Raw genomic sequence first — 56,736 nt, 5'->3', positions numbered from 1 at the left:
GCCGATCAGGCCAAACGCCGCCCGCATGAACTCTCTGGCGGCCAACGCCAGCGGGTCGCCCTGGCCCGCGCGCTGGCGGTTTCGCCCGATCTTCTGCTGCTCGACGAGCCGCTCGGCGCGCTCGACCTCAAACTGCGCCGCCAGATGCAGGATGAGCTCAAGGCGATCCAGCGCAAGGTCGGCACCACCTTTGTCCATGTCACACACGATCAGGAAGAGGCGATGGCCATCGCCGACCGGATCGTCGTGATGAACCAGGGCCGGATCGAACATTGCGGTACGCCGGAGGAGGTCTACCTGACGCCGCAAACCTTGTTCACCGCGAATTTCATGGGTGAAATCAACACGCTTCAGGTGCGCAAGGCCGGGCAGGGGGTCGACAGCCCGCTTGGGGCGCTGAAGCTTGAACCGACAAACGGTACGCTTTGTCTCCGCCCGGAAAACGTCGGCCTCTCCGGTCCGCTCGACCTTGGGCAGGCGGTGCTACAGGACATGGCGTTTTTCGGTTCGCATCTGCGCTGCCACTTCCGTCCCGTCACCGCCCCCGAGATGATCCTGACCGCCAATCTGCCGCAGGGCACCCGGCTACAAACCGGGGATCAGGTGCATCTTTTTGGCAATTCCCCCGTTCTGATCGCCGAGGAGGCCGCATGAACCGCGCACAACCGCAAGACTGGTACCGTCTGCAGACCAAGGGCGATGGCATCACCCTGATTGACGAGCCGCATATCGAGGAATTCTACCGCTGCAACATATGGCACGTCCGGGGCCGTGATGGCGATATGCTGGTCGACAGTGGCATGGGTGTGGTCAGCCTGCGCACATGGGTGCCGCTGGTCACCGAACGCCCGCTCGAAGCGGTCGCGAGCCACACCCATTTCGACCACATCGGCTGTCACCATGAATTCGACTGTCGCAGCTGTCACGAGGCCGAGGCCGCCATCCTTGCCGACCCGACGCGTGCCGCCACGCTCGCCGATCCTTATGTGACGGATGAGATTTTCACGACCCTCCCGCCGGAACCTTATGAAAGCGCCCGTTACGCGGTGAAATCCGCACCGGCGACGCGTATCCTGCAGGATCGCGACCGGGTCGATCTTGGCGATCGCAGCTTTGAGGTGATCCACACGCCCGGCCACAGCCCCGGCGGCATTGCGCTGTGGGAGGAAGCCTCGGGCATCCTGTTTTCCGGCGATATCGTCTATGACGGCCCGCTGATCGAGGACACCTACCACGCGAATGCCGAGGATTATGTCGCCTCGATGAAACGGCTGCTGGACCTGCCGGTTCGTGTTGTGCATGGCGGTCATTTCGCCTCATATGGCGGCGAACGCCACCGCGAGATCATCCGCAACTGGCTGGAAAGCAAGGGACTATGATGGATCATCTGAAATTCTATATCGACGGGGAATGGGTTTCGCCGGTCACCCCACGCCCGCATCCGGTTGAAAACCCCGCCACGGGCGAAGAGATCGCGACCATTAGCCTTGGCAGCGCCGCCGATGTTGACAATGCCGTCGCCGCTGCATCCCGGGCCTTTGAAAGCTGGTCGATGACCCCGGTTGCCGAACGCCGCGCGCTGGTCGAGAAATTCCTCGAGATCTACGACCGTCGCTTCGAGGAGATGGCCCAGACCATCACCGCCGAACTCGGCGCGCCCATCACCATGAGCCGCGAACAGCAGGCCGATACCGGCTCTGGCCACACACGCGGTTTCCTTGATGCGCTTGTCGAGGTCATCTGGGAAGAAAAGCTGACCAACGGCGATACGCTTAGCCGCGAACCCATCGGTGTCGTCGGGCTGATCACGCCATGGAACTGGCCGATGAACCAGATCGCGCTTAAGGTCATCCCGGCGCTGCTTACGGGCTGCACCTGCGTGCTGAAGCCTTCGGAAAACACGCCGCTGAACGCGCTGCTCTGGGCCGAAATGATGCATGAGGCCGGTTTTCCCCCCGGTGTATTCAACCTTGTGAACGGCGACGGCCCGGAGGTCGGCTCAGCCATGTCGAAACATCCCGATATCGCGATGATGTCCTTTACCGGCTCCACCCGCGCAGGCACGGCGGTAACGGTGGATGCCGCGCCGACAGTCAAGCGGGTGACGCTGGAACTGGGCGGCAAAAGCCCGAACATCATCTTTGCCGATTGCGACCTGGAAGATCGCGTCGCGGGCGGTGTGCTTGAAGTGATGAACAACACCGGCCAAAGCTGCGACGCCCCGACCCGGATGCTGGTCGAGCGCTCGGTCTATGACAAGGCGGTCAAGATCGCGGGCAAAACGGCAGCGGCAACCGAGGTTGGCGACCCGACGCAAGAGGGCGACCATATCGGCCCGCTGGTCTCGGCCCTGCAATGGGACCGGGTTCAGGCGCTGATCGAGGCGGGCATCGCCGAAGGCGCACGTCTGGTCACCGGCGGCGCGGGCAAGCCCGATGGCATGAATGCCGGGCACTGGGCGCGTCCGACGATCTTTGCCGATTGCACCCCGGAAATGCGCGTCTGGCGCGAGGAGATCTTTGGGCCCGTCATTTCGATGATGCCCTTCGATACCGAGGAAGAGGCCATTCAATTGGCCAATGACACCGATTACGGGCTGGCCGCCTATCTCCAGACCAATGACATGGTGCGCGCGCGCCGTGTGATGCGCCAGCTTCGCGCCGGCAATGTGCATCTGAACGGGGCGGGCGTGAACTACGGCAGCCCGTTCGGCGGCTTCAAGAGTTCGGGCAACGGGCGTGAAGGCGGCCTGCCTGGGCTGGAAGATTACCTTGAAATCAAAATGTTGCACGGCATCTGACAGGAAATCCGCTGCGTCCCCGACCACAAGGGGCGCGGCCTTACTGCGGTGCCGTTACCCGGCCGTGGATACGTTCGCGCAACCCTTGCATAAGCCGATAAAACACCGGGCCAAAGATGGTACCCGCGACCGCCGCCGCGATGGATCCGCCAAAGACCGCGATCCCCAGCGACACCCGGCTTGCCGCCCCGGCACCGCTTGCGATCACCAGCGGATAGACCCCGACCGCAAAGGCCAGAACCGTCATCATCACCGGACGGAACCGCAGCCGCGCAGCCTGCATGGCGGACTCATGCAGGCTCAGCCCGGCGCTTTCCCGCTGTTGCTTGGCGAATTCGACGATCAGGATCGCGGTCTTGGCGGCCAGCGCGATCAGCATCAGCAATCCGATCTGCCCGTACAGGCTCACCGGTTGCCCCGCGACCCGCAGCGCGATCAGCGCCCCGAGGATGGCGAACGGCACGGTCAGCAGCACCGCGATCGGCGTCAAAAAGCTTTCGTACAGCGCGGCGAGGAATAGGAAGGTAAAGATCAGCGACAGCCCCAGCGCGATGGGAATCGCATTGCCAGATTTGCGCTCTTCGAAGGAGGAATCCGTCCACTCGTACCGGAACCCGGGCGGCATCGCGCCTTGGGCGATCTCCTCCATCCGGTCCATCGCCGCGCCGCTGCTGAACCCGCCGCCGGTATTGGCGACCCCGGTGATCGTGGCCGAGTTGTAGGTGTTATAACGATAGAGAACATCTGGCCCGAATGACGGTTCCGCCGTCACGATGGTGCTGATCGGCACAAGTTCGCCATTGCGGTTGCGCAGGTACAAGAGATCCAGCGCGCGCTCATTCTGCCGGAATGGTGCGTCCGCCTGAAGCATCACACGATAAGATTTCCCGAACATATTGAAATCGTTCACGTAAAGGGCGCCCAGCTGGGTCTGCAGCGTCAGGAAGATATCCGAAATATTGACGCCCAGCGTCTTGGCCCTTTCCCGGTCCATCTGAAGGTTCATCTGCGGTGAATCCACCTTGAACGTCGAAAAGGCTCGAAGGATCTCGTCCGACGCATTCGCCGGGGCGAGCAGACCGCCAAGCGCCGCGTTCAACTCTTCGGGTCCGCGTCCCTGCGTGTCTTCCAGCACAAAGGAAAAGCCCTGCACGGTGCCCAGCCCCGGAATGGCGGGCGCGCCGAACACGATCACCTGCGCCTCGGGCATGGCCGCAAACATCTGCTGGTATTTCTGCTGCAGGAACAACTGGCTCTGTTCTGGGTCCTCGCGTTCTTCCCAAGGTTTCAGCTTTGCGATGATCATGCCGGTGTTCGACTGCAGGGCGGTGTTCAGGATCGAATAGCCGTTTACTGACAGCACGTTTTCGATGTTCTCATCCTCGCCAAGGATGTCGGTCAGCCGGTCCATTACCACTTCGGTCCGATTGAGCGACGCGCCTCCCGGCAATTGCACATCCACGATGAAAAATCCCTTGTCCTCCGTGGGGATGAAACTCGATGGCGCGGTGGTGAAAAGGTAATAGAGCGCCGCAAACAGCCCGGCCACGCAGAGCAGCGCGATCACGAGGTATCTGGTGAGGAAATCGACCAGCCCCACGTATTGCCGGGTGATCCAGTCAAAGCCGCGGTTGAACTGCCGGATGACGATATTGGGCTTCATCCCCGGTTTCATCAGCACCGAGGCCAGCGCGGGGCTGAGCGTCAGTGCGTTGACCATCGAAATCAGCACGGACACCGTCAGCGTGGCCCCGAATTGCGCGAACATGCGCCCGGTGATCCCCGGCAAGAGCAACGTGGGCCCGAACACCGCCACCAGTACCATGGAGGTCGCGACAATCGGACCGGCCACTTCATCCATCGCCATTTTCGTGGCTTCGGCCGGTGTCAGGTCAGGGTTTTCATGCAGGATACGCTCGACATTTTCCACCACGATAATCGCGTCATCGACCACGATGGCAATCGCGAGGATGAGCGCAAAGAGCGTCACGGTGTTGATCGTCATCCCGAAAGCGTAGAGCACCGCCAGCGTGCCGATAATCGACACCGGCACTGCAATCGTCGGAATAAGCGTCGCGCGGATCGTGCCGAGAAAAATATAGGTCACGAGGATCACCAGCCCGATGGTGAAAATCATCGTAATCACCGTTTCCTCGAGCGATGCCGAGATGAACAGCGTGGTGTCATGTCCAACGACATAATCCACGCCTTCGGGAAAATTGACCTTCAACTCCTCCATCCGCGATTTCACCGCTTCGGCCACGGCAAGCGAATTGGCCTCGCCCAACTTGTAGATCGCGAGCAGCACACCGGGGCCGTTGTTGAACTCGCCATAGCCCTTGTAGGCAAATGCCCCAAGCTCAATCCGCGCCACGTCGCGCAGCCGCACGATAGACCCTGACTCATCCGCGCGCAGCACGATATCGCCGAATTCTTCGGGATTCTGCACCCGTCCCCGCGCGGTCAGCACATATTGAAACTGGGTTTCCTCGGGCGCGGGGGCGGCGCCCAGCTGACCCACTGCCGCCTGCACGTTCTGTTCCTTGATCGCGGCAACGATGTCATTGACGGTCAGGTTGCGATTGGCCATCGCCACCGGATCAAGCCAGGCTCGCAACCCGTAATCCAGCGCACCGATGATCTCGGCGGCGCTGACGCCGGGCAGGCGGCCAAGGTCGCCAGCCACGTTGATCGAAGCATAGTTGGACAGGAAAACACCGTCATACCTGTCATCCGGCGACACGATATTCACCACCATAAGGATGTCGGGGTTTCTTTTTCGCACCTTTACGCCGCGTTGACGCACCTCGGCAGGCAGGCCCGGTTCGGCGAGCGCAACACGGTTCTGCACATCGACCTGCGCCAGATCCGCGTCCACGCCGACCTCGAACGTGACGGTCAGCGTATAGCTGCCATCGCTCGCGGATTTCGAAGACATATAGACCATGCCCTCGGCCCCGTTGACCTGATCCTCGATCGGCGCGCCGACCGTGTCGATCACCGTCTGGGCATCGGCACCGGGATAATTCGCCCGCACCACGACCTTGGGCGCGGTGATATCCGGGTATTGGTCAATCGGCATCACCTGCAGGGCAAGCAACCCAAAAAGGGTGATCAGCATCGAAATGACAAAGGCGAACTTGGGGCGGCGGATGAAAAAGGATGGTCCCATCTCGTGTCTTCCCTTTTCGCGCTGGTCAGCCTTCGAACGGTTTCGGCGTGACGACAAGACCCGGGCGCATATTTTGCAGCCCCTCGACGACAACCACATCGCCCTCTGACAGCCCCTTCTGCACCGTCCATGACGCCTCATGCCGGATACCTAGGGTCACGTTGCGCCGGGCAACACCGCCATCCGCGCCGACCACCCAAACGAAATGCCCGATCTGGTCGAAACTGACGGCCCGTTGCGGCACCAGCGGCGCGCTGATCGGATCTATCACGGCGCCCCGGATCGTCACGTTCTCACCGGGGAGCAACGTCCCGTCGGGATTGGGAAAGACGATGCGCGCCGAAATCGTACCGGTGCTGGCGGTGGCCGTGTTATCCCAGTTTTCAAACGTGCCGGTATGCAGATAGACCGAGCCGCCGGGCAGGATGATATGCAACTCGAGTGGTGGAATGCTTGCACCGCGTTCGGTCAGTTCCAGCCGTCTGGCAAGGAACTCAAAGTAGTTGGCCTGATCGACCGCACCCACCGCGTAGATCGGATCGAGCGAAACGATTTCGGCCAGCGGCGCGGGCAGGGTCGGGTCGGAAGGGCCGATGATATCGCCGACCGAATAGTTCGGGGCCGAGATCCGCCCGGCAAAAGGCGCGTTGATCCGGGTTTCTTTTAAATCGTTCTTTGCCCGTTCCAGCTTGGACTCGGCGATTGAGAGCTCGGCGTCGCTCACATCCGCCTGCGCCTCGACATACTCAAGCTCGCGCCTCGACACAGTATTGCTGGCCACCAGCCGTTGCGCCCGGTCCAGATCGAGCGAGACCTTTAGCGCATTGGCCTTGGTCTCCTTTAGATTGGCCTCTGCCTCGGCCACCGCGATGTCAAAATCTGTTGTATCCAGTTCCGCCAGCAGATCGCCTTTTCCGACGACTTCACCGGCGGTGAAATGGATCGCCGTGATGCGGGACCGGATAAAGGGGCGGACCGAATGGGTCTGGATCGCTTCGATGCGGGCAGGGTGCTGAAAGGTAGGGCGGATATCCTGCACGCTGACGGTTGTGGTCAGCACCACCGGGCCCTCGGCCTCCTGTGCGGTAGTCGCGACCGGGAATCCGGTGAGGCAGAAGAGGACAATCAGTCTTTGAAAACAGGTCTTCATCGGGATACCCCGTAGAAAGTGCTGTCAAAATAACTCTACCTTAAGTTGATTAGCCCACGGTATCAAATCCAGCGCATAAGCCAATCCATTTTGTTAGCCTTTTTTACCCGCCTTGTAATTCGGGGGCAGGAGGCCGGCCGTGTTGGTCAACCATGGCAGGCACACCGGACCTATGCCCAAAGCGCAGGAAAAGTCTGCTTATACACCAGTCTGACGACACGGTGCCACGTAAAGTTCGCGCGCCCAGCGAGACAGGCCTAGAAATGAATGGCCGATCACGGCCATCCGAAAGCATCATTTCAGGTTCGTAGTCCAATTGCTTTGCGCCTGTCAGGGTCTCACGGCATCGACGGTCTGATTGATCTCCCTCTCCGTGTTGAACGAATGCACGGACAGGCGAACCAAGGCCTCCAGACCATGCGCCTCGAAATCCGTCCGGGCCATCTCCACACGCGACACGGAGGCCATGATCCGTCGCTCGGCCAGGCGCGCCACGGTGGCATCCGCCGGTTCGAAAGTGCAGTGGAAGCTCACGATCCCGCACCTTCGATCCCCCGGATCGTGCAGCCTTACGCCCGACATTTCCGACAGGCGGGTGCGGAGGGTGTCGGCCAAACCCCCGATGCGCCGCGCGATGCGGTCAATGCCGACATCCCGGGCGTAGCGGATTGCTCTTCCAAGGCCGATCTGCCCCGCGACATGGCGTTCGAAGGTTTCGAAGCGGCGGGCGCCAGGCGCGAGGTCGTAGTGATCCGCGCCCGACCACCGCGCCGCGGCGAGATCGATCATCGGCGGATCGAGCGTTTCAGCAAAGTCGCGTTGGACATAGAGAAACCCGGTGCCGCGCGGACCGCGCAGGAATTTCCGGCCGGTCGCCGAGAGCATGTCGCACCCGATCCGCTGTACGTCGATGGGGATCTGCCCAACGGACTGGCAGGCATCCAGCAGGTAGGGAATGCCGTGGCGGCGGGCCACCGCGCCCACGGCCTCGGCCGGATTCACGAGGCCGCAATGGGTGGGCACATGGGTCAGCGCGATCAGCCGGGTGCGCGGGCCGATCATCGCCTCGAGCGCGGCAACATCCACCTGTCCCGTCTCGTCCGACGGGGCTTGATCCACGACGATCCCGAGCCGCTGCGCCACCTGCAAGAAAGCCAGCATGTTCGAGGCGTATTCGGCGGCCCCATGGGTGAGCACCCGGTCACCCTCCGCCCACGGCAGCGCATGGAAGGCCATGTCCCATGCGCGAGTCGCGTTCTCGACGAAGGCGATCTCGTCCGGAGCGGCGTTCAGAAGACCTGCGGTTTCGTCGTAAAAAGCCGCCAGCGCCTCGGCTGCGGTTTCGGCGGCAGCGTAGCCACCGATGCGGCGCTCGAGGTCGAGATGCGCGGTCACCGCCTGGTGCACGGGGTCCGGGCTGGGCGAAGCCCCGGCGTTGTTGAGATGGATCACGCCGGCGCAAGAGGGCGTGTCGGCGCGCAGGGCGCCGACGTCGATCTCGTTGGTCAAATCGGGGGTCATGCCGCTTCCTCCACTCGAACCTCTTTCAGACGCGCTGCGATCTGGTCGAGATGGGTGTCGCAAGTCCCGCAGCACCCGCCCCATATGTCCATCTTCGGAAAGCGCCGGGCTACATCCGCCATCTGCCGACCCAGTTCCTCCGGGTCGCCCTCCTCAAGATGGCCAAGCTTGCAGAGCGCGATCTTGTCCATCTTGGCGGCATTGGGCCGGATGCAGCGCAGCCGGTCCTGCCAGCCGCCGGGCGTGAGGGCGGGTTCGAACTCCATCGGATGCGAACAGTTCAGTGCGTAGAACGCCGGGTACCCGTCGCTGTCCCGTTCGATAGCCTCGATGGTCTCCGGCAGGCTCGCGCCGGTGGCCAGCCGGGAATCCGAACCCAGCGAAAAGGACAGCGCCAGCGGCATGTCGAGGGCGCGCGCCGCGCGGGTCACGCCGCGCGCCTCGGCCGGATTATTGAAAGTCACGGCCCAGGCAAGGTCGGCGCCAGCCCGCTTCAGCGTTTCGAGTTGCACCGCATGGTAATCCTCGGCCGCCGCCTCTGTCATCGTCCGGTTCAGGCTGTAGGCGTCGCCGCGGGGGCCGAGATAACCGACCAGCCGGGCATCCGCGATCTGGCCATCGTATTCCCGGGCCATCTGCCGCAGGAAGTCGATGGCCCCGATATTGGCGTCGGCCAGTCCTTCGGTCGAGTAGCCGAGCAGCGCGCCCCAATCGGCGCTGGCGCGGTAATCAAAGCCACCGATCAGCGCTGCCATGTCGTGGCGCGCGGCCACGTCGAGATACCGACGGTACATGCCACGTATCGTCTCGGCCGCCTTCGGGTCCTCAAGCAAAGGGAACATGGCGAACTGGGGCAGTTCGTAACCCCATTTGTACATGATCTCGGTCTCGATGCCGCCTTCGGTCAGCCAGGTCAGGCCCGGCACTCTCGGCGGGATGTCGTGGTATGTCATGGTAGTGCTCCTATCGGCGGATTCCGGCGACCGGCGCCTCATTGGAAAGGCCGATGTCGCGCAGAATATGGGGAGGAAGGTCGCGTCGCAGGCTCTCTTCGAGGCGTTGCTGCTGGCGATGCCGGCGCTCGGCCAGAAACCTGTCGATGAAACGTCGAACGGGTATGTCGCGGATCAGATGTATGGCGGTTTTCATGGGGTCTGTCCTTTCAGGTCCGGAAGGGCGCTACGCGCCGCTTGCGGAACGGCTATCTTGATCCGTGAATGACGCGGCCGTCGGGAGAGAAGGCGGCGGACCGCTCGTCCCGCAGGAGGTTGCGGCCTTCCGAGGCGTATTGACCCGAGGCCTGGAGTGCTGCGAAGACGCCAACGACCATCGCGGAAGGTGGGGCCAGATAGGAGCCGGGCAGGAAAAGAGGGGAAGTGTGGTGCATTGCATCGATCCTTGTGCAAAGCGTCGCCCCGGGGATCGAAGCGACTGGTCAAGGAATGGACCTTAGCGGCCCGCAAGGATAGAATTCCGGTGGTCCAGTCAGGCCATGGAAAAATTACAAATTAATTCAATGCGCTGCACCGCGGTCGTCTGGGCCCGAATTCTTTTGGACCGGCAAAACTGCACTTCTGGTGCAGTAGGATGTGGAGGACGAACATGGCGCAGACCAAGCCCAGCACGCGTGAGCGGCTGCTCGACATCGCCGAGGCGGGCGTTCTCGCCAAGGGCTTCGGCGCCACCTCGATCGAGGAAATCATCTCCGAGGCCGGCATTTCGAAGAACGGGTTTTTCTATCATTTCCGCGACAAGAATGAACTCGCGCGCGCGTTGCTGCAACGCTATCTCGACACCGAGGAGGCGCTGCTGGACGATATCTTCGGCCGTGCGCGCGAATTGCACGGTGACCCGCTGCATTCCTTCCTGATCGGGTTGAAGCTGCTGTCCGAGATGATGGCGGATCTGCCGAACGGGCATCCCGGGTGTCTGGTCGCGACCTTCACCTACTCTGAGCGCATGTTTGACCGCGACGTGCGGGAACTGAACAGGAATGCCGTCCTTATCTGGCGCGCGCGGTTTCTCAAGATGCTCGAAGAGATCGCGGCAACCTATCCGCCGCGCGATGATGTGGACCTGCGGTCCTTGGCCGACATGATCTCCAACACGGTCGAAGGCGGCATCGTGCTGTCAAAGGCCGTCGGGCAGCCGCAGATCCTTGCGGAACAGCTGCTGCTGCTTCGGTCCTATGTCCGGCTTCTTTTCGAACCGGTCCAAACGCAGGTGGCACCAGCCAACTGAACCACAGGTGCAGACAGGGCTGCGATGCGGCGACGGCCGGTGCTGGGCGGTGCGTTGTCTTCGCCATGCAAGCGCATGTTTATAAATGCGAAAATAGCTTTTATCGAAGTTCGGACCATGGGTGAAATATGTCTGCGCCGCGACTTCGGCGAGAAGTATGTCATGCCCCGGCCAATCGGACGGAGTACGAAACCGCCCGGCATCCGGGCCTCTTCCCGAACTGGAGATATACGTGAACTTCAAAACCATCATCGTCACCGCGGCCCTGTCCGTGACCCTTCTTGCCCACGCCGCCCCGGCCAGCGCACAGGAGACCGCCACCGAAGCCTTTGCCGAGATCGAACGTGCTTTCGGGTTCGTCCCGAGCTTCTTCAAGGTCTATCCCGAGCACGGGGTGGCTGCCGCCTGGAGGCTTACACGGGACCTCGAGATTTCGCAGACGACCGAGCTGTCGGCGCGAGAGAAGGCCCTGATCAACATCGCCGTCGCAGCGCAGATCCCCTGCCAGTTCTGTGTCTTTGCCGACACCCAGGCCGCGAAGGCCGCCGGTGCCACTGATGGCGAGATCCGCGAAGCAGTGGCGCAGGCCGCCCTGACCCGTCATTGGAGTACCATCATGAACGGTATGCAGGTGGACTTCGCCGACTTCCGTGAGGAATTCGGCGATTGAAAGGAGATCGAGGGGCCCGCGACTTTAGTCGCGGGTCCTCTGTCTCGCCAAAGATGGTGAGTCCGTTGCTTCGCCGTCCTTGCTGAAATGAGACCCCCTCGCACGTCGAGCGAACGTAAGCGACTTGCACGGCGCAATCTGACGATCTGCATTGCGACCACGGCTAGCACCGGGCGCGCAGCGTACGTCAGAAAAGTCCGCTGTGCGAACCACCACGATTTGCAAACATCCCCTTAATTTTCAGCCCTAAGTCTCTAGAGAAACACGCATAGCACCCCTTCTGACTTCGACATCCTTTTCCAACAACGGGTCGAACGTCGGCAAACCTCCGCTTGGGCAACCGCGGTCGTTCTGGCTTTTGAGATAATTATGAATAACCTCTGGTTGTGTTTAGCACGTCTGAATGAATTGAGATGGGTACCGGGTCCGCCATGCACTGAGGGAGACCCGAATGGATGGGAGACAGAGAATGATCCGCAGATTTCTGGCAGTCGGCTGCTGCCTTGGTCTTGTCGCCTGCAATGATTACGACGAGGCCACAACCTTTGCCACGCCCACCGAATTCGAAGCCATGCGTCAGCCCTGCATTGATCAGGCCGCCACGCTGACCTCGATCCCGGCCGACCAGATTACCGTCAGCAGTGAAATCGAAACCGGCGGCGGTCCCTTGCTCACCCTTGACGCGGCGGGCACCAGCTATTCCTGCCGCAAAGAGGCTGACGGTAGCGTCACGGTGTTCAGCGAATTCGCCAACTAGCCGCCGGAGTGCGCCCAGAACCGGGCTATTTCGTGCCACAGCGGCGCGTGCCACCGCATGACAAAACGCGGGCCGACAAGGGGTCGAACGCGCCCTGCGCCGCATTCCTGATCATGCGCTCCCTTATTCGCCTAAGCATGTGATCCGTCACGGAAACTGCGGCACGCCGTTCCAGCGGCATGACGCGGCTTGACGTCACTAGATTAATACTTAGGCGATCCTTCATTCTTACCGTGGTTTTGATTAAAAAAACAGCATATATCTTGACCAACGGGCGGATAGCCCGATGAATGGCGGCACCAAAAACGGCTTAGAAATAAAAAAAGTGCCGAACCGTCAATATACGACAGAGGAGTATAATTTATGAAAATCAAGACCTTGCTGGTCAATATGACCTGCGCGCTCGGGCTGGCTCTTGCCGGTTCGGCCTCGGCGCAGGAAGAGGGGGGCAACTTTGTCTACCTTGTTCAGCCCGAGCCGCCGTCGCTGGCGTCATTCCTGTCGACTTCGGGCCCGATCGGTCTTGTCGCGCCCAAGATCTACGAAGGTCTGCTCGACTATGACAACGATCTGAACATCGTTCCGGCGCTGGCCGAAAGCTACGAGGTCAGCGAAGACGGCAAGACCGTGACCTTCAAGATCCGCGAAGGCGTGACCTGGCATGACGGCGAGCCGTTTACCTCGGAAGACGTGGCTTTCTCGATCATGGAAATCCTGAAAAAGGTTCACCCGCGCGGCCCGGCGTCTTTTGCCGAGGTGACTTCGGTCGATACACCCGACGACACCACCGCGATTTTCAACCTCGAGAACCCGGCGCCCTATATGCTGCGCGCGCTTTCCGGTTATGAAAGCCCGATGGTGCCCAAGCACCTGCTTGAAGGCACCGACCCGCGTAATTCCGACCTTGCCACCAACCCGGTCGGCACCGGTCCCTACGTTTTCGAGGAATGGAAAAAGGGTCAGTACATCCTGCTGACCAAGAACGAAAACTACTGGAAAGAGGGTCTGCCTTACCTGGATCGTGTTGTCGCGCGTTTCGTGCCCGACGCCTCGACCCGGACCGCGGCGATGGAAAACGGCGAAGTGATGTACGGTGCCTATGGCGCGATCCCGAACATTGACGCGGTTCGCCTGCGTGAGATGGACGGCTTCTCGGTCTCGACCGACGGTTATGCCATGATCAACCCGATGGCGCTGGTCGAATTCAACAGCACCCGCGAACCCTTCGACAAACCCGAAGTGCGCAAGGCGATCTCGCTGGCCATCGACCGGAACTTCCTGATTGACAACATCTGGTTCGGTTACGGCAAAGCGGCCACCTCGGCGCTGTCGTCCAACTTCAGCGCGACCGGTCTCTACAAGGCCGAGCCCGAAGCCTATCCGGAAAGCCCCGATGTCGACGCGGCCATCGCGCTGCTCGATGAGGCAGGTGTGACCCCCGGTGACGACGGTGTCCGCATCAAGGCGACGCTTGACCTGATCCCCTATGGCGAAGACTGGCGCCGGGCGGGCGAATACATGAAACAGGCGCTGATGCCGCTGGGTATCGAAATCGAGCTGCGCTACGAAGACGTGCCCACATGGCTCAAGCGGGTCTATCAGGACTACGATTTCGACATGACGATGAACTACTTCTACCAGCTGCCTGACCCGGTGCTGGGCGTTCACCGTCACTATGCGACCAGCCAGATCCGGCAGGGCACGCATTTCGTGAACTCGAGCCAGTATTCCAACCCGGAACTGGACGAACTGCTCGCCGCCGCCACCACAGAGGCGGATGCGGACAAGCGGGCTGAGATCTACGGTCAGGTACAGGATATTCTTGCCGAGGACATGCCGGTCATGAACCTCTTCGAAATGGAATTCCTGAACGTCTTCAACGACAAGCTGCATGGGCATGACGCCTCGGCGCTTGGCGCGTACGGCTCCTTCGACCAGGTCTGGATCGAGAAATAATCCGACCCGGATAAGACCAGGCATCGGCCCCCTCAGGGGCTGATGCACCCAATAAAGGTACCCTAAAACATGAGCCAGTCGTCCAAGCGCATCCGGTATGTGCTCAAACGTCTCTTGCAGGCGATCCCGATCATCCTTGCCATCGTCGTGCTGAACTTCTTCCTGCTGCAATTGGCCGAAGGCGACGCCGTCGACGTGCTTGCAGGCGAGGCCGGATCGGCCACCCCCGAATACATGGCCGAGCTGCGCGCCAAGTTCGGACTCGATCAGCCGCTGATCGTCCAGCTTGGGGTCTACCTCAAGAACGTGGTGATGCTGGATCTTGGCTATTCCTTCCGCCATGAAATGCCGGTCAGCCAGCTGGTTTTCGACCGCTTCATCCCGACACTCATCCTGATGAGCTCGACCATCGTCATCGCCGTCGGCTTTGGTATCATCCTTGGCCTGATCGCTGCCACCGGTCTGAACACCTGGCGCGACACGGCGATTTCCGTCTTTGCCCTGATCACCTATGCGACCCCGCTGTTCTGGGTCGGTCTGATGTTGATCGTGGTGTTCTCGCTCAATCTCGGCTGGTTCCCGACCTCGGGGATGGAGAATTTCGCGATGTTCTATTCCGGTTGGGACCGGGTCGTGGATATCGCCCATCACCTCGTTCTGCCGACGATCACGCTCTCGCTGTTTTACCTCGCGCTCTACACCCGCCTGATGCGGGCCTCGGTGCTGGAACAGCAGGGCGAGGATTACGTCACAACAGCCCGCGCCAAGGGCTTGACCGAACGCCGCATCGTTTTTGTCCACGTGTTGCGCAACGCGCTCTTGCCGGTCGTGACCATGGCGGGCGTTCAGGTCGGCGCGCTGATCGGCGGATCGGTCATCGTGGAATCCGTTTTTGCCTGGCCGGGCCTGGGTATGCTGGCCTTCGAGGCGCTGTTCTCGCGCGATCTCAACCTGTTGCTTGGCATCTTCCTGCTCTCCGCCTCCCTCGTGGTGGCCGTAAACCTGGTGGTCGATATCATCTATTCGCTGCTTGACCCGCGTATCGAGGTCTCCTGACATGACATTCTGGAAACTCTTCGCCCGTAACCGCTCGGCGGTGATGGGGCTTGTCATCATCTTCCTGATCATCCTCATGGCTCTGACCGCGCCGCTGTTCTTTCCCGCCGACCCGTTCAGCCTTGCAGGCCAGCCCATGTCGCCGCCGGGCGAAAACGGGTTCCTGCTTGGCAGCGACAGTCTTGGCCGCGACGTGGCCGCCGGCATTGCGCATGGCGCGAAAACCTCGCTGCTGATCGGGCTGCTCGCCACGCTGGTCGCGGTTTTCGTCGGTGTCATCATGGGCGCGCTTGCAGGCTATTATGGCGGCTTCATCGACAACCTGCTGATGCGCGCAACCGAGATGTTCCAGACGATCCCGTCCTTCATCTTCGCGATCCTGCTGGTGGCGATCATGAAACCCTCGATCGAAAGCATCGTCATCGCCATCGCGGTGGTGTCATGGCCCGCTGTCGCGCGACTGGTGCGCGGTGAATTCCTGTCGCTGCGGGGGCGTGAATTCGTTCAGGCCTGCCATACCATCGGCATGAACGACATCCGCATCATGCTGGCCGAGATGCTGCCGAACTGCCTGTCACCGATCATCGTCATCGGTTCTCTCATGGTGGCGACCGCGATCCTGATCGAAAGCGGGCTGGCCTTCCTTGGCCTCGGCGATCCCAATATCATGAGCTGGGGCTTTCAGGTCGGCGCGGGCCGCACCCTCTTGCGCTCGGCATGGTGGGTCTGCACCTTCCCGGGCATCGCGATCCTGCTGACCGTGCTGGCGATCAACCTCGTGGGCGAAGGTCTGAACGACGCCCTGAACCCAAGACTGAGGGAGCGCACATGACACGGCTTCTCGATATCCGTGACCTTCACGTGGCCCTGCCTGCGGGCGGTCAGCGGGCCCATGCGGTCAAGGCCGCCGACCTGCATCTCGAAGAAAACGAAATCCTCTGCGTGGTGGGGGAATCCGGTTCCGGCAAATCGCTCACGGCCCGCGCGGTCATGGGGCTCTTGCCGAAGCCGCATGTGCATATCTCGCAGGGCGAGGTGATGTTCCAGGGCGAGGATCTGGCCAAGGCGAGCGAAGCGCGTCTGCGCCAGATCCGTGGCTCCGACATCTCTATGATCTTTCAGGAACCGATGACCGCGCTGAACCCGGTGATGACCATCGGCAACCAGATTGATGAGGTGTTTCGTTTCCACGAAAACATGCCCGGCAAGGAACGCCGTGCCCGCGCGCTCAAGCTGCTCGAAGACGTGCATCTGCCCGATCCGGAACAGACCCTCGATGCCTATCCGCACCAGCTTTCCGGCGGTCAGCGGCAGCGGGCGATGATCGCGATGGCGCTGGCGCTCGATCCGAAAATCCTGATTGCGGACGAACCGACCACCGCGCTCGACGTGACCACGCAGGCGCAGGTGCTCAAGCTGATCAAGGAGATGCAGGCCGAACATGGCACCGGCGTTCTGTTCATCACCCATGACTTTGGTGTGGTTGCCGATATCGCCGACCGCGTTGCCGTGATGCAGAACGGCCTGGTGGTCGAAACCGGCACCACCGACGAGGTGCTGCGCAACCCGCAGCACCCCTATACCCAAGGTCTCATGGCGGCGGTGCCAAGCCTTACGCCCCGTGCGGCCCGTGCGCGTTCAGAGGAATCCGTGCTGAGCGTCAACAAGCTGGTCAAGACCTACAGCAGCGGTGGCGGTCTGTTCGGCGGCAAGGCCCGCGTGGTCCACGCAGCCAAGGAAGTGACCTTTGACCTCGCCCGGGGCGAGACCCTTGGCATCGTCGGTGAATCTGGCTCGGGCAAATCCACCGTGGCCCGCTGTATCGTGCGCCTGAACGACGCTGAGGCCGGAGAGATCCTGCTGGGCGGTACCGATCTGCGCCCGCTGGGCCGTTCGGCCATGCGGGCACATCGCTCCAAGATCCAGATGGTGTTTCAGGACCCCTTCGCCTCGCTCAACCCGCGCACCAAGGTCGGCAAGATCATTGCGCAGGGGCCGCTGCTCTATGGTGCCTCAACCGAAGAAGCGCGGGAGAAGGCGCTCGAACTGCTCGAAATCGTCGGTCTGGACGACCGCGCCTATGACCGTTTCCCGCATGAATTCTCCGGCGGGCAACGTCAGCGGATCGGCATCGCCCGCGCCCTTGCGCTCGAACCGCAGATACTGGTGGCGGATGAACCCGTCTCGGCGCTCGACGTGTCGATCCAGGCGCAGATCCTCGAACTGCTCGACAGTATCCGTGACCGGATGAACCTGTCGATGATATTCATCACCCATGACCTGCGGGTGGCGGCACAGGTCTGTGACCGGATCGCAGTAATGCGGCGCGGTGAAGTGGTCGAGATCGGCGCGACCGAAGGTATCTTCGCCAATCCGCAGCACGAATATACCCGCGATCTGCTCTCGGCCGTGCCGGGCAAGGGATGGTTCGCCTCGGAAACCGCCGTCGCAAGTTAAGGGGCAGGGGCCGGGCACGCCCGGCCAGCCCCGTCAGCCGCTCTCAAGCGCAAGCAATTGCTCGACCTCGGCCCAGGCGGCATCCATCGCCTCGGCCAGAGCCTCTACCGGCAGGGAGATCTCATCCGGTCCATCCGGATCGATCACTGCCGTGCCGGCGCTTACGGTGATCTCCAGCACATCGCCGGATAGCCGGTGACGGTAGAGCACCGATTTGCCGTCGCATAGTTCCGTCGCCCCGTCGCGCAAGAGCGCGCGCGCGACCGCGTCGAAAATGTCACCGACAAGGATCAGCGCGTCCTGCGTCAGGAATTCCACCCCGCCATTCGCGCTCTCGATCCGTCCGGCACCCTTGCGCAGCTCGGCATCTTTCAGCAGGTCCGCGGCATAAAGCAATTGCCGATCCCCCTGCACAATCAGAACAGTCCGGTCAGCGATCTGTTCTTGCATGGTTCATTCGTGATTGAAGGGGAAAGCGTGGAAATGGTTCACCGGTCCATGGCCTTTACCGACTTCCAGCAGGCCGGAATGGGCGATGGCCCGGGCGGTATAGGTCTTGGCATTGCGCGCGGCCTCACCAAGCAGGCGTCCATGGCCCAGCTCGCAGGCCAGCGCCGATGACAGGGTGCATCCGGTACCATGCGTATTGCGCGTCACATGTCGCGGTCCGCCCAGATCAAGATGGATATCCGCCGACAGCAGCAGATCGGGTGACTCCGGCTGATCCAGATGCCCGCCCTTGAGCATCACCGCCCGTGGACCAAGCGCCAGCAGGTCCACCGCCTGCCGCCGCATGTCCTCAAGGTTCACCGCCTCGTCACAGCCCAGTAGGTCGGCGGCTTCGGGCAGGTTCGGGGTAATGACAGTGGCGCGTGGCAAGAGCCGGTCACGCAGCGCTGCGACCGCGTCGGCCTGCAGCAAGCGGTCGCCGCCCTTGGCCACCATCACAGGGTCAAGCACCACAGGGGCTTTAAGCCCCTCCAACGCCACAAGAACCGCCTCGATAATCGCGGCCGAGCCGAGCATGCCGATCTTGACCGCATCCACCCGGATGTCATCCCGGATCGCCTTGATCTGCGCGGCAACCATGGCGGGCGGCACCAGTTCGACGGCGCTGACCCCTTGGGTATTCTGCGCGGTCAGCCCGGTCAGCGCCGCCATCGCATAGCCACCGCGCGCCGAGATCGCCTTGATGTCGGCCTGAATACCGGCTCCGCCGGAGGGATCGGACCCGGCGATGGAAAGAATATTGGGGATCATAGTGCGCTCCATTCCTGCATCAGCTCCCGTGTTGCGGCCTCGGGGTCGGCGGCCCGCGTGACCGCGCTCACCACCGCCATGCCCACGGCACCGGCCTGTTTCAGTGCTGCCGCATCGCCTGTGCCAAGACCGCCGATGGCGACAACCGGGCAGGAGGCAAGGCCCACGATGTCCGCCAGCCCGTTAAACCCGATGGGCGGCGCATGGTCGGGTTTGCTGGGGGTCGTCCGAACCGGCCCTGCGCCGATGTAATCGAGCGCCAACCCGTCCAGCGCCGCGCACTGATCCGCGTTCTCGATGGAAAGACCCAAGATCATCTCAGGCCCGATCCGGTCTCGTATCCGCGCCGGATCGCCATCGCTCTGCCCGATATGCAGCCCGTCGACGCCAAGCGCGCAGGCAAGCTCGACCCGATCATTCAAGATCAGCTTCGTGCCGCTGCCAGAGAGAATTTCCGCCAGTTCCCGGGCCAGTTCGGCAAAGGCCGCATCGCTTGCGGTCTTGTCGCGCAGCTGCACGGCCCATGCGCCACCCCGCATAGCGGCCCGAGTCTGATCGGGAACCGAAATCGGCGCTCCCGTATCAGTCACTACGTAAACCGGCCCGATCATGCGCCGGTGATCCTTGCGCCCTTGGTGGCCTCTTCCGGGCTCAGCCCGTAAAGCGCGTCAAGAAAGGCGACCTGAAAACTGCCCGGTCCCTTTGCGCTCTGTCCTGCAATCTCTCCGGCGAGACCATAACAGGCCAGCGCCGCCGCCGTCGCCTCGAGCGCGGGCTGATCGACGCAAAAGGCCGCGATAACCCCGTTCAGCGAACAGCCCATGACGGTAATACGGCCCATCATTTCATGACCGTTGTCAATGCGATAGCCGCGCATCCCGTCCGTCACGTAGTCGACGGGGCCAGAAACGGCGACCACGCCGCCCGTGCGCCCCGCAAGCTGCCGCGCGGCCTCTTCGGCATCCGACACCGTATCCCCCGCATCGACGCCGCGCGCGGTACTCTCAAGGCCCGCCAGCGTCAGGATTTCAGAGGCATTGCCGCGGATCACGGTCGGTTTCAGACCGATCAGCCGGTTCGACAGATCCTGGCGAAACGTGGTCGCCGCTACGCCCACCGGGTCCATCACCCAGGGGCGGCCATTGTCGGCCATCACGGTGCCGGCCTCCTCCATCGCCGCGCCCCATTCCGGGTCGGCGGTGCCGATATTTACGGTCAGCGCCTGCGCCAGCCCGGCGAATTCGGCCACCTCTACGCGGGCATGCACCATCGCGGGCGACGCCCCGACGGCAAGCAGCACATTCGCCATGACATTCATGGCAACGAAATTGGTGATGTTATGGACCAGCGGCGCGGTCTCGCGCATCTGGGCAAGGTAAGCTCCGGTGTCGTGCATCGTCTCTCCTCGCCGGGGAGGAGATCAAAACCGCAACATCGATCCGAGAAACCGGCGGGCTGAGGTTTTGCAACTTCCTCCGCCGGCATGATCCGGTTCAGGTTCAAAGGGTGCTTCTCAGCCCGCAGATGCGGACGCCCCTGTCGCAGCCCCATGCATCGGGCAGAGACCCCTTTTTGTCAACCGGCGATCACGGCACCTGTTTCACCGCGCGCCGCCTTTACGAGATCCGAACTTGGCAGGCGTTGTCTTTCCCGTAGCCGGTCAGACATCTCCTGTGACGGACGCTTGTCGTGCCGTTTCGACTAGTGAATTCGGGCGCGGGGGTGCACAGGGGGTGTACAGATGTCATACGCTTTGTGCACGGGTGCGGCCACCTGAGGTTGTTAACTATAATGTTGAAACTGAACAGTTTTTGATCGGATTTAGCCAGCCTTGTAAAATGCAAGACAAAACCCGGGGCAAACCCCGAAAAAGCCATATTCCCTTCCCAAAATCGATGCAGTTGCAGCATTAACACGCATCATCGCAAGCCCGTGAGGACGGCAAGAAAAGGCAAATTTACCTTTGTCTGTTACCTCTCCGCGGCTTCACCCCGATCACCGTCACATCGGATGATCGCTGCCAGAATGGCGAAAAGCGAACGAAACAACGGCCGCGAGCGTCAGGCATCGTGGTACCTGAAACGATAACGGCTAAGTAACGATGAGCAGCAATCCGGAAGACGACACACCCCAGCTCAAGCAGGGCACTGCCGGCAATGATACGATCACCGGCGGCAATGCCGGCGACTCTCTGCACGGAGAGGCGGGCGACGACACCATTCACGGCAATGGCGGGGCCGACGCAGTGTTTGGGGGGGCCGGAAATGATACGGTCTATGGCGGCGAAGGCGGCGATGCGATCTATGGCCAATCCGGTGATGACACCCTTCACGGCGAAGGCGGCGATGATGGTATTTACGGAGGGTCGGGCAAGGACAAGATCTACGGCGGCGACGGTAACGATACGCTTTATGGTGAGAATGGCGACGACACGATCGATGGCGGTGCCGGAGATGACGTCATCTACGCGGGCGACGGAAATGATCAGGTCTACGGCGGCCTCGGGTATGACGTCATCTATGGCGGTGGCGACAATGACGTGCTCGACGGCGGCGACGATGGCGATACCATCATCATTTCTTTTGGTGAAACGACGACGAATTTCAATACAACAGTCAAGGGCGGCTCTGGCGGCGACGACAACGATACGCTCGATATCTCCAACCTGATCGAAGACGGTTGGAACATTACCGGCTGGGTGCAAAATCCGGAAAGCAACGGGATGGATGGCTATAACGGCCAGATCACCCTGCAGCGCGGCGACCAGTGGGCCAATATCAACTACGAGGATATCGAGAATTTCCAGACCGAGGTCGTCTGTTTCACGCCCGGCAGCCTGATTTCAACCACGCGGGGTCTGCGTCCGGTCGAAACCCTCGTGCCCGGCGATCTCGTCTATACCCGCGATAACGGTCCGCAACCGCTGCGCTGGATCGGTCAGCGTCAGCTCGGCGTGGCCGAGCTTCGGACCGCGCCCTCCTTCGCGCCGGTGATGATCCGCAAGGATGCTTTTGGCCCCAACTGTCCCGAGCGCGACATGATGGTCAGCCCCAACCACCGGATGCTGGTCGAATCCGGCGAGGCACAGCTGATGTTCGGCGAGGATGAGGTGCTGGTGCCCTCCAAGCACCTTGTCGGTGCACCGGGTGTATCTCGCCGGAACCCGGGCGCGCTCACCTATGTCCACCTGATGTTCGACAACCACGAAATCATCCGCTCTGACGGGGTGTGGAGCGAAAGTTTCCAGCCCGCCAGCCGCACCATGTCGGCGATGGGTCGCGATCAGCAGAACGAGATCGAAGCGTTGTTCCCCGAGCTTGCAACCGTTGCCGGTCTCGATGACTACCGCGCTGCACGTTTTTCACTGAAACGCCACGAGGCGGAACTGCTCCGCGCCTGCGCCTAACGGTCCGGGTTCTCGCGGCGCCACGCGGCCCAGTCCTCGGGCGTATCAAGATCGCGCCTCGCATGCTGACCCGGCAAGGGCACAAGGTTGATTGAATCCGCGTTCTGCGCAACGACTTCACGCCCGCCGCTGTCCCCCGTCAGGCGGGTCAGTTCGTGGAACAGCGGGGCAGCGAAGATGATGGGATGACCCTGTTTTCCGTCGTCGGTCATGCCACGAGTAATCCTGAATTTTCTATTTGAAACAGCAGCCTGTACGACGTCGTTAAGGTCGCCCTCGGTCAGCTCCGGCAGATCAGCCAACAAGACCATTGCCCTTTCCGTCCCGTCGGGTAGTGCTGCAAACCCCGCACGTATCGAAGCGTTCATTCCTTCTTCAGGATTTGGGACGATGATCTTTGTCACGTCCACTCCCTCCAATTCCGCATACCTGGCATGGGGCGGCGGTGGCAGGGTGACCAGAACAGGCCCCGTCGTTACCCGCCGCGCCATCTCTGCTTGCCGCCGCAGCAGGCTCACACCATCGACAAGTTCAAGCAGCTTGTCGCGCCCGCGCATCCGCGCAGCGGCCCCGGCAGCAAGTAGGATGATCGGCAGATCGGGTTTCATGGCTCGGGTGTAAGCGCCCCGTATATGACGGTCCAGCCCCTCAGCCGCGCATCCTTGCCCCGTCCGCATCGAAAAGCGGGGTGGTGATCAGGTTCGCAGGGCGCATCTGGCCAAGGATCTCGATTTCCACCGCCAGCCCTTCGGCAATCCGCTCCGTCGGCAGGAACCCGAGTGCGATGGATTTGCCCGCGAAATGCGAATACCCGCCCGAGGTGCAGAAGCCCTGAACCGAACCATCCAGCCAGATCGGTTCATAGCCCTGCACATCGGCATCCTCGGCCTCGACCTCAAAGGCGGCAAGCTGACGGGCCGCGCCATTCTCACGTTCTTCCTCTGCTGGCTTTCTACCAATAAAATCAGTATCTTTTTTGAAGGAGATAAAGCGATCCAACCCAGTCTCGGCGGCCGTATAATCCGGGGAAAACTCGCTGAGCCACGACCCAAAGAACTTGTCGAGCCGCAGCGACATCATCGCCCGCATCCCAAAGGGCACCATGCCGTGTTTCTGACCTTCGTTCCATAGCGTCGTCCAAAGCTGCCGCTGCGCCATCGGATTGCAATAGATCTCATAGCCGAGGTCGCCGGTATAGCTTACGCGCTGCACCAGACATTCGGTCATGCCAATTGTCATCGGGCGCACGTCAAGGAACTTGAAGTCAGAAATATCGGCCCGTGTGCAGGCCGCCAGCACATCCCGCGCCTTGGGACCGGCGATCTGGAAACCGTTCCGTTTATCCGAGATATTCTCGACGGTTACGCCATCGACCTTATGCTGCTTGAACCATCGGAAATGATAGGCCTGCGCGCCATAAGAGGCCGTCAGCTGGAACCGGTCCTCGGCGAGGCAAGAGACAGTGAAATCGCCGATCAGCCGGCCCTTGGGCGACAGCATCGGGGTCAGGCTGATCCTTCCCGGCTGCGGAATACGGCCCGCCATGATGCGGTTCAGCCAGTTCCGCGCGCCCGATCCGGTGACGAGGTATTTGCCAAAGTTGTGGACCTCGTTGATGCCGACACCGTTGCGCACGCCCATGACTTCGCGGGCCGTGGCTTCAAAGGCGTCCGAGCGGCGGAATGAGGGCGTTTCATAAGTAGGTTCAGTGCCTTGCGCGAAATAGTTCACCACTTCCAGTCCGAATTGCTGGCCCCAGACCGCGCCCATTTCGGTAAAGATGTCATACATCGGCGTAGTCCGGTTGGGCCGTGCGGCAGGCAATTCCTCGTTCGGATAAGATACCGAGAACCGTTTCTGGTAGTTCTCGATCACCTTGGGCCGTGTATAGCCGGGGCTGATCCAGTCGCCAAAGCGGGCCACGTCCATCGCAAAGGTATCGCGCTCGCATTCGCCCTCGATCATCCACTGGGCAAGCATCAGGCCGACACCGCCGCCTTGGCTGAACCCGGCCATGACGCCGCAGGCCGACCAGTAATTTTGCAGGCCCGGCACCGGCCCGACCAGCGGGTTGCCATCAGGGGCAAAGGTGAACGGACCGTGGATAACCGATTTGACTCCGGCGGTTTCCAGCACCGGAAAGCGCTTATAGGCGAAGGCGATGGAATCCTCGATCTTGTCAAAATCGTCCGGCAGCAACTCATGCCCGAAATTCCACGGTGTTCCGTCCACAGCCCAGGGGCGGCAGGGCTGCTCGTAGAACCCGATGCAAAGGCCGCGACCCTCCTGACGCAGATAGCTTTCACCCGCCGGGTCCATCACATGGGGATGTTCGCCGCCGGCATCGATCATCTCTGCGATCTGAGGGATTTCCTCGGTGACGAGATACTGGTGCTCCATCGGGTGCAGCGGCAGGTAAACCCCTGCCATCGCACCCACTTCGCGCGCCCAGAGCCCGCCTGCGTTGACCACGTGCTCCGCGTGGATCGTGCCCTTGTCGGTCACCACGTCCCATGTTCCATCGGGGCGCTGGTTGGTCTCATTCACCATGCAATGGGTTTCGATCGTCGCGCCCCCCATCCGCGCGGCCTTGGCATAGGCATGGGTGGTGCCCGAAGGATCAAGGTGCCCGTCAAGCGGATCATACAGCGCGCCGAGGATGCCATCGGTATTGGTGATGGGCGCGATCTTCTTGATTTCTTCTGGGGTGACGATTTCCGTCTCAAGCCCCATAAACCGGTGCTTGGCCCGTTCGGCCAGCAACATATCGAAGCGGTCACGGTTGTCGGCCAAGGTGATCCCGCCCACATGGTGCAGCCCGCAGGACATGCCGGTGATCTCTTCAAGCTCCTTGTAAAGACGGATTGTATAGCCTTGAAGCGCCGCCATGTTGGTGTCGCCGTTCAGCGTGTGAAACCCGCCCGCCGCGTGCCATGTGGACCCCGAGGTCAGATCGGAGCGTTCCAGCAGCATCACATCGGACCATCCGAGTTTGGTCAGGTGGTACAACACGGAACAGCCGACAACGCCGCCGCCGATCACGACAACTCGGGTGGTGGTTTTCATGGTCTACGCCTCATTCTTTCTTTGGGCTTAAACTCGCGACGGGGCTGGTGAACCGCTAGTCACTTTGCGACAAAATCCGTCGTCTTTGAATTTTCAATGGGCAAGAAGAGCCCTACAAAGATCCTGTCAGAAAGGGCGCTAATTTTCGTGCTGCCTTGTCTCACAGCGACGGGCAAAGTCGCTAAATGGCATATGTTCCGTAACTCAGCGCCTCATGTTGGGCGCAAACCGGCAATGAGGGCAGCATGATGAAGACCCACGCACAGGCAGTAGTTATCGGGGGCGGCGTGATCGGATGCTCCATTCTGTATCATCTCGCCAAGCTTGGATGGACTGATGTTGTCCTCTTGGAACGGGACGAGCTGACATCGGGGTCCACATGGCACGCGGCGGCGAATATTCACGGTCTGCACGACAACACCAATATCTCGCGGCTGCAGTATTACACCATGAACCTCTACGAGGAACTTGAGCGCGAAACCGGGCAGGGCTGTGGGGTGTACCGCTCGGGGTATCTGTACCTCGCGCAGACCGAGGCACGGGAACATCAGCTGAGGCTTCAAGCGGCCAAGGCCAAGAACTACGGGTTCGATTTCGCCGAGATTTCGCGGGACGAGGCCGAGCGCCTGCACCCGCTGGTCGATTTCAACGGCATCCGCTGTATCATGCTGGAACCCGAAGCAGGCAAGGTCGACCCGTCGGGCGTGACAATGGCCTATGCGGCCGGGGCGCGCCAGCGCGGTGCGGAAATCCACCGCCACACGCCTGTCACCTCGACCGAACAGCAACCGGACGGAAGCTGGATCGTGCGCACGACCAAGGGCGATATCCACACGCAATGGGTGGTGAATGCCGCCGGACTCTGGGGGCGCGAAGTTGCTGCACTGGCGGGTCTGACCCTGCCTTTGCAACCGACCGAGCATCAGTATTTCGTGACGGAACGCATCCCCGAGATCGCGGCGATGGGGCGGCTCTTGCCTTCGGTCGCGGATCGCGACGGCGAATACTATCTGCGGCACGAGGGCGACGGGCTGCTCATCGGCGCCTATGAAAAGGACATGCGGTTCTGGGCCGAAGACGGCACGCCGCAGGATTTCGGCCACGACCTGTTCCCCGACGATCTCGAACGTATCGAGCCGAACGTGATGCGCGCGATCGACCGTGTTCCGGTGGCGGGCACGGCGGGGATCAAGCGGGTCATCAACGGCCCGATGATATGGTCGCCGGATTCCAACGTGCTTTTTGGTCCGGTGCCTGAGTTGAGCAATTATTTCTGCTGCAACGGGATTATCCCGGGCTTCTCCCAGTCCGGCGGCATGGGACTGATGGCGGCGCAATGGATGATCGAGGGAGAGATGCAATATGATCTTTTCCCATGGGACATCGCGCGCTTTGGTTCTTGGGCGGACAAGGCATTTACAAAGGCAAAGGTGCAAGAGGTCTACACCACCCGTTTCGCGATCCATTTCCCGAACGAGGAACGCCCGGCCGGTCGGCCTGTACGCACCCGCCCCGTTTACGACATGCAAAAACAGATGGGGGCGGTATTCGGCCTGAACTACGGCTGGGAACACCCGCAATGGTTCGCCTCTGAACCGGGCGTGACGGAAACCGCAGGGTTCAAGCGTCAGAACTGGTGGGAACCGGTTGGCGCCGAGGCGCGGATGTTGCGGGAAAAGGCGGGGATCATCGATATCTCGAACTTTGCCAAGTATCGCTGCAAGGGCCCGGGGGCCGAGGTGTGGCTGAACGCGGTGTTTGCCAACAATATGCCGCGCGAGGTCGGTCGGTCCTGCCTTGCGCCGCTGATCGGCAAGCGCGGCGGAATCGCCGGGGATTTCACCGTGACCCGGCTGGGCGCGGAGGAGTTCTGGGTGATCGGCTCGGGCATGGCGGAACGGTTTCACCAGCGCTTTTTCAAGCAGGTGCCGCTGCCCGAGGGCACGGTGTTCGAGAGCCTGACCGAGGCGGTCTGCGGTTTCAATGTGGCCGGTCCCCTGTCGCGGGATCTGTTGCAAGGGTTGACCAACCAATCGCTTGCAACGGCGGATTTCCCGTTCATGCGCTCGGCGCGGATCACGCTGGCCGGGGTCGATTGCGTAGCCCTGCGGGTGTCCTTTACCGGCGATCTCGGGTGGGAGCTGCATTGCGCCGAAAGCGATCAGGTGAGGCTCTACGAGGCGCTGCTTGAAGCGGGGCGCGGCCTCGGGGCCGGGCCGGTCGGGGCACGTGCGCTGATGAGCCTTCGGCTGGAAAAGGGCTATGGGTCCTGGGGACGCGAGTACAGCCCCGAGTACTGGCCGCAGGAGGTCGGGCTGTCGCGGTTGTGTAAGATGGACAAGGATTTTCTGAATCGCGCCGCTCTGGTCGAGGTGATCGACATGCCCACGCGCGAGAGCCTCGTGATCCTTGCGCTGGATGAGGCGGATGTTGCGGCGTCAGGGGCCGACGCCACCGGCGGAGAACCGGTATTTCGCGCGGGCGTCGGGATCGGGCGGGTCAGCTCGGGCGGCTATGGCTACGGGGTAAACAGGTCCCTGGCGCTTGCCAGCCTGCGCGATCCGAAGCCCGGTGAGCAGGTCGAGGTGATGGTGCTGGGCCAGCCGCATCGCGCAACGGTGCTGGAACAGCCGCCTTTCGATCCCGATGGACTTCGCCTGCGGGCCTGAGGGAAGGGGGCCAGCCCCCTCTTGGCCCGTTCGGGCCAATTCACCCCCGGGATATTTTTAACCCAAAGAAGGGGATAGCCGGTTCAGGACGGCTTTGTGGTCGATGCCGGGCAGGGCGCCGGTGATCTGGCCGCGGTCGCGGTCGAGCCGGGTGGCAACATAGGCATCCGAGATCGCGGCGGGGGCGGTTCGGATCAGCGTCGCGGCGGCGAGCATCTGGGCGGTATCCTCGGCGAACCAGCGGGCGGTGGATTCCTCGGGGTGGGAGGCCCAGCGGGAAGTGTAGGTTTTCAGGGCCTTGTCGTATTGACTGTTCTGACCGGTTGCGCCCCGCAGTTCAGCGATCATCACGTCGCGGGCGAGCGGGTCGCGGTCGAGGCTGCGCAGGATGTCGAGACAGATCACGTTGCCGGAACCTTCCCAGATGCCGTTGAGCGGGGCCTCGCGGTAGTAGAGGGGCAGGGGCGTGTCTTCGACATAGCCCATGCCGCCCAGCGCCTCCATCGCCTCGTAGGTGACCTGCGGGCAGCGCTTGTTGCCGAGGAACTTGGCAAGCGCGACCGCGATACGGGCAAAGGCGCGGTCTTCAGGAGTGGTCCCGTCGAAAGCATGGGCGGTGCGCAGGCCGAGCGCGAGCGTGCCTTCGACATCGAGGGCGAGATCGGCCAGTACCGTGCGCATCAGCGGCTGGTCGATAAGACGACGCTGGAAGGCGCTGCGGTGGATGGCCCAGTGATGGGCCTCGGCGAGCGCACCGCGCATCAGGCCTGCGGGAGCCATGGCGGTGTCGAGCCGGGTATGGTGCACCATTTCGATGATAGTGCGCACGCCCTTGCCAGTCTCGCCCAGCTGGTAGGCGAGCGTGTCGGTGAATTCGATTTCCGAGGAGGCGTTGGACTTGTTGCCCAGCTTGTCCTTGAGGCGCTGGATGTTGATCGCATTGCGTTCGCCTTCAAGCCAGCGGGGGACGAGAAAGCAGGTCAGGCCGTCCGGCGTTTGAGCGAGCGTCAGGAACCCGTCGGACATCGGCGCGGAGCAGAACCACTTGTGGCCCGTCAGCCGCCAGTGATCGCCATCCTGCCGGGCCTGCGTGGTATTGGATCGGACATCCGATCCGCCCTGTTTCTCGGTCATCGCCATGCCAAGCGTCGCGCTTGTTTTCGCGCTGACGGGTTGTTGCGATGGGTCATAGGCGCGGGCGGTCAGTTTCGCTCGCCATTCGGCCGCAAGGTTTTCCGAGGCGGCGAGGGCCGGGGTGGCGGCATAGGTCATCGTCAAGGGGCAGCAATGGCCCGGTTCGACCTGGCTGGCGAGATAGACCATCGCGGCATGAGTGAGGTGACCGCCGGGTTTACCCTCCCAGGCGCAGGCGGCATAGCCGGCACTTTGACTGAGGGTCAGGAACCGATGATAGGCGGGGTGGAAATGGACCTCGTCGATGCGGCGGCCTCCGGCATCGAATTGCACCAGCTCGGGGGGATGACGGTTGGCGTCGCGGGCGGCGCGGCGCATTTCATCCGTGCCGAGCGCAGCGCCATAGGCGGCCAGCGGCGGTGTGCGTGCGCCGTAATGGGCGATTGCCTCGCGCAAGGGGAGGTCGCTGGTCCAGAGATCGACATCGCCCCGGGGGGAAGGCTGGTTCTGGACCTCGTGGGTACTCAGCGTGCTGCGCGGCTCGGAATATGTCATGGTGTCCTCCTTGCCCGGGATGCTAGCGCGGGCAGGGGGGCTGGCAAAGCGGATCGTCGCGTCAGAGCGGTCGGATACGCAGTTTCGTCACCCGGTTGCCGTCACGCTCCATCACTTCGAAGCGGAAGCCGTGGAAGGAGAAAACCTGCCCCACGGTCGGGATCATCTGCGCCTCGTGGATCACCAGACCGGCGACGGTATTGGCCTCTTCGTCGGGGAGGGTCCAGTCAGTGGCGCGGTTCAGGTCGCGGATCGTCATCGCGCCTTCGACCACGTAATGCCCGTCTTCATTGGCCTTGAGCGGGTGATCGGCATCGGGGTCGAATTCGTCGGTGATCTCGCCGACGATTTCCTCGAGGATGTCCTCGAGGGTGATCAGCCCCTGAAGCGAGCCATATTCATCCACCACCAGCGCGAAATGCGTCCTCATGCGAAGAAACTGGCGCATCTGGTCGTCCAGCGTCGTGGTTTCGGGGATGAAATAGGGTGGCATGGCCACATCGGTGATCCGAAAGCGTTTGAGCGCGTCGGGGTCGCTGTCAGGGCCGCTGACGGCCTTGTACATGGCGCGCAGCAGATCCTTGGCGTGGACCACGCCGATGATGTTCTCCTGATCCTGCCGAAAGACGGGGAGCCGGGTGTGGGGGCTGTCGAGACATTGCTGGAGGATATCCGAAGGCGGGTTGTCCGCATCGATCATCTCGATGCCCGAGCGGTGGAGCATGATCTCTTCGACCGCGCGGTCGCCAAGGTCGAGCGCGCCGAGAATCCGGTCGCGGTCCTCTTTTTCGACGACGCCTTCGGAATGGCCGAGGTTGAGTGCGCCTGCGATTTCCTCACGCACGGCAAGGATCTGGCTGTCGGGATCGACCCGCACACCAAAGAGACGCAACACGCCGCGTACAAAAAGCCGGACGGCCGAGACGATGGGCGACAGGACTCGCACCACGATGCTGATGACCGGGGCGACAGTGGCAGCGGCGGATTCAGAATAGATGATCGCGTAGGTCTTGGGCAACACCTCGGCAAAGACCAGCACCAGCACGGTCATGATCAGCGTCGCCAGTGCCACGCCGCTGTCGCCGAAGGCACGGGTAAAGAGCGAAGTCGCCAGCGAGGTTGCAAGGATATTGACGAGGTTGTTGCCCAGCAGGACGGATCCGATCAGGCGCTCGTTATCCTCGGTAATGACCAGCGCCTTTTCCGCGCCTTTCGAGCCCTTGTCGGCCTGCGCGCGCAGTTTGCCACGCGAGGCGGCGGTCAGGGCGGTTTCGGAACCGGAAAAAAAGGCAGAGAGAACAAGCAGCAGCAAAATTGCGGCACCAGTTATCCAGAATGCGTTGTCCAGCGCGGTTTCGGACAGTTCCATCAAAGGGGCTTTCTTAACTTCGTTGTTTCAGGTGTCATTTGGCGGCGGGTCTGCTGCCATGCTTTGCCGGTCGGATCATGCGAGGTTGTTCGCGCTATTCCTAGCCGTTCCGGTCAGGTTTCGAAAGCGGGTGGTGTTCGTGAACCAGTTCCGACAGGCGTTCGTCCAGCACATGTGTGTAGATTTCTGTTGTGGCAAGGTCTGCATGGCCCAGAAGTGTCTGGATCGAGCGCAGATCGGCGCCGTTGGCCAGCAGGTGCGTGGCAAAAGCATGACGCAGCGTATGCGGCGTGACCTTGGCCGGAGAGACCCCTGCGGCGACGGCGATTTCCTTGATCAGCAGGTAGAACCGGTGCCGGGTCAGGTGGCCGGATTTTCCGTGCGAGGGGAACAGGAAACGCGACGCGGCATGGCCGTTGCGGCTGCGAGAGTCTTCCTCTTCGTCGCGTGCGACCAGCCATTCGGCCAATGCGGTACGGGCCGGGGGGGATAGGGGGACCATGCGTTCCTTGCCGCCCTTGCCAAGCACCAGCAGCATGCGCGGATCGCCCCGCGCGGCGCTGACCGGCAAGCCGACCAGTTCGCTTACCCGCATGCCGGTGGCATAGAGCAATTCCATCAGGCAGGTATTGCGCAGCCGCTCCGAGGGAGTGCGCCCGGCGCTGCGCGCCGCGTCAAGCAGCCGATCGACCTCTGGCACGTCGAGCGTTTTGGGCAGGCGGTTCTCGCGCCCAGGGCCCTTGATCTGGATCGCCGGGTTGTCGCCGCGCCAGCCTTCCTCGAAGGCAAAGCGAAAGACCTGCTTGATCGCGGAAAGCCGTCGCGCCCGCGTCGATTTGGCCAGTCCTTGCGCGTCGCACCAGACAAGATAGGACTCGATCATCTCGCGGTCGGCCCCGGCAAGGTCGCTGTTCTTGCGCTCAAGCCAGTCCACGAAATCACGCAGGTCGCGCCCATAGGCGAGCTGGGTGTTCGTGGCAGCCCCAAGCTCGGCGGCCTGTGCCTCAAGAAAAGTCGAAATCCATTGAAAGGAACTGGAGGGGGCCGACATTCTACCCGTGTCCCAGCAGCAGGAGTTGCAGCGACGCCCGGCGCGCGGTGTCTTCAAGCCCAACGCGGCGCAACGTGGCGATGGCGGCGGCAAGGTCGTTGGGATTGCCCGTCGCGCCACGATCGAAATGTTCGATGGCCAGCAGGATGGTTTCGCCAAGCGCCCCGCGATCCAGAGCGTTCTGGATACGGCCGGGCAGCTCCACCGCATTGCTGAACCCGTCCGATATCGCCTGTGTCATCTGGTTCGGCGCTGCAACATCGCCGGGCGTGCCTCGTGTCAGGGCCACGAGAAACGCATCGGTGTCGGTTTCAGCGCTCACCGAATTGGCGACGGATTCGTAATCCGACGACAAAAGCCCCATGCGCCACGCGATCTGCGCGGCACGCGCATCCGTAAAGTCCAGACCACTTATCTGCGGTGCAAACAGTTCGGCAAAGGCAACCTCAAGCCCGACTTCCTGCATGGCGGTCCAGACCGGCGGCAGCGTCTTGGTCACCGCGTCCATGCTGTTCTGTTCAAGCGCGGTTTCGAACCGGCGCAGGGCGGTCACCCGGTCCCAGACCCCGCCCGAGGCGGCGGCGCGACGCTCGGTGTATAGGCCAAGCAAACGGTTGGGTTGCAACGCGCCAATACGTGTCAGCCTTTCGGCGGCTTCGATCTGGGCCTTCCAACCCGAGACATCTCGAAGGTCGGCATTGGCAAAGGCGCGCGGCAGCGACGCGGTTGGAAGCCGTTCGCCAATCGCCTCGAACAGGCGGAAGGTCAGCGGGTCTGGATGGTCGGGCATGGGCAGGTGCGGCGCGCCGTCGTAAATTTCCGGCGACAGAAAGCGGTCCATCAGGTCCAGCTCTGCCTGCGGCATCGCCTGTATCGCATGGGCAGCTTCGAGGATCAGCGCGGCGGTCTGCCAGTCGCCTTGTCGGGCAAGGCAGAATATCCGGGCGCGGTAATCGCGCGTCAGCCTTGAATCCAACGCCAGCGCCGCACAGGCCTTGTCCTCGCTGCCGTTCAGCAGCGTCGCATCGAACCAGCGCTGGAACAGCGCCGCGTTCTGCGCCGCACCGGCGCTTTCGGCAAGGGATTCGAGCGGATCGGTCGCGCCAAGCGACATTAGCCGGTCAAGCCGCGCCCGCATCAGCAGGTCCTGTGCTTCATCTCCGCCCGGCGCTCGGGTTTCGGACAGAAGCAGCGTATAGAGCAGGGTCTGCATCGCCGGGTTGCCATCCACCGGCACGGTATCGATCAAGTAGCGCAGCGTCGGCAATTCGCTGCCTTCCCACAGGTTGACCGGCAGGCCGGTAACATCGGAGGGCACGAGGCCCATCGGCTGGGCCTGAGGTTGCAGGGTTTCGACCGCGATTTCAGGCCGCAGCGCCGTCTGGGTCACCGGCGGTTCCCGCAGCGTCTGCGCCCCCAGTGTCGGACCTGATCGGATCTGCGGGGCGTTGCGGCCAAGCCAGTCGATTGCGGTCAGCGGCTCTTGCGCGCCAAGGCAGGCGGGCAGGGCGATCATGGCAATGGAAAGGGCGATCCCGTGTCTAGTCGGCATCCAGTTCCACCGGTTTGCGTATCTCTTGCTGCGGGGCCGAGAAATCCGACCCGAACCACGGCCCGAGATAAGCATACCCGACCACGGCTATGAACGCCAAGCACAGGAGATATACTACAAATTTGATGAGCCTGCCCATCGTGACCTCACTTACTGCTCGTTGTCTTGCACAAGTTATATATGGCCTTTTCGACAAGATCACGTCATTCACTGAAGAATGAGCGAAATTGAGCAAAGATCGAACAAAAAAGACAGGCCCCGCAAGGCGAAGAGGCTGAAAAAGACCGTTGTGATGGTGGGCATGATGGGCGCGGGCAAAACCGCTGTGGGCCGCGCGCTTGCCGAGCGTCTGGGCGTGCCTTTTCTTGATAGTGATGCGGAAATAGAGGCCGCCGCCAACATGACGGTGCCAGAGATTTTCAGCCGTGACGGCGAGGCGTTTTTCCGGCGCAAGGAAAGCCAGGTGATCGCCCGGCTACTGGTCGAAGAGCGTGGCGTGCTTTCAACAGGCGGCGGCGCGTTCCTCTCCGAGGAGAATCGCCGGTTGATTTCGGAAAAAGGCGCGTCGGTTTGGCTGGATGCAAGTTGCGACGTGCTCTGGCAGCGGGTCCGGCACCGCGATTCGCGCCCCTTGCTGCGCACCGAGAATCCGCGCGCCACCTTGCAGTCCCTGTTCGATCAGCGCCGTCAGTTTTACGAAAAAGCCGATCTGGCCGTGCCGTCCGACGGGCATGCCTCGATCGAGCAGATGGTTGACCGCGTGCTGGAGGCGCTTGCCACCCGTCCGGACGTGCTGGAGAGCGAATGATGCAGGAAAAGGTCCATGTCTCGCTGGGCGAGCGCAGCTATGACGTGATTATCGGCCCCGGCCTCATGGGCCGCGCGGGAGAGCTTATTTCTCCGCTGTTGCCCCGGCCGCGCCTGGTTGTCGTCAGTGATGAAACCGTTGCCGCGCTGCATCTTGAGACCTTGCGCACCGGATTGGCTGCGTCGGGCATCGCGATGGAAGCGATGACACTCCCCGCAGGCGAAGCGACCAAAAGCTGGGAAAGCCTGACCCGGACCTGCGACTGGCTGCTTGATCAGAAAGTTGAGCGCCGCGACATCGTGGTGGCGCTTGGTGGCGGGGTGATCGGCGATCTGGTCGGGTTTGCCGCGGCGGTGCTGCGCCGGGGCGTGCGGTTCGTGCAGATCCCGACCTCGCTTTTGGCGCAGGTCGACAGTTCGGTCGGTGGGAAAACCGGGATCAACGTCCGTCAGGGCAAGAACCTGATCGGTGCCTTTCATCAGCCCGCGCTGGTGCTGGCGGATACAGATTTGCTTGCGACACTGGCCGAGCGCGACTTCCTCGCCGGCTATGGCGAGGTGGTGAAATACGGGCTGCTGGGCGATGCGGCGTTCTTCGACTGGCTCGATGAAAACGGTCCCGCGCTGAAATCGGGTGACATGGCGGCCCGCATCGCGGCGGTGGCCAAGTCGGTCCAGATGAAAGCCGATATCGTATCCCGGGACGAAACAGAGCAGGGCGACCGGGCGCTGCTCAACCTCGGACATACCTTCTGCCATGCGCTCGAGGCGGCGACGGGCTACAGCAACCGGTTGTTGCACGGCGAGGGCGTGGCGATTGGCTGCGCGCTTGCCTTTGAGCTTTCGGCGCGTCTTGGCCTGTGCAGTCAGGAAGAACCAAGCCGCGTGCGCGAACACCTCAAGCGCATGGGAATGAAGACCGATCTGGCCGATATTCCCGGGGATCTGCCGGATGCGGATGCGCTGATCGATCTGATGGCACAGGACAAGAAGGTGCTGGATGGCAAGCTGCGCTTTATCCTCGCGCGTGGCATCGGTCAGGCCTTTGTGACCTCGGATGTGCCGCGCGATGCGCTTGCGGATGTCTTGCAAGCGGCCTTGAAAGAAAAAGCGCGGCAGAACTGATCTGCCGCGCTTTTCTGATTTCGTCTTTTTACCCTTTGATCAGGCGGTCACGCCATTCGGACGGCTGCGCAGCGCGTCAACGCTGATCGGTCCGGGACCGGAAAAGACAAGGTACAGGAAGAAGAAGCAGTAGAGGATCGCCGCGTCGCCGCCGTTCAGCGCCGGGAAAAAGCTTTGCGGCGCGTGGGCGATGAAATAGGCGCATGCCATCAGACCCGACATAACAAAGGCCACCGGACGGGTGAACAGGCCGATGACGAGCAGGGCGCCGCCCACCAGTTCAAGCAGACCGGCAATTCCGAACATCGTGAAGATCGGCGGGTTCATGTCAGAGGCGGGGAAGCCGAGAATTTTCTGGGTGCCATGCGCCATGAAGATGAGCGCGGCAACGATACGGACAACGCTGAGCATGACCGGCGCGTAATTGGTGAGTGTCTTGGACATAGGTGTTCCTTGGGCAAGATATCGATTTGCCTGATGACATACCGAGTTGGCGCGCAAAAAATATTCCTTACGTCTCAACTCCCTGTGTGCAGTTTTGCACACAGGTTTCCGTCACGGGTAAGTCGTTCTTATCAGAACGGGATCTCGTCATCCATATCGCGTGAGGAGGGGCCGCTGCCGCCGCCCTGACCGCCGCCAAAGCGGTCGTCCTGCGGGCCGCTGTCATAGCCGCCACCCTGATCGTAGCCGCCGCCATAGCCGCCACCACCGCCGCCGCCGCCCGAAGCGCCGTCGCGGCCGTCGAGCATGGTCAGCGTCGAGCCGAAGCCCTGAAGCACGACCTCGGTTGAATAGCGGTCCTGACCGGACTGGTCCTGCCATTTGCGGGTCTGAAGCTGGCCTTCGATATAGACCTTTGAGCCCTTGCGCAGATACTGCTCGGCCACGCGGACAAGCCCTTCGTTGAAGATCGCGACCGAATGCCATTCGGTCTTCTCGCGGCGCTCGCCGGTGTTGCGGTCTTTCCAGTTCTCAGAGGTGGCGATGCGCAGGTTGCAGACCTTGCCGCCATTCTGAAAGGTGCGCACTTCGGGGTCGCGCCCCAGATTTCCGATAAGAATGACCTTGTTGACCGAGCCTGCCATGGTGCTCCCCGTATATGTGTTTGAATGCTGTCCGGATTGATTCCCGGGATGGGTTCTGTCCGAGACTATACGTGTCATTGCAAGGATTAAACCAGAATGCAGGACGCGAAATGACGCTGCCTGTCAGGGCCGAAAGGTTTCAGTTCTGGAAATTCAGTGTGATCTGCTTATAGTACCGCCGGGGAATCGTTCTTTCTGCGGGACTATTTGTACATGGTTATCAAGCGTATGGGGCAGCTTGCTGTCGGTGCTTTCGTCATTTCTCTTTGTGCCGACGCGGCGCTTGCGGATTCTGTATCGACGCGCAGCCAGAGGAAACTGCTCAAATCCCAGCTTGCGGTTCTCGATAATCGCGCAGCCCAGCAGTACAAGAATTCGGTCAGGCTCCAGCCGCCGTCGATCTATACGCCAAGCAAGAACGGCAGCGGCGCCTATGCTGGCAAATACCGCGGCGAATTCCTCGTGATGGCCAAGGCCGCGGCACGGTTGCACAATGTGCCCGAGGATCTTTTTGCACGCCTGGTGCAGCAGGAATCGGGCTGGAACCCGGCAGCTGTTTCCCACAAGGGCGCGCTGGGTCTTGCCCAGCTGATGCCGCAGACCGCGCGTCTGCTGGGGGTCGACCCGACAGATCCGAAACAGAACCTCGAAGGCGGGGCGCGTTACCTTGCGCGGCAATACCGCAAATTCGGGTCGTGGCCGCTGGCACTTGCTGCCTATAACGCGGGCCCCGAAGCGGTCGTCAAACATGGTGGTGTGCCGCCCTATAAGGAAACCCGGAACTACGTGCGGGTCATCTGGGGAAGCTGACAGCTCCGGTCCAGCAACTATCTGCCGGGCCCCGCCTGCGCCGTTGACAGCTGCAAACTATCTGATCTGAAACGGAACCTTTTTACATCGAGCGGTGTTGAAAGCTCATAGCGCCTGCCGGGACACCTATCCGGGCCTGTGGTTGGCGAGTGTAAAAGGAGAGTAAAAATGAAATCCATGTTTGTCCGTACGATGGCCGCAAGTGCCGTAGCAGCAATTGTCGCAGGCGCCGGCTGGGCGCAGTCGCAAGATGGTGTCGTCAAGGAACTGACCGTCAATTCCGAATACACGGCACTGAAGGATTCCAACGCTCAGGAATACTTCCCGACGCTGGCAACCGACCTGATGACCTCGATCGCTGACAAGATCGCGATGACCACCGAGGAGGCCGGTTACGTTGTCGAAGTGAACCTGCAGGAAGTCCGCATGGGCGACAGCATGACGCTGCCCGAAAGCCGCGAATTCAACCAGATGGATGGTGTCGTGAGCATCACCAGCCCGCAGGCCGATGCCGGCACCGAAAGCTATCCGGTCAATATCATTGCGATGGACCCGGACGGAACCGTTCCGGAAGGCTACGTGGCAGTGGCCCCCAGCACCGAAGATTTTTATAAAGCGATGATCGAAGGCTATGCGAACGCCGTTGTCGACGTTCTGCCCGAAGACATCCCGAATTCGCTTTCCAAATAAGACTTTCCGTCTTCACGACGATCCGCCCCGCAGCGTTTTCACGCTGCGGGGTTTTTCTTTGCCGCTATTCGGCTGCGATCTGGATTACCGGCTCCATTCCGGCCAATTGTTCTTCGCTCAGGTGGCATTTGATCTGGTGATTTCCGTCGCGGAATTTCATCGGTGGCACCTCGGTTTCGCAAAGGTTGCCGGGCACCTCCGACTTCCAGCGGCACCGGGTCTGGAACGGACATCCCGGCGGCGGGTTCATCGCCGAAGGAATATCCCCCTCGAGCACGATGTGCTTTTTGGTGACTGAGGTGTCGGCAATCGGCACCGCCGACAACAGCGCCTCGGTATAGGGGTGATAGGGCGGCGAGAACACCTGCTCGGTGGTGCCCAGCTCCACCACATGCCCCAGATACATGACCATGACCCGGTCGCTGAGATAGCGCACGATAGAAAGGTCATGCGAAATGAACAGAAGCGTCGTCTTCTCTTCGCGCTGGATTTCCATCAGCAGATCCGTCACCGCCGCCTGGACCGATACGTCCAGCGCCGATACCGGCTCATCCGCTACGACAATCCGCGCGCCGCCGGAAAAGGCCCGGGCGATCCCGACCCGTTGCTTCTGCCCGCCGGACAGCTGCCGCGGCATCCGGTCAGCAAACTCGCGCGGCAGTTTGACAAGGTCGAGCAGGCTCAGCATCCGCTCCCGGCGCTCAGACTCGTTCTTGCCGATGCCAAAGACTTCCAGCGCACGGATAATCTGGCGGCCGACCTTCATCGACGGATTCAGCGTGTCGAAAGGGTTCTGGAACACCATCTGGATGTCCGAGATCGTCTTGGTGTCCCGCTTTTCGATGGGCACCGATTCGATATTACGATTGTCAAAGATGATCTGTCCGTCGGTGGCTGTTTCAAGCCCCATCAGCACCTTGGCAAAGGTCGACTTGCCACAGCCGGATTCCCCGACGATGGCCAGCGTCTCGGATTCCCGCGCTTCGAAAGACAGGGTTTCATTGGCCTTGACGACTTTGCGCTCGCCGCCGCCGAACAGCGCGTTGGCGGCGACCTCGTAATATTTCCGAAGATCGTCCATCTTCAGGATCACATCCCCGACGTTGCCCTTCTCCTTGACGATGGAATCGGCAATCGGGGCCTGCCAGTCGATCTCCTGAAAACGCAGGCAGCGCGTGTGATGCCGGTCATTCCCGGGCACCGATTCCATCGGGATCGGTCTGGCATCGCAGCGCCCGGCCTGGAAATAATCGCATCGCGGCCCAAAGTTGCAGCCCTTGGGCCGTTCATGGGGAAGGGGGAAGTTGCCCGGAATGGCGACCAGCGGCCGCGCGTTCTTGTCCGCACCCGGCAGCGGGATCGAGCGGAACAGCGCCTGCGTATAGGGATGCTGCATCTCGTCGAAAACGTCATGGATCGAGCCGCGCTCAACCGCTTCGCCGGAATACATCACGCAGATCCGGTCACAGGTCTCAAGCACCAGCCCGAGGTTATGGCTGATGAACAGCATCGACGTCCCGTATTTGCGCCCGAGATCCTTGACCAGCTCGACGATGGCCGCCTCGACCGTCACATCGAGCGCTGTGGTCGGCTCATCGAGGATCAACAGCGCAGGCTCGCTCATCAGCGCCATGGCGATCACGATACGCTGCTGCTGGCCGCCGGAAAGCTGATGCGGGAAACTGTTCAGGATCCGCTCGGGGTCGGGTAGTTTGACATCGGTCACCACCTGCAACGCCCGTGCATAGGCCTCTTTCTGAGACAGGCCCTGATGGATCATCGGCACTTCCATCAACTGCTTGCCGATCCGCATCGCCGGGTTCAGCGAGGCCATCGGCTCCTGATAGATCATCGCGATCTCGCTGCCCCGGATGTCGCGCAACTCTTCCGCGCTCATCTCGCCAAGGTCGCGCCCCTTGAACTTGATCGATCCGCCGACAATCCGGCCGTTGACGCCAAGATCCTGCATGACCCCCAGTGCCACGGTGGACTTGCCGCACCCCGATTCACCGACAAGCCCGACGGCTTCGCCGGGCTGTACCGAGACCGAGAAATCCATGACCGCCGGAATCTCCCGCAGCCGCGTGAAAAAGGAAATCGACAGCTTGTCGATTTCAAGGATCGGGCCGTCATAGTCCCATTTTGCCATGTTCGTCTCCCTGTTGGAGGCTGTTATCAAGCGGCGCGCCTTGCGGCGCATTCCTTTTGTTGTCTGGCACCCGGCCGCCACCGGTGCGAACCACCCGCGGCCGAATGCAAAGGGGGCGGAGCGAGCAGAAACATTCCCTTTTCCTCTTGCCCCAAATACTCAAATTCCGACCTCGCCCGGGGCGCCACGCCGGGCAAAGGCACAGTCGCTCAATCCCGCAGGCTTTCCTCGCGCAACCCATCGGCCAGCAGGTTCAGACCCAGAACAAGGCTCAGCAATGCCAGCGCGGGCGGCAGAGCCGGGTGCAGGTATATCGACAAGAGCTTGCGGCCCTCGTTGATCGTGCTGCCCCAGTCCGGGCTTTCCGGCGGCAGGCCGAGACCAAAGAACCCGAGCGTTCCCAGAAGGATCGTGGTGTAACCGATACGCAGGCAGAAATCGACGATCAGAGGCCCGCGTGCGTTGGGCAGGATCTCCCAGAGCATGATGTACCAAGGACCTTCGCCGCGGGTCTGGGCGGCCGCCACGTAATCGCGGGTCTTGATGTCCATTGCCAGCCCGCGAACGATCCGGAACACTGTGGGCGAGTTTACAAAGACCACCGACACGAAGACCACCAGAATACCGCCCGGAATATCGAAAAGATCGAGGAACCGCGGCAGCACCGCCACCTTGGTCCCTTGCTCCGAAATCAGCGACAGGTACAGCCAGATCATGATGCCCAGAACGATCACCAAAAGCGGCAGCCGGATATGCGGCTGCGTGTGATAGCGCGAATTCAGCAGCACGCCGACAAAGACAATCGGGAAGACGAAAAGCACCGTCGCCATGTAGCTGGGCACCCCGGTCGCCACGATCTCGGGCGTCACCAGCAGATAGAACAGCAGAATCACCGGAAAGGCGAGGATCAGGTTCGCGAGGAAGGACAGGAAGGTGTCCAGCCGCCCCCCGTAATAGCCCGCCGGAAGCCCCAGCGTGATGCCGACCATAAAGGCGAACATGGTCGCCAGCGGCGCGATCTGCACCACGACCCAGGCGCCTTCGATCATGCGCGAAAACACATCCCGCGCGAGGTTGTCGCCCCCCAGAAGGTACCAGGGGTAGTCGCCTTCGTCGCCCATCATGAGCGGCGTTCCAGGGACCTTGTTCTTCATCCCGGAAACCTGTGCCAGCGGGTCATGGGTGACGATCAGGTCAAGCTGGCCGAAAACGCCGGTAAAGACCCAGAACATTACCAGTCCAAAGCCGATCATGCCGATCACGCTGTCGAACAGCTTGCCATACAGCCCCAGCTTGCGCTTGAAGGTGATCGAGACGGCAAAGAGCGCGATCAGGGCGATCCAGACGGGGGTGAGCTGGGCGAGGATGCGCCAGATGATTTCGAATGTGCCGAGAGGTTCCATATTCTCTGCCCTCCCTTCAGGATATTCTGATGCGCGGGTTCAGGTAGACATAGCCGATATCCGATATCAGCTGCGTCATCAGAACCACGAAGACCGACACCACCGAAACGGCGAGCAGCAATTCGATGTCATTATTCCCGGCCGCCTGCACCAGCACCCAGCCGAAACCCTTGTAGTTAAAGAGCGTTTCCACGATGACGACGCCGTTCAGCAGCCAGGGCACCTGAAGCAGGATGACGGTAAAGGGCGCAATCAGCGCATTGCGCAGCGCATGCTTGAGCACGATGTTGGAGAACTTCACCCCCTTGAGTCGGGCGGTACGGATATATTGCGCCGTCATGACCTCTGTCATCGACGCGCGGGTCATCCGGGCGATATAGCCCATCCCGTAAAGCGAAATCGTCAGCACCGGCAAAAAGAAATTCTCGAAATTCGCGTCTTCCATCGCGCTGGTCGCGGTGCCCTTGAACCATTTCAGCCCGACCGCGGATGAGGCAAAGACGGCGATGAAGATCACGCCGGACACGTATTCCGGCGTCGCCGTGGTAATGATCGAGAAGGTCGAGAGCGTGCGGTCGGTTTTTGACCCTTCGCGCATCCCGGCCAGAACGCCGATGACAAGCGCCGAGGGCACCATCAGCACCATGACCCAGAACATCAGCTTTCCGGTCAGGCCCAGCCGGGTCGAGATGATGTCCGAAACTTCTTCTCGGAAAACGGTGGAATAGCCCCAGTCGCCCTGGAGGATGCCGCAGAAACTGGGGGCTTCGGCGGCAATTTCGGGCGTAACCGCACCGGTAAGGCAGCGGCCGGTGATGCCGTCCTTGGTTTCAAGCGTCCAGCCCGGCAGGACGCCCAGCCACTGGCCGTATTTGACAGGCAGCGGTTGAAGATAGCCTTCCTTGGTCAGCCAGCTCGTGACGGCCTCGTCCGACATCCGGAAGTTGCCCTGCGTCTTGGCGAGCTTTTCCAGGTTCGGATACAGGTTCGTCAGAAAGAAAACGATGAATGTCAGGCAAAGCGCCGTCAGGATCATGACGACGGATCTGCGCAGAATGAATAGTCCCATTTTATCCCCTGTTGGTCGGGTCGATCTGTTCCGTTGGCCGGAACAGTTTTGTTTTGCCGTCGTTTTCGACGTCTCGATTGGCCCCGTTCAGGGCGGATAAATCTGTTATTCTCCTGTGTGACAGTGTTGGGGCTTCACCAAAGCGGCAAGCTCGCTCCCGGCTGATAATGTGCGGAAAGCGACCTCGGGCGAACGGACCGGTACGGCAAGGTCGTGGACTTGGGATTTGACAAAGAACGTCAAACACCGCGCACCCGGTTCCGGCACCCCATCGCGGTCGTGAACCTCTTTACCACCATGCCGGTGGAGGTGACTACCTTGGCTTTGAAGGCTGAGTATCCCATCGCCTTATTCGGCACTAGAAGGGCGCTGTCGTCAATCATTGCGATGCCCTTTACGTGGAAAAGTTCTGCAAAGGTGAAGATCGGCGAAGACCAGCGATGTCGTTTTTGGCAGCTCCGCGTGGTTCACGCGACGCGTTTTTTGTTGTCGCGAAGCCCGCTGGGCGTATTGCCGGTATGCTGTTGAATGAACCGGGTAAAATAGGCCGCGCTGCTGAAGCCGAGATATTCGGCGATCTCGCGGATGGCGGCATCGGTATTGTTCAGCAGGCTGCGGGCGCTGTGCAGAATGCGTTCGTTCAGCAGGGCGGCTGCGGTTCGCCCGGTTTCCGCCCGGCAGACGCGGGTCAGGTGCGTCGGCGTAACGCCAAGCGCATTGGCGTGGTCAGCCATGGTCTCGCCGCTGGTGTGTTCCATTACAAGCCGTTGGCTATAGGCGCGCATCAGCCGTGCGGATGCGGTTTCCGGACCGATGTGGGGTGCGTTTTCGGCAAGTTGCCGCCGGAGCCAGATCATCGCCAGTTGCCCATAGGAATCCATCGAGCTGTGCCACAGCGGCCGTTCGGCATTCTGCTCGCGGCTCATCGCTTCGAAGATGGCAGTAAGTTCCGTCTGGGCGGAAACGTCGCGGGCGCGGATGTGTCGCGGGCCCTCGGGCATGGTCATCTCGATCCCCAGAGGCAGCAATATCGCTTGGCCGTAGCCCTGCCGTCCGACATCGAGAGAGACAAGTTGCCGGGCCGGAACGAAGAGGGCGTTATGTGCACCCAGCCCGTGGCGGCGTCCGTCGAACATCGCAACACCCTGTCCGCGCGTCATCCAGATCAGCATGGAATGTGGCCGGTCATGGGCCAACGCCAGTTGCCATGACCCAAGGGGGCAGAGCTGAGCCAGAGTCAGAATTCTGATGGTGCTCGGATCTGGCGGGTACTGGAGCATTTGTTCGGTAATTGCTTGGGTTATTCGGGTTACGTGTGGGTAACCTTTCAGAAATGTTGAGAATTATCAACGGTGTTCGGTTAACGATTTGGGTGGATTTTGGCCCATTGTTTCATTTTCGAGCGAAACCACGTGCGTTGGCGCTTTGCATATTGGCGTGTGGACTGCGTGGCCAGTTCCTTGGCCTCGGTCAGCGGGATTTCGCCATTCAGATGCGCCATAAGCTCGGGAACGCCGATGGCGCGAAATGCGGGGCGGCCGGGATCGTAGCGGTCCTGCATCCGGCGCGCTTCCTCGAGTGCGCCCTGTTCGAGCATCTGGTCAAAGCGTCTATTGATGCGCTGGTTTAGCCAGTCGGTCGGGTTCTCCATGACGAGCGGTACCGTGTCATTTAGCGCGAGGGCAGGGGGTGGTGTCTCCGCCTGCCAGGATCGTAGGGACCGGCCTGTGGCCTGTTCGACTTCCCACGCGCGCTGTACCCGGGCGCGATTGTTCAGATCGATTCCGGATGCTGTTTCCGGGTCGATGTCCTGCACCAGCCGTTCCAGCGTGAGCGTATCGGCTTCCTCCCTGATGGATTTCGGCGTCGCCGGAATATCGGCCATGCCGCGTGTCAGAGTCGAAAAGTAAAGCCCTGTGCCGCCCACGATGATCGGACGTTCCGGGCCGGTTAGAATGGCGCGGATGTCGCGCAGCCAATGCCCGGCGGAATAGGTTTGATCCCACGAGACATGACCATAAAGACGATGGCGCGCGCGGCCTTCTTCTTCGAGCGAGGGGCGCGCGGTTATGATGCGCCAGCAGTCGAAAACCTGGCTCGCGTCGGCATTTACGATCACGCCGCCATCGGTTTCGGCAATCTCCAGCGCCAGTCCCGATTTGCCCGACGCCGTGGGGCCCGCGATCAGGACAGGCCTCTCCGGTGGAATATCCACGGTGCCATCTACCCCCCTGATCCGCATTCTGACGTCCCGATTCCTGATGTCGCTAACAATTACGGGCAGGGTGCATTGAACCTGCCCGCAATTTCAGCCATTTTGCCGGAAATTAACCCCGTGGCCGAGCGGAGCGCAACATGACCCTATCCCAGACATCGAAACAAACGACGGGTGAAACGACCTATGGTCGCGTCATGCTGAAAATCTCGGGCGAGGCCCTGATGGGCGATCAGGGGTTCGGGCTGCATCCGCCAACCGTTCAGCGTATCGCCAAGGAAGTTCAGTCGGTTCAGGAACTGGGCGTCGAGATCTGCATGGTCATCGGCGGCGGCAATATCTTTCGCGGTCTCGCCGGATCGGCGCAGGGAATGGAGCGCACGACGGCGGACTACATGGGCATGCTTGCGACGGTGATGAACGCCCTCGCCATGCAATCGGCGCTTGAAGGGCTGGGCGTTTTCACAAGGGTCATCAGTGCGATCCGCATGGACGAGGTGGCCGAACCCTATATCCGTCGCCGTGCCGTGCGCCACCTTGAGAAGAAACGGGTGTGCATCTTTGCGGCCGGAACCGGCAACCCCTATTTTACCACCGATACGGCAGCCACGCTGCGCGCCAATGAAATGGCCTGCGAGGCGATCTTCAAAGGCACAAAGGTAGACGGCGTCTATGACATGGATCCGGTCAAGCATCCTGAGGCCAAGCGCTATGACGATGTGACCTATGATGACGTGCTGGCGAAACGGCTGGGCGTGATGGACGCCTCGGCGATTGCACTGGCGCGCGACAACAACCTGCCAATCATCGTTTTCAGCCTTGATGAGCCTGGCGGGTTCAAGGGCATCCTGGCCGGAGAAGGCACGTATACGAAAGTTCATAATTAAAGCGACCGGGAGAGGATCATTTCCGGAGACCCGGGCATATCCGGTCTCTATGATCAGTTTCGGCGCGGCCTATACATTCAGCGGCGACTGCGGATATAGAACGCCAGACACGATTTACAGGGAGGGTGCAGCCCATGTCCGACGATTTCATTCTTGATACAGACGATCTCCAGCGCCGCATGGATGGCGCGATGGCGAATCTGCGCACCGAATTTGCCAGCCTGCGCACCGGTCGCGCATCCGCATCGATGCTCGAGCCTGTTCAGGTCGATGCCTACGGCCAGATGACGCCCATCAACCAGGTCGGTACAGTGAACGTGCCCGAGCCGCGCATGGTCACCATTAACGTCTGGGACAAGGGTCTCGTCGGCAAGGTGGAAAAAGCGATCCGCGAATCCGGTCTGGGTATTAACCCGCAGCTGAACGGCACGATCATTATGTTGCCAATTCCGGAATTGAACGAGGAACGGCGCCGCGATCTGACCAAGGTGGCCGGTCAATATGCCGAAGGTGCCCGGGTTGCGGTGCGCAACGTGCGCCGCGACGGCATGGACCAGATCAAGAAGGCCAAGAGCGACGGCATGTCCGAGGATGACCAGAAGTTCTGGGAATCCGAGGTTCAGGATATGACCGACAAGATGATCAAGGCCGTCGACGACGCTCTTGAGAACAAGCAAGCAGAAATCATGCAGGTCTGAGCCATTCTCATGAACAAGTGCCCCGATATCGCAGATACAGGTGGCCCACGTCATGTCGCCATCATCATGGATGGCAATGGCCGCTGGGCGCAGGCGCGCGGTCGCCCGCGTCTGTTCGGCCACCATGCCGGGGCGCGCCGTGTACGCGAGGTTGTCGAGGCCTGCCCGGATCTTGGCGTCAAGTACCTGACGATCTTTGCCTTTTCGACCGAGAACTGGAAGCGAACCCAGGTCGAGGTCGCCGGGTTGATGAGCCTGTTCCGCCGCTACATCTCCAAGGAAACGCGGGCGCTTGATGCGCGTGGCGTGCGGGTCCGTTTCATCGGCGACCGGGTGCGGCTGGATGCCAAGCTGATCGACCTGATGGACCAGCTCGAGGTGCTCACCTCGCACAACGATGGTGTACACCTGACTATCGCGCTGAATTACGGCGGGCGGGATGAGGTGGCACGCGCCACCAAGCGGCTGGCGCAGGACGTGGCCAGCGGGGCGCTCAAACCCGCCGATGTGGATGAGCAGACCCTGCCGCGATATCTCGACACGCATGTCTTGCCGGATCCCGATCTGGTGATCCGCACCAGCGGAGAAGCGCGGATATCGAACTTTCTGCTCTGGCAGTCGGCCTATGCGGAATATGAATTCATCGATACGCTCTGGCCCGATTTCTCGGCCGAAGAGCTTAAACGCCTGTGCGAATCCTATGGCGCGCGGGACCGGCGTTACGGGGCTGTCCGGGCATGACGGCCACGAAATCGCCCTGGAGAGATCTGAGCACGCGTTTGGCCTCGGCCGCCGTCCTGATCGCGGTCACTCTGCTGGCGCTGGAATCCGGCCCGGTGGCATGGACCGTTTTTATCTTTGCCATCTACTGCACGATGATCTGGGAACTTGCGGGCCTGTGCGATCCGCTCTGGCCGATGGGGCGGCGGATTGCAATCGCGGCCCTGCCGATGATTTTTCCGGTCCTCGCGATTGTCGGATTGCTCTTTGCCGAACTGCCGCTGGTCGATGCCTCGTCCGGGGGACCACGCGGCCCAACACTTTTCTTCGCGGGCTACCTTGGTGCAGCCGCAGGACTTGTCGCGCCCTTGCTGGCCGGGTTGTTCTTTCCGTCGCAGGGCAGGCGGCTCTGGCTGTCTTACGGTCTGATCCTCGCTGCCGCCGCGCTATTCTTGGCCTATGCCTATGAAGCATTCGGTACGCGGGGGCTGACGATCCTTGTCAGCATCGTCGTCATCTCTGACACGGCGGGGTATTTCGCCGGCCGGGCGCTTGGTGGGCCCAAGTTCTGGCCGTCTGTGTCGCCGAAGAAGACGTGGTCAGGCACAATCGCTGGCTGGGTTTGCACCGCGATCTTCGGGGCGATCATGCTGCCAACGGCTGGCGTGCCGCCCGCCATTGGCGCGCTGATCGCCTTTGTGATTTGCTTTGCCGCGCAATTGGGTGATATCGCGGAAAGCGCAATGAAACGGCGCGCCGGGGTCAAGGACTCTTCGGCGCTGATCCCCGGACATGGCGGATTTCTCGACCGGATGGACGGTCTTGTCGCGGCAGCCTGCCTTGCCGGTATCATCACGCTTGCCACAGGAGGCTGAGCCATCCCGCGACGTATCTCGATCTTTGGCGCTACCGGTTCCATCGGTCAGAACACGATTGACCTGATCACACGCGCGCCCGAGGCTTATCAGGTTGTGGCGCTGAGCGGTGGACGCAATGTCGAACAGCTGGCCCGGGACGCGATCAAGCTGAAAGCTGAAATCGCCGTAACCGCTTTCGATGAGGAACTCGGAGCGCTGCAATCCGCGCTGGCGGGATCGGGGATTGAAGCCGCTGCCGGACAGCCAGCTTTGCTCGAAGCTGCGAGGCAACCGGCGGACTGGGTCATGTCGGCAATTGTGGGTGCGGCGGGGCTGGCCCCTGGTCTGGCTGCGCTGGAGCAGGGCGCTACACTGGCGCTTGCGAACAAGGAAACGCTGGTCTGTGCCGGCAAACTGGTTCTGGAAACGGCAGAGCGTCACGGCGCCGCGCTCCTCCCCGTCGACAGCGAGCATTCCGCCATCTTCCAAGCCTTGATCGGAGAAGATATCTCGGCCGTTGAAAGAATCGTGATCACCGCGAGCGGCGGTGCCTTTCGCGACTGGCCGATGGACAAACTGCGCGATGCGACCCTGGCCGAGGCCTCGTGTCATCCGAACTGGCAGATGGGGCAGCGCATCACCATCGATTCCGCCTCGATGTTCAACAAGGCGCTGGAAGTTATTGAAACGCGAGAGTTTTTTGGTGTTGAACCGGAACAGATCGAAGTGCTGGTGCACCCTGAATCCATGATCCACGCACTGGTCGGCTTCTGCGACGGGGCTCTCATGGCCCATGTGGGGCCGCCGGACATGCGCCATGCAATCGGGTTTGCGCTCCATCATCCTGAAAGACGCTCTCTGCCGGTCGAACGGCTTGATCTGGCGCGCATCGGCGCGCTTACGTTTCACGAGCCGGATCTTGCACGTTATCCTGCGCTGCGCCTTGCGCGGGACGTCATGCAGCGTGGCGGACTGGCTGGCTGCGTGTTTAACGCGGCGAAAGAACGCAGCCTCGATGCCTTTATCGAAGGCCGTATCGGCTTTCTCGAGATGGCGGCGGTCGTTGAAGACGTTCTGGAGCGTATCGAAGGCGAGCCGGGTCTAATCGATGCCTCGATGACACTTGATAACGTTTTGCAAACTGACCATCTCGCAAGATCATATGCAGACCGCGTTATGGCGGAAAGAGCAGGGTAGGGAATTTGGATATAATCGGCTTCATACCGCAGTTCGGCGGCTTGCTTTACACCTTGCTTGCCTTCGTGGTCGCGCTTTCGGTCATCGTCGCAGTGCACGAATACGGACATTACATTGTCGGTCGCTGGTCCGGGATCCATGCCGAGGTGTTTTCGCTCGGCTTTGGTCCGGTCCTCTTCTCGCGCGTGGACAAGCATGGCACTCGCTGGCAGATCGCAGCACTGCCCTTTGGCGGTTACGTGAAATTTCTGGGCGATTCCAATGCGGCCTCGGGGCGGGACGACGCGGCAATGAAGGAAGCGGCGGAAGACCCGGTCGCCCTGCGCCGAACGATGCACGGGGCGCCACTCTGGGCGCGGGCGGCGACTGTTGCGGCGGGGCCGGTGTTCAACTTTGTCCTCTCGATCCTCGTTTTTACCGGCATTTTCATGATCCGCGGCGTGGTCAGCGACCCGCTGACTGTTGGCGAGATCTATGACATGCCCAATGCGGGCTATGAGCTGCAGGTCGGCGACGAAGTGCTGTCGGTCGGGGGCGTCAGGCCGCCGGACATGGAAGAAGGACCTGACTGGGAGGAATTCCGCAGCCAGTTACCGGCACAGCCGACGCTGGACTATACAGTCCGGCGCGATGGGACCGAAATGACCGTTGATGGGCCGTTCCCTTATCCGCCCCTGATCAGTTCGATTTCGCCGCGTAGCGCTGCGATGGATATAGGTCTTGAAGCAGGCGATGTGATTACCGCGGTCGATGGCGAGCCGGTTTTCGCATTCGATCAACTGAAGAACGCGGTTGAGTCCTCGGACGGACGTGCGCTCCAGATCGATGTATGGCGCGATGGTGAGACGCTTGAATTTGCGCTGGCGCCGCGTCGGACGGACGAGCCGCAGGCCGATGGCGGGTTCGCGACGCACTGGCGGATCGGTGTCGTGAGCTCGATGGCATTCGACCCGGCGACCGAAGCGGCGGGGCCGGTTTCGGCGATACAGGGGGCCGTTTCGCAGACCTACGCGATTGTGACCGGTTCTCTCTCGGGGCTATGGCACATGATTACGGGGGCGATCAGCACCTGCAATATTTCTGGGCCAATCGGTATCGCCGAGACATCCGGCGCGATGGCCAGCCAAGGCGCTCAGAGCTTTATCTGGTTCATCGCGGTGCTTTCGACAGCGGTTGGTCTTCTGAACCTGTTCCCGATTCCGGCGCTGGACGGGGGGCATCTTGTCTTTTACGCCTATGAGGCCGTTGCAGGGAAACCGCCGAGCGACCGGGTCCTGCGTCTGCTGATGAGTCTTGGCATCGCGGCTATTCTTACCCTGATGGTATTCGCGCTGGGTAATGACCTTTTCTGCTGATCGGCGGATCGGTGAATTGCACAACTCTAACGCGTGATTGCCCAATTCTTGCCCCAATCCGGATCTAATTTTCCGGATAACACAGCAAGAGGGAGCAACCGATGCACACGCTAGAAAATTCCTATCGCGGACTATCCTTGGTCATGGCGCTGAACTGGGATCGTTTTCTGTTCATCGGTACGATCGCCTGCGCTCTGGCAGCAGGCGCCTACCTGGGCAGCCTGTAACCCAGACAGGGCCATGGCCCGAAATATGGTATTTTGAGCGGCATCCAGAAAAATCTGGTGCCGCTTTTTTTGTGGTTTTGACATCCAAGTTCAATCCCGATACTCAACATCTAGTGAGGTCGAGAAAAATAGGTTCGGGATATGGGTTTGCTTAAACAGGCGGGTAGATCCTGCGGGCAGGTGACGGTCAGCGGCAAAATGTTGTGGCATTGGTCACGCATTCCGTTTGCGTTTCTGTTGGTCGTTTTGCTTGGGATTTCTACCCTCGCCGAAGCGCAGAGTTACCGGTTCAGCCGGGTCGAAGTGCAGGGTAACCAACGTATCCAAAGCGGCACAATCGCCAACTATATCGGCATTCCGAGCGGAACCAACGTCAGCGCCGGTGCCCTGAACGACGCCTATCAGCGGGTCGTCGAAAGCGGGCTCTTCGAGAGCGTCGAAATCATTCCGCAGGGCAGCACGCTGGTCGTGCGCGTCGTCGAATATCCGACCATCAACCGTATCAACTTCGAGGGGAACCGCCGCATCAAGGACGATGCGCTGCGCGATTTCGTCGAATCAAAGCCGCGCCGCGTGTTTAGCCCGAGCCAGGCTGAAGCGGATGCAGCCACCATTGCGACCGCATATTCGCAGCAGGGCCGCATCGCCGCAACGGTCACCCCGCGCATCATTCGCCGCGACGACAACCGTGTCGATCTGGTCTTTGAGATTTCCGAAGGCGACACGATCGAGATCGAGCGGGTCAGCTTTGTCGGCAACCGCGTCTATTCCGATGGTCGTCTGCGCCGGGTTCTGGAATCCAAGCAGGCCGGTCTGCTGAGAGCTTTCATCCGGTCGGATACGCTTGTCGAAGAGCGCATTCAGTTCGATAAACAGGTTTTGCGCGATTTCTACTTGTCGCGCGGGTATGTCGATTTCCGTATCCTTGGAACGAATGTCGAGCTGACGCGTGAACAGGATGCCTTTTTCCTTGTCGTGAACGTTCAGGAAGGCCAGCAGTTCAAATTCGGCCAGATCAGCACGACCAGCCAGATGCGCGAAGCCAATGCGCAGGATTTCCAGAATACGCTGCGGATCAAGCCGGGCGTCGTTTACACCCCGACGCTGGTGGAACAGTCCATCGCGCGTATGGAACGTTTGGCCATCGACAAGGGCATCGACTTTCTGCGCGTCGAACCCCGCATCACGCGAGACGAACGCAACCGTGTACTGAACATCGAATTTGTTCTTGTGCGCGGTCCGCGGATATTTGTCGAACGGATCGATATCGAAGGTAACACAACGACGCTTGATCGCGTGATCCGTCAGCAGTTCCGAATTGTCGAAGGCGACCCGTTCAACCCGCGCGAAATCCGTCAGAGCGCCGAGCGTATCCGGGCCCTTGGATATTTTGCAAATGCGGATGTGGAAGCCCGTCAGGGATCGACCTCCGATCAGGTTATCGTCGGCGTGGATGTCGAGGAACAGCCGACAGGTTCGCTGACACTTGGTGGTAGTTATTCGGTCAACGACGGTTTCGGTGTGGCGCTAGGCCTGCGGGAAAACAACTTTCTTGGCCGGGGCCAGCGCCTGAGCTTTGCCGCATCGACCGCGCAGGATTCCGAGGAATACAGCATCGGGTTCACCGAACCCTACCTGCTGGGGCGTCAGCTTCGCTTTGACCTCGACCTTGGTGTCTCTGGAACGGATTCCTCCTATGCCTCGTACGATACCGAGCGCGTCTTTGTCTCTCCGGCACTGACTTTCCCGGTCAGCGAGAATGGCACGCTTGAAATCGCCTATGATTACGATGCGTCCGAGATGACGGTGCGGGACAATACCAACAACAGCAATGTTGTCGCTCGGGAAATCGGGTTCGGGCGCCGTACGTCGAGCTCCTTTGGCCTGACCTACAGCTACGATACCCGTCTGACCGGGTTGAACCCGAACGCCGGTTTCCTGATGGAAGTTGGCGCTGATTTCGCCGGTCTGGGCGGGGACAACGAATACATTCGTTCACGTGTCCGGATGATCGCGCAGACGCTGGTTCTGAACGAGGAAGTCACGTTGCGGGCGACGCTTGAGGGCGGTGCGATGAACTGGCGGGGTACGGATACAAGCCGCACCATCGACCGCTTTATTTTGTCGCCCAGCATCATGCGCGGCTTTGAACCCGGTGGCATCGGTCCGCGGGATCAGTCGAACGGTGTCGATGATGCGATCGGCGGTAACTTCTACGCCGTGGCGAAATTCGAGGCCGAGTTCCCGCTGGGACTTCCCGAAGAACTGGGTATTCGCGGTGGCATCTTCTATGACGTCGGCAACCTGTGGGATCTGAGCAACGTGGATACCACCGGTGGCAACATTGTCGGTGCAGACGGGTCCGCCCGTCATGTGATCGGTCTTTCCATCCTCTGGGATACCGGCTTCGGGCCGCTGCGCCTGAACTTCTCGGAGGCGCTCAAGAAAGAAACCTTCGACAAGGAGCAGAGTTTCGATCTGACCATTCAGGCGAGATTCTGAACTGAGAATGACAACCACTCTCCCGATACGGTTAGCGCGGGCAATCGCGCTGGCATCCGTGATCGGGGGAGTCTTTGGCTTTACGCCGTGGGCGGGCGCACAGCAGCTTGGCTTTGCCCAGACCGCGATCCTGACGATTTCCTCGGAACGGCTTTTCAACGATTCCGCATTCGGTAAACGGATCGACCGTGAGATCGAAACCGAGGGTGAAGCCCTTGCTGAGGAAAACAACCGCATCGCCGCTGAATTGACCGCCGAGGAACACGAGCTGACCGAAAAACGCGCCGATATGGATCCGGAAGCGTTTCGGGAGCTGGCCGATGCTTTTGACGAAAAGGTCCAGAAGATACGCGGCGAACAGGATCACAAGACCCGGGTGCTGGCCGAAAAGAACGACAAGGCGCGGGCTGTCTTTCTGAACGCCGTGCGCCCGATCCTTGCCGAAGTGATGCGCGAAAGCGGCGCCGGGGTCATCTTGGAACGCTCCAGCGTGTTCCTGAGCGCGAATGCGACGGACATCACCGACCTTGCAATTGAACGGATCGACGCGACCATTGGAGATGGCAGCGAACTCTCGCCGGCACCGGACCAATAGGGTCGCTTGCCCTGCTGGCTGGCGCTTGTTAGTCAGGAGCAGGATATCCAGCATCCGCCCCCTAACACCTAAGAACGGAAGACCAGATGAACGAGACTTTGCAAAGCGCTGATATTCAACTGATCCAGCGTATTTTGCCGCATCGGTATCCTTTTCTTCTTGTCGACAAGGTCGTCGAGATCGACGGGACGTCTTCTGCCAAGGGCATCAAAAACGTGACCATGAACGAGCCGCATTTTCAGGGGCATTTCCCAGGCGTGCCGATCATGCCGGGTGTGACCATTGTCGAGGCGATGGCTCAGACGGCGGGCGTGATGATCGGAACAGCGCTCGACATGGCCGACAGGGAATTGTTGATCTATTTCATGTCGATCGACAAATGCAAATTCCGCCGCAAGGTGATACCGGGTGACGTGCTCGAGATGCAGGTCTCGACGTTGCGCGGCAAACCCGGCGGCAAGGTCTGGCGGTTCGGAGGACAGGCGACGGTAGAAGGCGATCTGGCCGCCGAAGCGGAATTCACTGCAATGATTGATATGCCGAAAGGCTGAAAACATGTCGCAGATACATCCCTCGGCGGTTATTGAAGACGGCGCCAAGATCGGCGAAGGCTGCAAGATCGGGCCGTTCTGTCTGATCGGGTCGGAAGTTGAACTTGCGCCCGGAGTCGAGCTGAAAAGCCACGTTGTCGTCACGGGCAAGACCAGCATCGGCGAAGATACCGTGATCTTTCCGTTCGCGGTGATCGGAGAAATCCCTCAGGATCTCAAGTTTCGGGGCGAAGATACGTCGCTGGTCATCGGTGCGCGTAATCGCATCCGCGAGCATGTGACCATGAACGCTGGCACAGAGGGCGGCGGCGGTGTGACGCGGGTCGGCGATGACGGGCTATTCATGGCGGGCTGCCATGTCGCTCATGACGCGCAGATCGGCAACAAGGTCATCGTCGTGAACAACGCGGCGATTGCCGGGCACTGCGTGCTGGAAGATGACGTGATCGTCGGCGGACTCTCGGGCATTCATCAATGGGTGCGGATTGGAAAGGGTGCCATCATTGGTGCCGTTACCATGGTGACAAACGATGTCATTCCCTATGGGTTAGTTCAGGCGCCACGCGGTCATCTGGACGGGCTGAACCTCGTCGGTCTCAAACGGCGCGGCGTGAAACGGTCGGACATCACGGCCTTGCGCGCGGCCTTTCAGATGCTGGCGCAAGGCGAAGGAACGTTCCAGGACCGGGTGCATCGACTCGGCGATGAGACCGAAAGCGACTATGTCCGTGATATCGTGAAATTCGTACTCGGCGGCAGCGACCGGTCTTTCCTGACACCCGGGGGCTGAGCTGTGCTGGCGTTGATTGCCGGAATGGGGGCCTTACCCAAAGCTTTGTCTGCATCGCAGGCCGAAAAGCCGCTGGTCTGTTCGCTTGACGGGTTTCTTCCGGATGGGCTGTCGCCGGACGTAGTGTTTCGGCTTGAACAGCTGGGCACCTTCCTCATCGATCTGAAAGCGCGCGGTGTGCGCGAGGTTTGCTTTGCAGGCGCGATCCGGCGTCCTCAGATCGATTCTGCCGCCATCGATGCCGATACGATGCCGCTTGTCCCGATCATCAGCGAAGCCATCGGGAGCGGTGATGACGGCGCCTTGCGGGCGGTCATGTCCCTTTTCGAGGATCAGGGATTTACCATTCGATCGGCCGAAGAGCTTGCCCCGGATCTTTTGCCGGGGGCGGGAGTTCTGGGACGTCATCAGGTTCTCGAAGCATCAGAGGCCGATGCCGCACGGGCGGAACGGTTGATGGAGACGCTGTCGGAAGAAGATGTCGGACAAGCCTGTATCGTTGCCAACGGGCAGGTTCTGGCCATCGAAGCGGTTTTTGGCACCGACTGGATGCTGGCGTCGGTAAAGAACCGCCCTGATGGCAAGGGCGGCATTTTCTACAAATCGCCCAAGCTGGGGCAGGATCGCAGGGCGGACCTGCCGTTGATCGGTCCGGATACAGCAATGGCCTGTGCCGAGGCGGGTCTGGATGGAATCGTGATCGAAGCGGGTGGCGTGATGGTGCTGGATCAGGAGAGCTTGATCGCGCGCTGCGATGCGGCCGGACTGTTCCTCTGGGTACGCGAGCGGACGATCTGATGCGGGTGTTCCTGATCGCGGGAGAACCATCGGGAGACCGGCTTGGCGGCGCGTTGATGGCCGGTTTACGCTCCTTGCGCCCGGACGTGAGTTTCGCCGGGGTAGGCGGGCCCGAGATGGAGGCTCAGGGCCTGGAGAGCCAGTTCCCCATGGAAGAGCTAAGCGTCATGGGCCTTTCGGAAATCCTGCCGAAGTACTTTCACCTCAAACGCCGGATTTCCGAGACCGCCGATGCGGTGCTGAAAGCGCAACCCGATGTTCTGGTCACCATCGACAGCCCGGACTTTTGCCTGCGCGTGGCAAAGCTGGTCAAAGCGGGCGGCAGCACACGTTGTGTCCATTACGTGGCACCTACCGTCTG

Annotated in this window: 53 protein-coding genes and 1 riboswitch (2 of these 54 only partly in view); of the genes, 29 read left to right on the top strand and 24 right to left on the bottom strand. The window is 61.1% G+C overall.

Translation table 11 applies throughout. The features are described from left to right. The 3 genes in view from MF268_RS14000 to MF268_RS13990 are tightly spaced (each overlapping or abutting the next) and all read left to right on the top strand, a layout consistent with a single transcriptional unit that may run on beyond the window. On the top strand, positions 1-654 hold the 3' portion of the coding sequence (locus MF268_RS14000; RefSeq protein WP_238371479.1) for an ABC transporter ATP-binding protein. Its footprint begins 372 nt before the window's first position; 654 of the gene's 1,026 nt are visible here — the last part of the coding sequence; its start codon lies off the left edge, out of view; its stop codon occupies positions 652-654. Further along, the gene (locus MF268_RS13995; RefSeq protein WP_238371478.1) at positions 651-1,379 is read left to right on the top strand and encodes an MBL fold metallo-hydrolase; all 729 of its coding nucleotides are present in this window, start codon (positions 651-653) and stop codon (positions 1,377-1,379) included. Before MF268_RS14000 ends, MF268_RS13995 begins: the two co-directional genes overlap by 4 nt. Next, positions 1,376-2,800, top strand: a complete 1,425-nt coding sequence (locus MF268_RS13990; RefSeq protein ID WP_238371477.1) for an aldehyde dehydrogenase family protein — start codon at positions 1,376-1,378, stop codon at positions 2,798-2,800. The genes MF268_RS13995 and MF268_RS13990 overlap by 4 nt, the downstream gene beginning before the upstream one ends. Before the next feature lie 40 nt (positions 2,801-2,840). On the opposite strand, the gene MF268_RS13985 is transcribed toward MF268_RS13990, so the two are convergent. The 6 genes from MF268_RS13985 to MF268_RS13960 all read right to left on the bottom strand — a co-directional run bounded on the left by MF268_RS13985 (position 2,841) and on the right by MF268_RS13960 (position 10,030). Next, positions 2,841-5,972 carry an efflux RND transporter permease subunit gene (locus MF268_RS13985; protein WP_238371476.1) on the bottom strand — a complete coding sequence of 1,044 codons (3,132 nt, stop codon included), beginning with the start codon at positions 5,970-5,972 and terminating at the stop codon, positions 2,841-2,843. Positions 5,973-5,997: 25 nt separating this feature from the next. Beyond that, positions 5,998-7,122, bottom strand: a complete 1,125-nt coding sequence (locus MF268_RS13980; RefSeq protein ID WP_238371475.1) for an efflux RND transporter periplasmic adaptor subunit — start codon at positions 7,120-7,122, stop codon at positions 5,998-6,000. A 330-nt stretch (positions 7,123-7,452) separates the two neighbouring features. Beyond that, positions 7,453-8,643 carry an aminotransferase class V-fold PLP-dependent enzyme gene (locus MF268_RS13975; RefSeq protein WP_238371474.1) on the bottom strand — a complete coding sequence of 397 codons (1,191 nt, stop codon included), beginning with the start codon at positions 8,641-8,643 and terminating at the stop codon, positions 7,453-7,455. After that, positions 8,640-9,596 (bottom strand): homocysteine S-methyltransferase family protein, encoded by a 957-nt coding sequence (locus tag MF268_RS13970; RefSeq protein WP_238371473.1) that lies wholly within the window; start codon positions 9,594-9,596, stop codon positions 8,640-8,642. The genes MF268_RS13975 and MF268_RS13970 overlap by 4 nt, the downstream gene beginning before the upstream one ends. A 10-nt stretch (positions 9,597-9,606) precedes the next feature. Continuing rightward, positions 9,607-9,792 (bottom strand): hypothetical protein, encoded by a 186-nt coding sequence (locus MF268_RS13965; RefSeq protein ID WP_238371472.1) that lies wholly within the window; start codon positions 9,790-9,792, stop codon positions 9,607-9,609. A gap of 52 nt (positions 9,793-9,844) precedes the next feature. Beyond that, positions 9,845-10,030 (bottom strand): hypothetical protein, encoded by a 186-nt coding sequence (locus MF268_RS13960; RefSeq protein ID WP_238371471.1) that lies wholly within the window; start codon positions 10,028-10,030, stop codon positions 9,845-9,847. Between the two features lie 215 nt (positions 10,031-10,245). On the opposite strand from MF268_RS13960, the gene MF268_RS13955 reads away from it, so the two are divergent. The 7 genes from MF268_RS13955 (at position 10,246) to MF268_RS13925 (ending at position 17,780) form a co-directional block, all read left to right on the top strand. After that, complete coding sequence (locus MF268_RS13955) at positions 10,246-10,884, top strand: TetR/AcrR family transcriptional regulator (RefSeq protein WP_238371470.1); 639 nt, start codon at positions 10,246-10,248, stop codon at positions 10,882-10,884. Between the two features lie 232 nt (positions 10,885-11,116). Continuing rightward, complete coding sequence (locus MF268_RS13950; RefSeq protein ID WP_238371469.1) at positions 11,117-11,554, top strand: carboxymuconolactone decarboxylase family protein; 438 nt, start codon at positions 11,117-11,119, stop codon at positions 11,552-11,554. A 469-nt stretch (positions 11,555-12,023) separates the two neighbouring features. After that, positions 12,024-12,311 carry a hypothetical protein gene (locus MF268_RS13945; RefSeq protein ID WP_238371468.1) on the top strand — a complete coding sequence of 96 codons (288 nt, stop codon included), beginning with the start codon at positions 12,024-12,026 and terminating at the stop codon, positions 12,309-12,311. A 363-nt stretch (positions 12,312-12,674) separates the two neighbouring features. Further along, positions 12,675-14,267 (top strand): ABC transporter substrate-binding protein, encoded by a 1,593-nt coding sequence (locus MF268_RS13940; RefSeq protein WP_238371467.1) that lies wholly within the window; start codon positions 12,675-12,677, stop codon positions 14,265-14,267. Positions 14,268-14,336: 69 nt separating this feature from the next. Further along, entirely contained in the window at positions 14,337-15,323 is a 987-nt protein-coding gene (locus MF268_RS13935; protein ID WP_238371466.1) for an ABC transporter permease, read from the top strand. A gap of 1 nt (position 15,324) precedes the next feature. Beyond that, positions 15,325-16,155 carry an ABC transporter permease gene (locus MF268_RS13930; RefSeq protein WP_238371465.1) on the top strand — a complete coding sequence of 277 codons (831 nt, stop codon included), beginning with the start codon at positions 15,325-15,327 and terminating at the stop codon, positions 16,153-16,155. Then, positions 16,152-17,780 carry an ABC transporter ATP-binding protein gene (locus MF268_RS13925; protein WP_238371464.1) on the top strand — a complete coding sequence of 543 codons (1,629 nt, stop codon included), beginning with the start codon at positions 16,152-16,154 and terminating at the stop codon, positions 17,778-17,780. Before MF268_RS13930 ends, MF268_RS13925 begins: the two co-directional genes overlap by 4 nt. Positions 17,781-17,813: 33 nt before the next feature. On the opposite strand, the gene MF268_RS13920 is transcribed toward MF268_RS13925, so the two are convergent. The 4 genes from MF268_RS13920 to thiM are packed head-to-tail and all read right to left on the bottom strand — an operon-like array spanning position 17,814 to position 20,436. Beyond that, on the bottom strand, positions 17,814-18,230 hold the full coding sequence (locus MF268_RS13920) for a hypothetical protein (protein WP_238371463.1): 417 nt from the start codon (positions 18,228-18,230) through the stop codon (positions 17,814-17,816). 3 nt (positions 18,231-18,233) lie between these two features. Next, positions 18,234-19,040, bottom strand: coding sequence for a bifunctional hydroxymethylpyrimidine kinase/phosphomethylpyrimidine kinase (gene thiD / locus MF268_RS13915; RefSeq protein WP_273545020.1), 807 nt, complete (start codon positions 19,038-19,040; stop codon positions 18,234-18,236). Beyond that, positions 19,037-19,651 (bottom strand): thiamine phosphate synthase, encoded by a 615-nt coding sequence (thiE, locus tag MF268_RS13910; protein ID WP_238371461.1) that lies wholly within the window; start codon positions 19,649-19,651, stop codon positions 19,037-19,039. Before thiE ends, thiD begins: the two co-directional genes overlap by 4 nt. Further along, the gene (thiM, locus tag MF268_RS13905) at positions 19,648-20,436 is read right to left on the bottom strand and encodes a hydroxyethylthiazole kinase (RefSeq protein WP_238371460.1); all 789 of its coding nucleotides are present in this window, start codon (positions 20,434-20,436) and stop codon (positions 19,648-19,650) included. The genes thiE and thiM overlap by 4 nt, the downstream gene beginning before the upstream one ends. Before the next feature lie 57 nt (positions 20,437-20,493). Further along, positions 20,494-20,588, bottom strand: a riboswitch (TPP riboswitch). Positions 20,589-21,141: 553 nt separating this feature from the next. Between thiM and MF268_RS13900 the strand changes: the two genes are divergently transcribed. Beyond that, positions 21,142-22,446 (top strand): Hint domain-containing protein, encoded by a 1,305-nt coding sequence (locus MF268_RS13900; RefSeq protein WP_238371459.1) that lies wholly within the window; start codon positions 21,142-21,144, stop codon positions 22,444-22,446. On the opposite strand, the gene MF268_RS13895 is transcribed toward MF268_RS13900, so the two are convergent. Both MF268_RS13895 and MF268_RS13890 read right to left on the bottom strand, forming a co-directional pair. Further along, the gene (locus MF268_RS13895; protein WP_238371458.1) at positions 22,443-23,054 is read right to left on the bottom strand and encodes a nucleotidyltransferase family protein; all 612 of its coding nucleotides are present in this window, start codon (positions 23,052-23,054) and stop codon (positions 22,443-22,445) included. The genes MF268_RS13900 and MF268_RS13895 overlap by 4 nt on opposite strands. A gap of 40 nt (positions 23,055-23,094) precedes the next feature. Continuing rightward, a complete protein-coding gene (locus MF268_RS13890) occupies positions 23,095-25,512 on the bottom strand; it encodes a GcvT family protein (RefSeq protein WP_238371457.1) in 2,418 nt (805 codons plus the stop codon). 248 nt (positions 25,513-25,760) lie between these two features. On the opposite strand from MF268_RS13890, the gene MF268_RS13885 reads away from it, so the two are divergent. After that, positions 25,761-28,181 carry a GcvT family protein gene (locus tag MF268_RS13885; RefSeq protein ID WP_238371555.1) on the top strand — a complete coding sequence of 807 codons (2,421 nt, stop codon included), beginning with the start codon at positions 25,761-25,763 and terminating at the stop codon, positions 28,179-28,181. A 57-nt stretch (positions 28,182-28,238) separates the two neighbouring features. Here the strand turns inward: MF268_RS13885 and MF268_RS13880 are convergent, their stop codons facing one another. The 5 genes from MF268_RS13880 to MF268_RS13860 all read right to left on the bottom strand — a co-directional run bounded on the left by MF268_RS13880 (position 28,239) and on the right by MF268_RS13860 (position 33,981). Next, complete coding sequence (locus MF268_RS13880; RefSeq protein ID WP_238371456.1) at positions 28,239-29,870, bottom strand: acyl-CoA dehydrogenase family protein; 1,632 nt, start codon at positions 29,868-29,870, stop codon at positions 28,239-28,241. 61 nt (positions 29,871-29,931) lie between these two features. Continuing rightward, positions 29,932-31,239 carry an HlyC/CorC family transporter gene (locus MF268_RS13875; protein ID WP_238371455.1) on the bottom strand — a complete coding sequence of 436 codons (1,308 nt, stop codon included), beginning with the start codon at positions 31,237-31,239 and terminating at the stop codon, positions 29,932-29,934. 100 nt (positions 31,240-31,339) lie between these two features. Continuing rightward, positions 31,340-32,290: a site-specific tyrosine recombinase XerD gene (locus MF268_RS13870; RefSeq protein ID WP_238371454.1), complete on the bottom strand. Its 951-nt coding sequence runs from the start codon at positions 32,288-32,290 to the stop codon at positions 31,340-31,342. Position 32,291: 1 nt separating this feature from the next. Beyond that, positions 32,292-33,842: a hypothetical protein gene (locus MF268_RS13865; RefSeq protein WP_238371453.1), complete on the bottom strand. Its 1,551-nt coding sequence runs from the start codon at positions 33,840-33,842 to the stop codon at positions 32,292-32,294. After that, positions 33,832-33,981, bottom strand: coding sequence for a hypothetical protein (locus MF268_RS13860; protein ID WP_238371452.1), 150 nt, complete (start codon positions 33,979-33,981; stop codon positions 33,832-33,834). Before MF268_RS13860 ends, MF268_RS13865 begins: the two co-directional genes overlap by 11 nt. 78 nt (positions 33,982-34,059) lie before the next feature. Between MF268_RS13860 and MF268_RS13855 the strand changes: the two genes are divergently transcribed. Together MF268_RS13855 and aroB are read left to right on the top strand one after the other, a co-directional pair. Further along, complete coding sequence (locus MF268_RS13855; protein ID WP_238371451.1) at positions 34,060-34,650, top strand: shikimate kinase; 591 nt, start codon at positions 34,060-34,062, stop codon at positions 34,648-34,650. Next, on the top strand, positions 34,650-35,774 hold the full coding sequence (aroB, locus tag MF268_RS13850) for a 3-dehydroquinate synthase (protein WP_238371554.1): 1,125 nt from the start codon (positions 34,650-34,652) through the stop codon (positions 35,772-35,774). Before MF268_RS13855 ends, aroB begins: the two co-directional genes overlap by 1 nt. A gap of 39 nt (positions 35,775-35,813) precedes the next feature. Here aroB and MF268_RS13845 read toward each other — a convergent pair whose 3' ends face one another. Both MF268_RS13845 and MF268_RS13840 read right to left on the bottom strand, forming a co-directional pair. Then, complete coding sequence (locus MF268_RS13845; protein WP_238371450.1) at positions 35,814-36,218, bottom strand: DoxX family protein; 405 nt, start codon at positions 36,216-36,218, stop codon at positions 35,814-35,816. A 131-nt stretch (positions 36,219-36,349) separates the two neighbouring features. Then, the gene (locus MF268_RS13840) at positions 36,350-36,862 is read right to left on the bottom strand and encodes a single-stranded DNA-binding protein (RefSeq protein WP_238371449.1); all 513 of its coding nucleotides are present in this window, start codon (positions 36,860-36,862) and stop codon (positions 36,350-36,352) included. Between the two features lie 228 nt (positions 36,863-37,090). Between MF268_RS13840 and MF268_RS13835 the strand changes: the two genes are divergently transcribed. Continuing rightward, on the top strand, positions 37,091-37,672 hold the full coding sequence (locus MF268_RS13835) for a lytic transglycosylase domain-containing protein (protein WP_238371553.1): 582 nt from the start codon (positions 37,091-37,093) through the stop codon (positions 37,670-37,672). 168 nt (positions 37,673-37,840) lie between these two features. Then, on the top strand, positions 37,841-38,362 hold the full coding sequence (locus MF268_RS13830; RefSeq protein WP_238371448.1) for a hypothetical protein: 522 nt from the start codon (positions 37,841-37,843) through the stop codon (positions 38,360-38,362). Between the two features lie 64 nt (positions 38,363-38,426). On the opposite strand, the gene MF268_RS13825 is transcribed toward MF268_RS13830, so the two are convergent. From MF268_RS13825 to miaA, 5 genes are all read right to left on the bottom strand, one after another. Next, positions 38,427-40,511: a dipeptide ABC transporter ATP-binding protein gene (locus MF268_RS13825; protein ID WP_238371447.1), complete on the bottom strand. Its 2,085-nt coding sequence runs from the start codon at positions 40,509-40,511 to the stop codon at positions 38,427-38,429. Positions 40,512-40,720: 209 nt separating this feature from the next. Continuing rightward, on the bottom strand, positions 40,721-41,914 hold the full coding sequence (locus MF268_RS13820) for an ABC transporter permease (RefSeq protein ID WP_238371446.1): 1,194 nt from the start codon (positions 41,912-41,914) through the stop codon (positions 40,721-40,723). A 16-nt stretch (positions 41,915-41,930) separates the two neighbouring features. After that, entirely contained in the window at positions 41,931-42,983 is a 1,053-nt protein-coding gene (locus MF268_RS13815) for an ABC transporter permease (RefSeq protein ID WP_238371445.1), read from the bottom strand. A 467-nt stretch (positions 42,984-43,450) separates the two neighbouring features. Beyond that, on the bottom strand, positions 43,451-44,263 hold the full coding sequence (locus tag MF268_RS13810) for a helix-turn-helix transcriptional regulator (protein WP_238371444.1): 813 nt from the start codon (positions 44,261-44,263) through the stop codon (positions 43,451-43,453). Between the two features lie 80 nt (positions 44,264-44,343). Beyond that, positions 44,344-45,225, bottom strand: a complete 882-nt coding sequence (gene miaA, locus MF268_RS13805) for a tRNA (adenosine(37)-N6)-dimethylallyltransferase MiaA (RefSeq protein ID WP_238371443.1) — start codon at positions 45,223-45,225, stop codon at positions 44,344-44,346. A 113-nt stretch (positions 45,226-45,338) separates the two neighbouring features. Here miaA and pyrH point away from each other — a divergent pair, with 113 nt between their 5' ends. From pyrH to lpxB, 13 genes are all read left to right on the top strand, one after another. Next, positions 45,339-46,085, top strand: a complete 747-nt coding sequence (gene pyrH, locus MF268_RS13800) for a UMP kinase (RefSeq protein ID WP_238371442.1) — start codon at positions 45,339-45,341, stop codon at positions 46,083-46,085. A gap of 134 nt (positions 46,086-46,219) precedes the next feature. Then, complete coding sequence (frr, locus tag MF268_RS13795; RefSeq protein WP_238371441.1) at positions 46,220-46,783, top strand: ribosome recycling factor; 564 nt, start codon at positions 46,220-46,222, stop codon at positions 46,781-46,783. 9 nt (positions 46,784-46,792) lie between these two features. Next, positions 46,793-47,524, top strand: coding sequence for an isoprenyl transferase (locus MF268_RS13790; protein ID WP_238371440.1), 732 nt, complete (start codon positions 46,793-46,795; stop codon positions 47,522-47,524). Continuing rightward, positions 47,521-48,378, top strand: coding sequence for a phosphatidate cytidylyltransferase (locus MF268_RS13785; RefSeq protein ID WP_238371439.1), 858 nt, complete (start codon positions 47,521-47,523; stop codon positions 48,376-48,378). The genes MF268_RS13790 and MF268_RS13785 overlap by 4 nt, the downstream gene beginning before the upstream one ends. 3 nt (positions 48,379-48,381) lie before the next feature. Continuing rightward, positions 48,382-49,557: a 1-deoxy-D-xylulose-5-phosphate reductoisomerase gene (gene dxr / locus MF268_RS13780; protein ID WP_238371552.1), complete on the top strand. Its 1,176-nt coding sequence runs from the start codon at positions 48,382-48,384 to the stop codon at positions 49,555-49,557. Between the two features lie 5 nt (positions 49,558-49,562). After that, positions 49,563-50,912 carry an RIP metalloprotease RseP gene (rseP, locus tag MF268_RS13775; protein ID WP_238371438.1) on the top strand — a complete coding sequence of 450 codons (1,350 nt, stop codon included), beginning with the start codon at positions 49,563-49,565 and terminating at the stop codon, positions 50,910-50,912. 101 nt (positions 50,913-51,013) lie between these two features. After that, a complete protein-coding gene (locus MF268_RS25230; RefSeq protein WP_255406498.1) occupies positions 51,014-51,139 on the top strand; it encodes a hypothetical protein in 126 nt (41 codons plus the stop codon). 141 nt (positions 51,140-51,280) lie between these two features. After that, positions 51,281-53,641, top strand: coding sequence for an outer membrane protein assembly factor BamA (gene bamA, locus MF268_RS13770; protein ID WP_238371437.1), 2,361 nt, complete (start codon positions 51,281-51,283; stop codon positions 53,639-53,641). Between the two features lie 7 nt (positions 53,642-53,648). Next, positions 53,649-54,236, top strand: a complete 588-nt coding sequence (locus MF268_RS13765; RefSeq protein WP_238371436.1) for an OmpH/Skp family outer membrane protein — start codon at positions 53,649-53,651, stop codon at positions 54,234-54,236. Between the two features lie 86 nt (positions 54,237-54,322). Then, positions 54,323-54,787 carry a 3-hydroxyacyl-ACP dehydratase FabZ gene (fabZ, locus tag MF268_RS13760; RefSeq protein ID WP_238371435.1) on the top strand — a complete coding sequence of 155 codons (465 nt, stop codon included), beginning with the start codon at positions 54,323-54,325 and terminating at the stop codon, positions 54,785-54,787. A gap of 4 nt (positions 54,788-54,791) precedes the next feature. Beyond that, on the top strand, positions 54,792-55,577 hold the full coding sequence (lpxA, locus tag MF268_RS13755) for an acyl-ACP--UDP-N-acetylglucosamine O-acyltransferase (RefSeq protein ID WP_238371434.1): 786 nt from the start codon (positions 54,792-54,794) through the stop codon (positions 55,575-55,577). Positions 55,578-55,580: 3 nt separating this feature from the next. Next, on the top strand, positions 55,581-56,375 hold the full coding sequence (locus MF268_RS13750) for an LpxI family protein (protein WP_238371433.1): 795 nt from the start codon (positions 55,581-55,583) through the stop codon (positions 56,373-56,375). Then, a protein-coding gene (lpxB, locus tag MF268_RS13745; RefSeq protein WP_238371432.1) for a lipid-A-disaccharide synthase crosses the window boundary here: on the top strand, positions 56,375-56,736 show its beginning. Its footprint extends 790 nt past the window's final position; only the first 362 of its 1,152 coding nucleotides appear in the window; it begins with the start codon at positions 56,375-56,377; the stop codon falls past the right edge of the window. The genes MF268_RS13750 and lpxB overlap by 1 nt, the downstream gene beginning before the upstream one ends.

It is taken from the genome of Heliomarina baculiformis (assembly GCF_019966545.1).
Classification (GTDB): Bacteria; Pseudomonadota; Alphaproteobacteria; order Rhodobacterales; family Rhodobacteraceae; genus Heliomarina; species Heliomarina baculiformis.
This window is presented reverse-complemented; position numbering and strand designations above follow the sequence as displayed.

Excerpts from the sequence above, each read along its gene's own strand:
- MF268_RS13955 (WP_238371470.1), top strand. The coding sequence starts at position 10,246 with ATGGCGCAGACCAAGCCCAGCACGCGTGAGCGGCTGCTCGACATCGCC.
- MF268_RS13985 (WP_238371476.1), bottom strand. The coding sequence starts at position 5,972 with ATGGGACCATCCTTTTTCATCCGCCGCCCCAAGTTCGCCTTTGTCATT.
- miaA (WP_238371443.1), bottom strand. The coding sequence starts at position 45,225 with ATGCGGATCAGGGGGGTAGATGGCACCGTGGATATTCCACCGGAGAGG.
- MF268_RS13820 (WP_238371446.1), bottom strand. The coding sequence starts at position 41,914 with ATGGAACCTCTCGGCACATTCGAAATCATCTGGCGCATCCTCGCCCAG.
- MF268_RS13855 (WP_238371451.1), top strand. The coding sequence starts at position 34,060 with ATGAGCGAAATTGAGCAAAGATCGAACAAAAAAGACAGGCCCCGCAAG.
- bamA (WP_238371437.1), top strand. The coding sequence starts at position 51,281 with ATGGGTTTGCTTAAACAGGCGGGTAGATCCTGCGGGCAGGTGACGGTC.
- lpxA (WP_238371434.1), top strand. The coding sequence starts at position 54,792 with ATGTCGCAGATACATCCCTCGGCGGTTATTGAAGACGGCGCCAAGATC.
- MF268_RS13980 (WP_238371475.1), bottom strand. The coding sequence starts at position 7,122 with ATGAAGACCTGTTTTCAAAGACTGATTGTCCTCTTCTGCCTCACCGGA.
- MF268_RS13825 (WP_238371447.1), bottom strand. The coding sequence starts at position 40,511 with ATGGCAAAATGGGACTATGACGGCCCGATCCTTGAAATCGACAAGCTG.
- thiE (WP_238371461.1), bottom strand. The coding sequence starts at position 19,651 with ATGATCGGGCCGGTTTACGTAGTGACTGATACGGGAGCGCCGATTTCG.
- MF268_RS13845 (WP_238371450.1), bottom strand. The coding sequence starts at position 36,218 with ATGTCCAAGACACTCACCAATTACGCGCCGGTCATGCTCAGCGTTGTC.
- MF268_RS13925 (WP_238371464.1), top strand. The coding sequence starts at position 16,152 with ATGACACGGCTTCTCGATATCCGTGACCTTCACGTGGCCCTGCCTGCG.
- MF268_RS13865 (WP_238371453.1), bottom strand. The coding sequence starts at position 33,842 with ATGCCGACTAGACACGGGATCGCCCTTTCCATTGCCATGATCGCCCTG.
- MF268_RS13765 (WP_238371436.1), top strand. The coding sequence starts at position 53,649 with ATGACAACCACTCTCCCGATACGGTTAGCGCGGGCAATCGCGCTGGCA.
- pyrH (WP_238371442.1), top strand. The coding sequence starts at position 45,339 with ATGACCCTATCCCAGACATCGAAACAAACGACGGGTGAAACGACCTAT.
- thiD (WP_273545020.1), bottom strand. The coding sequence starts at position 19,040 with ATGATCCCCAATATTCTTTCCATCGCCGGGTCCGATCCCTCCGGCGGA.
- MF268_RS13945 (WP_238371468.1), top strand. The coding sequence starts at position 12,024 with ATGATCCGCAGATTTCTGGCAGTCGGCTGCTGCCTTGGTCTTGTCGCC.
- MF268_RS13840 (WP_238371449.1), bottom strand. The coding sequence starts at position 36,862 with ATGGCAGGCTCGGTCAACAAGGTCATTCTTATCGGAAATCTGGGGCGC.
- MF268_RS13885 (WP_238371555.1), top strand. The coding sequence starts at position 25,761 with ATGAAGACCCACGCACAGGCAGTAGTTATCGGGGGCGGCGTGATCGGA.
- MF268_RS13995 (WP_238371478.1), top strand. The coding sequence starts at position 651 with ATGAACCGCGCACAACCGCAAGACTGGTACCGTCTGCAGACCAAGGGC.
- MF268_RS13960 (WP_238371471.1), bottom strand. The coding sequence starts at position 10,030 with ATGCACCACACTTCCCCTCTTTTCCTGCCCGGCTCCTATCTGGCCCCA.
- thiM (WP_238371460.1), bottom strand. The coding sequence starts at position 20,436 with ATGCACGACACCGGAGCTTACCTTGCCCAGATGCGCGAGACCGCGCCG.
- MF268_RS13830 (WP_238371448.1), top strand. The coding sequence starts at position 37,841 with ATGAAATCCATGTTTGTCCGTACGATGGCCGCAAGTGCCGTAGCAGCA.
- MF268_RS13930 (WP_238371465.1), top strand. The coding sequence starts at position 15,325 with ATGACATTCTGGAAACTCTTCGCCCGTAACCGCTCGGCGGTGATGGGG.
- aroB (WP_238371554.1), top strand. The coding sequence starts at position 34,650 with ATGCAGGAAAAGGTCCATGTCTCGCTGGGCGAGCGCAGCTATGACGTG.
- MF268_RS13895 (WP_238371458.1), bottom strand. The coding sequence starts at position 23,054 with ATGAAACCCGATCTGCCGATCATCCTACTTGCTGCCGGGGCCGCTGCG.
- MF268_RS13815 (WP_238371445.1), bottom strand. The coding sequence starts at position 42,983 with ATGGGACTATTCATTCTGCGCAGATCCGTCGTCATGATCCTGACGGCG.
- MF268_RS13900 (WP_238371459.1), top strand. The coding sequence starts at position 21,142 with ATGAGCAGCAATCCGGAAGACGACACACCCCAGCTCAAGCAGGGCACT.
- MF268_RS13920 (WP_238371463.1), bottom strand. The coding sequence starts at position 18,230 with ATGCAAGAACAGATCGCTGACCGGACTGTTCTGATTGTGCAGGGGGAT.
- MF268_RS25230 (WP_255406498.1), top strand. The coding sequence starts at position 51,014 with ATGCACACGCTAGAAAATTCCTATCGCGGACTATCCTTGGTCATGGCG.
- MF268_RS13835 (WP_238371553.1), top strand. The coding sequence starts at position 37,091 with ATGGGGCAGCTTGCTGTCGGTGCTTTCGTCATTTCTCTTTGTGCCGAC.
- MF268_RS13970 (WP_238371473.1), bottom strand. The coding sequence starts at position 9,596 with ATGACATACCACGACATCCCGCCGAGAGTGCCGGGCCTGACCTGGCTG.
- MF268_RS13810 (WP_238371444.1), bottom strand. The coding sequence starts at position 44,263 with ATGCTCCAGTACCCGCCAGATCCGAGCACCATCAGAATTCTGACTCTG.
- MF268_RS13860 (WP_238371452.1), bottom strand. The coding sequence starts at position 33,981 with ATGGGCAGGCTCATCAAATTTGTAGTATATCTCCTGTGCTTGGCGTTC.
- MF268_RS13880 (WP_238371456.1), bottom strand. The coding sequence starts at position 29,870 with ATGACATATTCCGAGCCGCGCAGCACGCTGAGTACCCACGAGGTCCAG.
- MF268_RS13870 (WP_238371454.1), bottom strand. The coding sequence starts at position 32,290 with ATGTCGGCCCCCTCCAGTTCCTTTCAATGGATTTCGACTTTTCTTGAG.
- MF268_RS13935 (WP_238371466.1), top strand. The coding sequence starts at position 14,337 with ATGAGCCAGTCGTCCAAGCGCATCCGGTATGTGCTCAAACGTCTCTTG.
- MF268_RS13890 (WP_238371457.1), bottom strand. The coding sequence starts at position 25,512 with ATGAAAACCACCACCCGAGTTGTCGTGATCGGCGGCGGCGTTGTCGGC.
- MF268_RS13940 (WP_238371467.1), top strand. The coding sequence starts at position 12,675 with ATGAAAATCAAGACCTTGCTGGTCAATATGACCTGCGCGCTCGGGCTG.
- fabZ (WP_238371435.1), top strand. The coding sequence starts at position 54,323 with ATGAACGAGACTTTGCAAAGCGCTGATATTCAACTGATCCAGCGTATT.
- MF268_RS13875 (WP_238371455.1), bottom strand. The coding sequence starts at position 31,239 with ATGGAACTGTCCGAAACCGCGCTGGACAACGCATTCTGGATAACTGGT.
- MF268_RS13790 (WP_238371440.1), top strand. The coding sequence starts at position 46,793 with ATGAACAAGTGCCCCGATATCGCAGATACAGGTGGCCCACGTCATGTC.
- MF268_RS13965 (WP_238371472.1), bottom strand. The coding sequence starts at position 9,792 with ATGAAAACCGCCATACATCTGATCCGCGACATACCCGTTCGACGTTTC.
- MF268_RS13975 (WP_238371474.1), bottom strand. The coding sequence starts at position 8,643 with ATGACCCCCGATTTGACCAACGAGATCGACGTCGGCGCCCTGCGCGCC.
- MF268_RS13990 (WP_238371477.1), top strand. The coding sequence starts at position 1,376 with ATGATGGATCATCTGAAATTCTATATCGACGGGGAATGGGTTTCGCCG.
- MF268_RS13785 (WP_238371439.1), top strand. The coding sequence starts at position 47,521 with ATGACGGCCACGAAATCGCCCTGGAGAGATCTGAGCACGCGTTTGGCC.
- frr (WP_238371441.1), top strand. The coding sequence starts at position 46,220 with ATGTCCGACGATTTCATTCTTGATACAGACGATCTCCAGCGCCGCATG.